Here is a 54996-nt window from a genome sequence, read left to right on the forward strand (position 1 = left end):
GCAAAGTGCGGGTAACCGACGCATTGAGATTATGGTGTTGACCAAAAGCGCGTCCGATACGTTGTATCAATATTTTGGTCAGCATGGGGATAAAGTGGTGCAGCCGCTGGTGCAAAAGCTGGATAAGCAGCAGGTGCTTTCGCAGCGAACGCGTTAAACGGTGAATCTTTACGCATTTCTCAAACCTTAAAATCACTGTATACTTTACCAGTATTGAGAGGTGAGCAATGCGTAAAATCATTCATGTGGATATGGACTGCTTTTTCGCAGCGGTGGAGATGCGCGACAATCCCGCCCTGCGCGATATCCCTATTGCTATTGGCGGCAGTCGCGAACGTCGGGGGGTGATCAGCACCGCGAATTATCCCGCGCGTAAATTTGGCGTACGTAGCGCAATGCCAACTGGGATGGCGCTCAAATTATGCCCGCATCTCACCTTGCTTCCTGGGCGCTTTGACGCCTACAAAGAAGCCTCGAATCATATCCGCGAAATTTTCTCGCGCTACACCTCGCGTATTGAACCACTGTCGCTGGATGAAGCCTATCTTGACGTTACCGACAGCGTGCATTGCCACGGTTCTGCGACTCTCATCGCCCAGGAAATCCGCCAGACGATTTTCAACGAGTTGCACCTGACGGCATCTGCGGGCGTGGCGCCGGTAAAGTTTCTCGCTAAAATCGCCTCCGACATGAATAAACCCAACGGCCAGTTTGTGATTACTCCGGCGGAAGTTCCGGCATTTCTGCAAACCTTGCCGCTGGCAAAGATTCCCGGCGTCGGCAAAGTCTCGGCGGCAAAACTGGAAGCGATGGGGCTGCGGACCTGCGGTGATGTGCAAAAGTGTGATCTGGTGACGTTGCTTAAACGCTTTGGCAAATTTGGCCGCATTTTATGGGAGCGTAGCCAGGGCATTGACGAGCGCGACGTTAACAGCGAACGGTTACGAAAATCCATCGGCGTGGAACGCACGATGGCGGAAGATATTCATCACTGGCCTGAATGTGAAGCGATTATCGAGCGGCTGTATCCGGAGCTGGAACGCCGTCTGGCAAAGGTGAAACCTGATTTACTGATCGCCCGCCAGGGAGTGAAATTAAAGTTCGACGATTTTCAGCAAACCACCCAGGAGCATGTCTGGCCACGGCTGACTAAAGCTGATCTCATCGCCACCGCGCGTAAAACCTGGGATGAACGTCGCGGCGGGCGCGGTGTGCGACTGGTGGGGCTGCATGTGACGTTGCTGGATCCGCAAATGGAAAGACAGCTGGTGCTGGGATTATGATGTATACTATTATGTATATTCTGGTGTTCATTGTTATGAGGGGATAATTGTATGCATCGAATTCTCGCTGAAAAATCGGTCAATATCACTGAGTTACGTAAAAATCCAGCTAAATACTTTATTGATCAACCAGTTGCGGTTCTTTCTAATAATCGCCCCGCAGGATATCTCTTAAGTGCCAACGCATTTGAAGCATTAATGGACATGCTTGCTGAACAAGAGGAGAAAAAGCCCATAAAGGCGCGCTTCCGTCCGAGTGCTGCAAGATTAGAGGAAATTACACGCCGCGCTGAACAATATCTTAATGATATGACGGATGATGATTTCAATGACTTTAAGGAATAAGGATGCGGGTATTCAAAACAAAACTTATTCGCCTGCAACTTACAGCAGAGGAACTTGATGCGTTAACGGCGGATTTTATTTCCTATAAGCGTGACGGTGTTTTGCCAGATATATTTGGTCGCGATGCACTCTACGACGACTCGTTTACCTGGCCATTAATCAAATTTGAGCGAGTTGCTCATATTCATATGGCAAATGAGAATAATCCATTTCCGCCACAGTTGCGCCAATTCAGCAGAACGAATGACGAAGCGCATTTGGTATATTGTCAGGGTGCGTTTGATGAGCAAGCATGGTTGCTCATTGCCATTCTGAAACCTGAACCTCATAAACTGGCTAGAGATAACAACCAAATGCATAAAATTGGGAAAATGGCAGAAGCGTTTCGCATGCGTTTTTGAATTTATATTATGAATAACATACAAATAAGAGACTATCAGCCTGGCGATTTTCAGCAACTATGCGCTATTTTCCTTAGAGCGGTTACGATGACTGCCAGTCAGCATTATTCACCACAACAAATTGCCGCCTGGGCGCAGATTGACGAATCTCGCTGGAAGGAGAAACTCGCGAAATCACAAGTGCGGGTGGCTATGATTAATGCACAACCGGTTGGATTTATTACCTGTATTGAGCATTATATCGATATGTTATTTGTTGACCCTGAATACACTCACCGCGGAGTTGCCAGCGCCTTGTTAAAACCTTTTATTAAGTCTGAATCCGAACTTACGGTTGATGCCAGCATAACCGCAAAACCCTTTTTTGAACGTTATGATTTTCAGGTAGTTAAGCAGCAGCGCGTTGAATGCCGGGGAGAGTGGTTTATTAATTTTTATATGCGTTATAAACAGCAACATTAAATCCAGCTTGCAATGAAAATAACGTAAGCTTAGTATGTGCGCGTTTTCTTATTCCACAAACTGCAAGGAGGTAAATCATGACAAATCCTTTATCAATGACTCTTTGCAGACCTTTCCAGGATTAATTCTTTTTTTCTTGCCCTGGATTCGTCTGCCATTTCCTGATTTTTTATATTTATAAATGGAATGGTACATGGGCAAATATATTCGTCCCTTATCCGATGCGGTGTTTACTATCGCATCCGATGACCTGTGGATCGAAAGTTCAGCGATCCAACAATTACATACCACGGCAAATTTACCCAACATGCAACGCGTAGTAGGGATGCCTGATTTACACCCCGGACGCGGCTACCCGATTGGAGCAGCGTTCTTTTCCATTGGTCGTTTTTACCCGGCGCTGGTCGGCAATGATATCGGCTGCGGCATGGCGCTATGGCAAACAGATATCCTTACCCGCAAATACAACGCCGATAAGTTCGAAAAGCGATTATCTGCGCTGGATGACGTTGCTGAAGAAAGCTGGCTGGAGGAAAACCTGCCATCAGCATTTGCACAGCACCCGTGGCGCAGCGCGCTTGGCTCCATCGGTGGCGGTAACCACTTCGCAGAACTGCAACAGATAGATCAAATCATCGACGCTGAACTGTTTGCACTGGCAGGCCTGGATGCGCAGCATCTGCAACTGCTGGTTCATAGCGGCTCGCGTGGTTTCGGGCAGTCTGTTTTACAAAAACATATTGCCTCATTTTCGCATCATGGTTTGCCGGAAGGCAGTGACGACGCACTATGTTATATCGCGGAGCATGACGATGCGCTGGCGTTTGCTCGCATGAATCGCCAGATGATCGCTCTGCGCATAATGCAACAGGTGAAAGCCATCGGAAGTCCGGTTCTGGATGTGGCGCATAACTTTATTACCGCGAGTCAAATTGGCGATCAACCAGGCTGGTTACACCGTAAAGGGGCTACGCCAGATGACAGTGGTCTGGTGGTTATCTCGGGGTCACGCGGTGATTACTCATGGCTTGTACAGCCTGTCAGTAGCGAAGAAACATTGCACTCGCTGGCGCATGGGGCTGGGCGCAAATGGGGGCGCTCTGAGTGTAAAGGGCGTCTGGCGGCGAAATACACGGCGACGCAACTCTCACGTACTGAACTTGGTAGCCGGGTAATTTGCCGCGATAAACAGCTCATCTTTGAAGAGGCTCCACAAGCCTATAAACCGGCAGAAAGCGTGGTGCAATGTCTGGTGCAGGCCGGTTTAATTATTCCTGTCGCGCGGCTGCGCCCGGTACTGACGCTCAAAAACAGTGGAGGGAAAAAAGGATGATCTTGTTGCAACTCTCCTCTGCACAGGGGCCGGAAGAATGCTGTCTCGCCGTAAAAAAGGCGCTGGACAGGCTGATTAAAGAAGCTGCCCGTCAAGACGTCGCGGTAACAGTGCTGGAAACAGAAACGGGCCGTTACCCTGACACATTGCGTTCGGCACTGGTTTCTCTGGATGGCGACAACGCATGGGCATTAAGCGAAAGCTGGTGTGGCACTATTCAATGGATTTGTCCGAGTCCGTATCGACCTCATCATGGGCGCAAAAACTGGTTTCTTGGTATTGGACGTTTTACTGCTGATGAGCAGGAACAATCAGATGCGATCCGGTATGAGACGCTGCGTTCGTCGGGGCCAGGCGGTCAACATGTCAATAAAACCGACTCGGCGGTGCGCGCCACGCATCTGGCCACCGGGATTAGCGTGAAAGTACAGTCCGAGCGCAGCCAGCATGCTAACAAACGGCTGGCGCGATTGCTGATTGCCTGGAAGCTGGAACAACAGCAACAGGAAAATAGCGCGGCGCTGAAATTGCAGCGGCGAATGTTCCATCACCAAATTGAACGTGGTAACCCGCGACGGACATTTACAGGGATGGCATTTATCGAAGGGTAATTGAGGAACGTCTCCCGCCGTTTTCTTCGTGAAAGCGGCGGACAAAAACGAAAGGAATCGTCATGTTTATTGGTCATCTTCCTGCTGGATATTTAATAACTTGTACTTTAGTTAAACGCTTGCCGCTGATTGCTCGTCATGCGCGCTGGGCGATGATTATTGGCTTAGTCGGGGCCGTTGCACCCGATTTCGATCTCTTCTGGTGCTATCTGGTGGATAATGGGCAACGACATCATCATCTTTACCCGTCTCATTGGCCATTATTATGGTTTGCTCTGCTGGCGGCGACATTAGTCTGGGCAGGAATAGCGAAGAATAAACTGCCGGCGTGGTTGGGCGTGGTGTTTTGCCTGAATAGTATCGTGCATTTATTACTCGATACGCTGGTCGGTGATATCTGGTGGCTGATGCCTTTCGTTAACCAACCATTTGCACTCTTTCATATTACGGCGATACATCATCCGTGGTGGCTCAATTTTTTATTACACTGGTCGTTTTTACTGGAACTGGCATTAGTGGCTGCCGCCATTGCCGTGTGGTGCAGGCGTAATGCCAAAATGGTAAAAGCATGAAAAAATTATTCTGACTTTAAGCGGCGTAACATGTTTCCTGGGGAAATTCTCCCGTGGTTAAGTATGTTCTTCTGACTTTTCCCCAGGCTCTGAACATATAAAAATTCTGCTTTTCACCCTTAAGTTCTTTCACGGATTCCAGCGCAAAATTTTCTTTGGTGATCAGAAATTCCCCCCATGAAAAATGGTCGCAACTATATAAATATGCGACCTTTTCCTGGGTTTCATAATGTTTTGTTATTTCGATATAGATAGCCATTGACTTCAAACAGAAGTCCACGCCCGCAGGCGTGGACTTCATCGTTATTACTTCGCCGGAATTTCTTTCAGCAGTTCAGTCAGAAGCCGCCAGTAATGACCAACGCTTTCGATATGAACTTGCTCATCCGGAGAGTGTGGACCGGTAATGGTTGGCCCGATAGAAACCATGTCCATTTCCGGATACGGTTTTTTGAACAGACCACATTCCAGACCCGCGTGGATAATCTGGATGTTCGGCGTCTTGTTGAACAGACGTTGATAGGTTTCACGTACCAGATGCATCACCGGAGAGTTAGCATCTGGCTGCCAGCCAGGATATGCGCCTTTCGCTTCGGTTTTCGCGCCAGCCAGTTTACCCAGCGAATCCAGCATACTGACCACGTAGTCTTTACCGCTGTCGATCAGAGAACGGATCAGGCAGTGAATTTCTACGTTGTTGTCGGTCATGGTCACCACACCCACGTTCAGTGAGGTTTCAACCACGCCTTTTGCCACGTCGGAATTACGGATAACGCCGTTCGGGGTGGCGTTCAGCAGACGAATAAAGGTATCGCGAGATTTCGCAATCAGGGCAGCTTTGTCGTTCGCTACAGAATCCAGCAGCAATGCCAGATTCTTCTCTTTTTCTGCCAGTTCGTTTTTCAGGATCTCCTGATAGGTATTCACCAGAGATTTCAGTGCGTCGACTTTGTCAGCTGCGACTGCGATGGTCGCAAAGGCTTCACGCGGGATGGCGTTACGCAGTGTGCCGCCGTTGAAATCGATAAGGCGCAGATCCAGCTCTTCTGCATGGCCCGCCAGGAAGCGCACCAGCAGTTTGTTCGCGTTACCCAGACCTACGTGAATTTCACCGCCGGAGTGACCGCCTTTCAGACCTTTTAAGGTTAACTTGAAGGTTTCAAAGCCAGCCGGAACCGCTTCACGATCTAAATGCAGGTTGGAGGTGAAGTCGATGCCCCCCGCACAACCCATGTAGATTTCACCTTCTTCTTCGGAGTCGGTGTTAATCAGAATGTCAGCCTGCAACCAGTTGCTCTGTAAGCCGAACGCACCGTCCATACCGGCTTCTTCGGTCATGGTCAGCAGCACTTCCAGCGGGCCGTGAACCACGTTGTCATCAGCCAGAACGGCCAGTGCAGACGCCATACCAATGCCGTTATCTGCGCCCAGAGTGGTACCGCGCGCTTTAACCCATTCGCCATCAATATAAGGCTGGATAGGATCTTTGGTGAAGTCGTGCACGGTGTCGTTGTTTTTCTGTGGCACCATATCGAGGTGAGCCTGCAAGACAACCGGTTTACGGTTTTCCATACCTGCGGTAGCAGGTTTACGAATCAGGATATTACCTACCTGATCGCGTTCGACGTGGAAACCTTTCTCTTTTGCCCAACCAACGATGTATTCAGCGAGTTGTTCTTCATGATAGGACGGGTGAGGAATAGAACAGATTTTTGCAAAAATATCCCACAGCGGCTGTGGAGATAATTGAGACAGTTCAGACACGTTAAGTCTCCTTGTCGATCACCCGCAAAACAGTATTGCAGGTCACAGGGTTAGCAGAAAATGTTGTCAGCACAAGTCAGGCTTGCGAGATATGTTTGAGAATACCACTTTATCCAGCGACAGGTAGTAGCAGTGCGTAAAAAGACGCGGACTTATGTGAAATACTGGTTTTTAGTGCGCCAGATCTCTATAATCTCGCGCAACCTATTTTCCCCTCGAACACTTTTTAAGCCGTAGATAAACAGGCTGGGACACTTCACATGAGCGAAAAATACATCGTCACCTGGGACATGTTGCAGATCCATGCACGTAAACTGGCAAGCCGCCTGATGCCTTCTGAACAGTGGAAAGGCATTATTGCCGTTAGCCGTGGCGGTCTGGTACCGGGAGCATTGCTGGCGCGTGAGCTGGGTATTCGTCATGTCGATACCGTTTGTATTTCCAGCTACGATCACGATAACCAGCGCGAACTGAAAGTACTGAAGCGCGCGGAAGGCGATGGTGAAGGCTTTATCGTCATTGATGACCTGGTAGATACCGGTGGTACTGCGGTTGCGATTCGTGAAATGTATCCTAAAGCACACTTTGTGACTATCTTCGCGAAACCGGCTGGTCGTCCTTTAGTTGATGATTATGTGGTTGATATCCCACAAAATACCTGGATTGAGCAGCCGTGGGATATGGGCGTTGTGTTCGTTCCGCCTATCTCTGGTCGCTGATTTTTTCAACGCCTGGCAATGCCAGGCGTTGTTCTTTTTAACTTCAGGCAGGGTACAATAGCGTCCAGTAAGCATTCCTGGAGGTTGCATCAATGACACAGGCTAACCTGAGTGAAACCCTGTTTAAACCCCGCTTTAAACACCCTGAAACCTCGACGCTTGTCCGCCGCTTTAATCACGGCGCACAACCCCCTGTGCAGTCGGCCCTCGATGGCAAAACTATTCCTCACTGGTATCGCATGATTAACCGCCTGATGTGGATCTGGCGCGGCGTTGATCCGCGTGAAATCCTCGATGTCCAGGCGCGTATTGTGATGAGCGATGCCGAACGTACCGATAATGATTTATACGATACGGTAATTGGCTACCGCGGCGGCAACTGGATTTATGAATGGGCCACTCAGGCGATGGAATGGCAACAGAAAGCATGTGCGCAAGAAGATCCGCAGGTCAGCGGGCGTTACTGGCTACATGCTGCCACGTTATATAACATCGCTGCCTATCCCCATCTGAAAGGGGATGACCTGGCAGAGCAAGCGCAGGCATTAGCAAACCGAGCTTATGAAGAAGCGGCGCAACGTCTGCCGGGTACCATGCGTCAGATGGAGTTCACCGTACCAGGTGGCTCGCCCATCACTGGCTTTTTGCATATGCCACAAGGTGATGGCCCGTTCCCGACCGTATTAATGTGTGGTGGCCTGGATGCGATGCAGACGGACTATTACACTCTTTATGAACGTTATTTTGCGCCCCGTGGTATTGCGATGCTGACTATTGATATGCCCTCGGTCGGTTTTTCCTCGAAGTGGAAACTCACCCAGGATTCCAGCCTGCTGCACCAACATGTCTTAAAGGCACTGCCCAACGTTCCATGGGTAGATCACACTCGCGTTGCCACCTTTGGTTTTCGTTTCGGTGCTAACGTTGCTGTACGCCTGGCTTATCTCGAGGCATCACGTTTGAAAGCGGTGGCCTGTCTTGGCCCGGTGGTTCACACCCTGCTGAGTGATTTTAAGTGCCAGCAACAAGTGCCGGAAATGTATCTTGACGTTCTGGCGAGCCGACTGGGAATGCATGATGCTTCTGATGAAGCGTTGCGTGTTGAGCTGAATCGCTACTCATTAAAAGTGCAAGGATTGCTGGGACGTCGTTGCCCAACGCCAATGTTATCAGGGTACTGGAAGAACGATCCGTTCAGCCCGGAAGAGGATTCACGCTTAATCACGTCGTCATCTGCTGATGGTAAATTGTTAGAGATTCCGTTTAACCCCGTGTATCGGAGTTTTGACAAGGCGCTTCAGGAAATTACCAACTGGATCGAAAAACGGTTGTGTTAAAAATTTGCTAAATTTTGTCAATTTGGTAAAACAGTTGCATCACAACAGGAGATCGCAATGACGTTACCGAGTGGACACCCGAAAAGCAGATTGATCAAAAAATTTACCGCACTAGGCCCGTATATTCGTGAAGGTAAGTGCGAAGATAATCGATTCTTTTTCGATTGTCTGGCTGTATGCGTCAACGTGAAACCCGCGCCGGAAGTGCGTGAGTTTTGGGGCTGGTGGATGGAACTGGAAGCGCAGGAATCCCGTTTTACTTACAGTTACCAGTTTGGTCTGTTTGATAAAGCAGGCGACTGGAAGAGTGTTCCGGTAAAAGACACTGAAGTGGTTGAGCGACTGGAACACACCCTGCGTGAGTTTCACGAGAAGCTGCGTGAACTGTTGGTGACGTTGAATCTGAAACTGGAACCGGCGGATGATTTTCGTGACGAGCCGGTGAAGTTAACGGCGTGAATGAAATGTGCCGGATGCATCGCATCCGGCAATATTCATTAAAACTGATAGGTCATGCCAACCGCGACAATATCATCATTATTGATATTCAGCTTATTATCGCTATCCAGTTGGTTTATTTTATAATCGACAAACGCCGACATATTTTTGTTGAAATAATAAGTAGCACCGACATCGATATAATTGACCAGATCTTCATCACCGATCCCTTCAATATCTTTCCCTTTCGATAAGACATAACCCAACGACGGACGCAGACCAAAATCAAACTGGTATTGAGCGACCGCTTCAACGTTCTGTGTCTTATTGGCAAAGCCGCCAGATATTGGCGTCATTTTGCGTGTTTCAGAATAGAAGGTGGCCAGATAAATATTATTAGCATCGTATTTCAGGCCTGTAGCCCACGCTTCTGCACGCTTGCCCGTGCCTCGGCTTTGCAGATTTTGCTCGTTGGTGCGATCAGAGTTGGTATAGGCACCACTGATAGCGAAATCGCTGCCGCCAAAGTCATAGGTTAACGAGGTGCCGAAGCCATCGCCATTCTGCTTTTTCACATCACGGTTTTCGTTTTTCCCTTGATATTGCAGGGTTAAATTCAGACCATCGATAACGCCGAAAAAGTCTGTGTTCCGATACGTCGCCAGACCGCTGGCGCGTTTGGTCATAAAGTTATCGGTCTGCGCGGAGGAGTCGCCACCGAATTCCGGGAACATATCGGTCCAGGCTTCCACGTCATATAACGCGCCCAGGTTACGACCATAATCGAAAGATCCTAAATCCTTATATTTCAATCCGGCAAAAGCAAGACGTGTTTTTTGCTGTGCGGTATCACTCTCCGCTTTATTGCCAGCAAACTCTGCTTCCCAACGACCGTAACCAGTTAGTTGATCGTTAATTTGTGTTTCGCCTTTAAAACCAAAGCGGATATAACTCTGGTCGCCATCTTTACTGTCATTATCACTCATATAATGCATGGCTTTAACTTTGCCATAAACATCCAGTTTATTACCGTCTTTGTTATATACTTCTGCGGCCTGTACGGATGCAGAGCCACAATGCCCATCACCACTAATGCCAGAGTGCTCTTTTTCATTTTCATTCCTGATTTTAATTAACGCGCGAATATTCTTCGGAAGAGTTCCGTCGAAAACAGGAAAGTTTTTAACCTGAGATTGTTAAAGATATATTACAGCTTAATAATATTCTTAAAATGTGCTAATTTATTAAATCTGTAATAAAAGCGTAAACAACTGCCGCTACGCTTGCTGATCCCGCGCAACAAAACGCTATGCTTTGCTCGCAGATGGTTGGCAACGGGCGACAGTCCTGCTAAAACGTTCGTTTGATATCATTTTTCCTAAAATTGAATGGCAGAGAATCATGAGTGACAGCCAGACGCTGGTGGTAAAACTCGGCACCAGTGTGCTAACAGGCGGATCGCGCCGCCTGAACCGTGCCCATATCGTTGAACTTGTTCGCCAGTGCGCGCAGTTGCATGCCGCCGGGCATCGGATTGTAATTGTGACGTCGGGCGCGATTGCTGCCGGGCGTGAGCACCTGGGTTACCCGGAACTGCCAGCGACTATCGCCTCAAAACAACTGCTGGCGGCGGTAGGGCAGAGTCGACTGATTCAACTGTGGGAACAGCTGTTTTCAATTTACGGCATTCATGTCGGGCAGATGCTGCTGACCCGTGCCGATATGGAAGATCGTGAACGTTTCCTGAACGCCCGCGATACGCTGCGTGCGCTGCTCGATAACAATATCGTTCCGGTAATTAATGAGAACGATGCTGTCGCTACGGCTGAAATTAAAGTTGGTGACAACGACAACCTTTCGGCACTGGCGGCGATTCTGGCTGGTGCTGATAAGCTACTGCTGCTGACCGATCAAAAAGGCTTGTATACCGCTGACCCACGCAGCAACCCACAGGCAGAGCTGATTAAAGATGTTTACGGCATTGATGACGCACTGCGCGCGATTGCTGGTGACAGCGTTTCAGGCCTGGGAACCGGTGGCATGGGGACTAAATTGCAGGCCGCTGACGTAGCTTGTCGCGCGGGTATTGACACCATTATTGCCGCGGGCAGCAAGCCGGGTGTGATTGGCGACGTGGTGGAAGGTATTTCCGTAGGTACACTGTTCCATGCTCAGGCAACGCCTTTAGAAAACCGAAAACGCTGGATTTTTGGTGCACCGCCAGCCGGTGAAATCACCGTTGATGAAGGGGCAACTGCCGCCATTCTTGAACGCGGCAGCTCTCTGTTGCCGAAAGGCATTAAGAGCGTAACCGGCAACTTCTCGCGTGGTGAAGTGATCCGCATTTGTAACCTCGAAGGTCGCGATATTGCCCACGGCGTCAGTCGCTATAATAGCGATGCGTTGCGCCGTATTGCCGGACATCACTCGCAAGAAATTGATGCAATACTGGGATATGAATACGGCCCGGTTGCCGTTCACCGTGATGACATGATTACCCGTTAAGGAGCAGGCCGATGCTGGAACAAATGGGCATTGCCGCGAAGCAAGCCTCGTATAAATTAGCGCAACTCTCCAGCCGCGAAAAAAATCGCGTGCTGGAAAAGATCGCCGATGAACTGGAAGCACAAAGCGAAAGCATCCTCAATGCTAATACCCAGGATGTTGCTGACGCACGTGCCAATGGTCTTAGTGAAGCGATGCTTGATCGTCTGGCGTTGACGCCCGCGCGGCTGAAAGGCATTGCCGATGATGTGCGCCAGGTGTGTAATCTCGCCGATCCGGTGGGGCAGGTGATTGACGGCGGGGGGCTGGACAGTGGCTTACGTCTGGAGCGTCGTCGCGTACCGCTGGGTGTGATTGGCGTAATTTATGAAGCGCGCCCGAACGTGACGGTCGATGTTGCTTCACTGTGCCTGAAAACGGGTAATGCGGTGATCCTGCGCGGCGGCAAAGAAACCTGTCGCACTAACGCTGCAACGGTGGCGGTGATTCAGGACGCCCTGAAATCCTGCGGTTTACCGGCAGGTGCAGTACAGGCAATTGATAATCCTGACCGCGCGTTGGTCAGTGAAATGCTGCGTATGGATAAATACATCGACATGCTAATCCCGCGCGGCGGTGCTGGTCTGCATAAGCTGTGCCGCGAACAGTCGACGATACCGGTGATCACTGGCGGTATTGGGGTTTGCCATATTTACGTTGATGAAAGTGCAGAGATCGCTGAAGCCCTGAAAGTGATCGTCAACGCGAAAACTCAGCGCCCGAGCACGTGTAATACGGTAGAAACGTTGCTGGTGAATAAAAACATCGCTGATAGCTTCCTGCCCGCGTTAAGCAAGCAAATGGCTGAAAGCGGCGTGACATTACACGCAGATGCTGTCGCACTGGCGCAGTTGCAGGCAGGACCCGCGAAGGTGGTTGCTGTTAAAGCCGAAGAGTATGACGATGAATTTCTGTCATTAGATTTGAACGTTAAAATCGTCAGCGATCTGGACGACGCCATTGCCCATATTCGCGAGCATGGCACGCAACACTCCGATGCGATCTTGACCCGCGATATGCGAAACGCCCAGCGTTTTGTCAACGAAGTGGATTCGTCTGCTGTTTACGTGAACGCCTCTACGCGTTTTACCGACGGTGGTCAGTTTGGTCTTGGCGCGGAAGTCGCGGTAAGCACACAAAAACTCCACGCGCGCGGCCCAATGGGGCTGGAAGCGCTGACCACCTACAAGTGGATCGGCATTGGTGATTACACCATACGTGCGTAAATAAAAACGGGTGATGCAAAAGTAGCCATTTGATTCACAAGGCCATTGACGCATCGCCCGGTTAGTTTTAACCTTGTCCACCGTGATTCACGTTCGTGAACATGTCCTTTTCAGGGCCGATATAGCTCAGTTGGTAGAGCAGCGCATTCGTAATGCGAAGGTCGTAGGTTCGACTCCTATTATCGGCACCATTTAAATCAATAAGTTACACATCATTAGTACCTTCCTTATTTTTTGACTGGGACAAATTTGGGACCGATGGGTTCAGGATCGAGTCTATTTGCCGTACGTGTTCGGTAAGGTGATTAGGAGCGAGGTGAGCATATCACCTCTGTTCAGGTGGCCAAATTCAGTGTGCCACTACACTACCAGATGATCGGTATTAACGCATTTGAGAATGTGGGTGAACCTTGCTTTACCGGCTGATTATTTATCACGCAGCCAAAGTAACAATTTGGTGAACCAACATGCGCATTGGGTAACTAAAATGCTGACTCAATGCGCAATCTCTTTTCGTGCGGCACAAATACGGTTTCTTTAAACTTCCCTGCGAAACCGTACGAATATCCTTCCCCACTGGCATAACTATTACAAAGTAGGTGGAGTATACATATTTTAAATATCACCTAAGGGAATTGTTTTTAGATGTAATTAATAGTAATGGAGGAATAAATAAGCATATTCTACAACTGCAACCAAAACAACAATATTAATCAGCTTATTACTGATTTCTTGTATCTTATTCTCTTTCATTGGTATTTCCTCGCTTTAAAAAAGAGCGCACCTCATAAGCGCCTCTTATATAGATAACGAGTTTGGTCAACCAATTTTTTAAACTGTATCACAAATTTGGAAAGATGTATTACATCAATTATTACTAATCGCACACAAGTGATCCCTGGTCTACGCCTGAGATTGGCCCTGAGGATTAGCTGCTCTCCTTGTATGATCCCCGCATAATTGTGCTATTCACACTCAGAAATGTACCGTGTTTACAATCTGCTGAGACTGCATTTTCGCCGTAAGGACAAGCCATGGAACCGATGCTCATGATAAACAGTCCATGGCACATCATTTACTATTTACTTATAGATTTCAGCAACTCCGTGCAGTTTGTTATTCCCCGTGGTAGACAGGATTTTGAACGACGTTGCTCCTTGCTCATCAGCCTTACGAGAAAGCGCATTCGATAACTCATCAAGCGTCAAGGCATTGCTGGCTGAGACTACACCAATCTTTTCTTTGCCATCTGTATGATTAATTTCTTGCGCTGCAAATGCAACATTCACCGAAATAAAGCCCATGACTAATGTAGTAACAAGTCGTGTTTTCATAACTAATACCTAATCTAAGTTATATGTTTGAAAATGAATTAATATGGGAGAGAACGTCTCTTTCCTGATAATTGTACAGATTAAAGCTGTCATAATACTGACCGCTATATGATAAAATTGTCATATTTTAAAATTAGTTAACCCAGGTGTGCAGATTCAGGTCGTTAATAATACATTCAGGTTCTTCACGCAGAGGCATATTGTCTATATCGAAAAACTCATCGTTTTTTGAGGATTATCACTCTGCAGGTTTGCAAACAGAGGGGGAAAATCCTGCTGCGCTTCTCCTCGTTCTGCGACCAGTTCGAATGGTTTATTTTTAGCGGCGTCGTTGTTCAGGGTACTGACCAGAGCCGCGGGCTGATGACCCATTGCAATAGCGGTATTTACTACATGAATACCGATGCTTCCTGTCGCGCCTGCAACGAGTATTTTCATGGTAAACCTCATGATAATTAATCTTTATTTTCGATACATACAGATTATCAATTATCATGATTGTCAGTAATGTGGCTAAAATAATTGTATCTATGAACGCCCTTCATGAGTGCGCTTTGAAGGGAATGCTTCCATAAGGAAATCGCCAATGCTCAAAGAAAACTTCAACGAACTGCAAATTTTTCTTGTGGTGGCAAGGGAGCGAAGTTTTACCAAAGCAGGGGCAAACTCGGTGTTTCTCAGTCTGCTCTCAGTCATGCAATGAAGGCACTGGAGGAAAGGTTAAATATCCGCCTTCTGACACGGACTACCCGCAGTGTAGCTCCCACAGAAGCGGGGGAGAGAATCATTGCCTGTCTTGAGCCGCGTATAGACGAGCTTGAGCAGGAGCTGGAATCGCTTGTGCAACTGAACGGCACGCCCTCCGGTAATATTCGTTTATCCGCCGGGGAACATGCCGCACAAAGTCTGGTCTGGCCAAAGCTAAAACCGTTCCTCAGGGAGTATCCCGAAATCAATGTTGAACTGGTGGTGGATAACGGTTTTGTCGATATTGTTGAAGGCCGTTTTGATGCAGGGATCCGTCTGGGTGAAAGTGTGGATAAGGATATGATTGCAGTGCGGATTGGACCAGATATGCGGATGGCCGTGGTGGGGGCGCCGGAGTATTTTGCCGCTAACTCCTTACCTGAAACACCTCACGAGCTACAAAATCATTGCTGCATCAATATGCGTTTGCCAACCGCCGGCGGGCTTTACCACTGGGAGTTCGAGCGAGAAGGGAAACCACTTCGCGTCAAGGTTGAGGGGCAACTGACGTGTAGCCCATTGCCAGTAAGAATTGATGCCGCGTTATCAGGGTTTGGGATCGCTTGTGTCCCTGAAGACATGGTTCAGGAGTATGTAAAGTCAGGCAAACTTATTCAGGTGTTGCAGGAGTGGTGTCCAACTTTTCCCGGATACTATCTTTACTACCCTAGCCGCAGGCAGCATCCGCCAGCTTTTGCGCTGTTAATCGATGCACTTCGCTATTCAGAGTAACGGGGCCACATTTCGCTGTGGACCCGTTTGGACATCAGCGGCCTACGCGAGCCTGGTGCTCAGGCGAGTAACGTTCACCGACGATTTTAATCGTTTCCAGCGCCTGGGTTATTTGCTGCGTATCTTTCTGCGAAAGAATGATGTTGGCAGCGGCCAGGTTTTCTTCCAGTCGGTGCAGTTTAGTGGTGCCAGGGATGGGAACAATCCATGGCTTTTGTGCTAACAGCCATGCCAGAGCGATTTGTGCAGAGGTTACGCCTTTCTCTGCAGCCAGCTCACCCAACAAGGTGACCAGTTTTTCATTGGCTTCAATCGCCTGTTCGGTGAAACGTGGCACGGTACTGCGGTAATCATCCTTGCCAAACGTCGTTCCTGGTTTAATCGACCCCGTCAGGAAACCTTTGCCTAATGGGCTGAAGGGTACAAAACCAATACCCAGCTCCTCCAGCAACGGCAGAATTTCCTGTTCAGGTTCACGCCACCACATGGAATATTCGCTTTGCAGGGCGGTGACAGGTTGTACAGCGTGCGCACGGCGAATGGTTTGCGCACCCGCTTCGGACAGCCCGAAATGTTGGACTTTACCTTCTGCGATAAGGTCTTTCACCGTTCCTGCAACATCTTCAATCGGGACATCGGGATCGACACGGTGTTGATACAGCAGGTCAATAACATCTGTCTTAAGGCGGCGCAATGATCCTTCAACGGCTTCACGGATATGTTCCGGGCGGCTGTTTAAAATCTGCTGCTTATTATCATCACCGAAGGTAAAACCAAATTTAGTGGCAATCACCACTCGGTCACGAAACGGTTTTAAGGCTTCACCGACCACTTCTTCATTCAGATACGGACCATACACTTCGGCGGTATCGAAGAAGGTGACGCCACGTTCAACCGCAGCACGAATAAGTTCGATAGCCTGACGGGTATCTGTCGCCGGGCCGTAGCCGTGGCTTAAGCCCATGCAACCGAGCCCAAGAGCGGAAACTTCGAGTCCGGATTTACCCAGATAACGTTTTTGCATTGATTGAATACCTCTTTTAGCGCGGCTTAAACAGCAAGTTTGCGGCCAGTCAGCCATTCCACCATGGCGGGATCGCGGTGGGAGAAGAAGGCGCTGGTTGCGGTATCAAGGGCGGTAATTTGCAGCATATCTTCAGGAGCGAGTTCAAAATCGAGAATGTTGATGTTCTCTTCCATGCGTTCTTTGCGTACTGATTTTGCCAGCGAAACAATGCCTCGTTGGTAGATCCAGCGCAGAACAACCTGGCCCACGCTTTTGCCATACTTCTCACCAATTGCCGTGAGAACAGGATGCTGGAACAGACCATTTTTACCTTCCGCAAACGGTGCCCAGGCTTCTGGCTGAATGCCACGGCTTTGCATCCACGGAACGGCCTGTAGCTGCTGGTTGAAGGGGTTAACTTCAATCTGGTTTACCGCAGGAACCACTTTATTAAAGGCGATAAGGTCAGCCAGTCGATCAGGATGGAAATTGCTGACACCAATAGCGCGAATTTTACCTGCCTGTTGCAGCTCTTCCATGGCACGCCAGGCGCCGTGGACATCACCGTAAGGCTGGTGAATCAAATACAGATCAACGTAGTCAAGTTGCAGTCGATTCAAAGAGCGTTCGAACTGGGCTTTGGCCCCTTCATAACTGGTATCCTGCAACCAGAGTTTAGTGGTGACAAAGAGTTCGTTACGCGCAATGCCGCTTTGTTTCAGCGCATTCCCGACCTGGGTTTCATTTTGATAGGAGGCGGCGGTGTCAATCAGTCGATAACCGGTGTTAATCGCATCAATGACCGCTCTTTCGCATTCCGCGGCATCGGTCATCTGAAATACACCAAATCCCAGTAAGGGCATTTCAATACCGTTATTCAGTTTTACTTTTTGCATGGTGTTATCCTTCCGTTATCGTTCATAAGAAGCATAACGTAAAGGCAGTCACGCGATTAGACGGCAGGATTTGTCAGGGGTTATGAACAAAATTCATAAATCTGTCTGTGTGTTTAGATGAGCAGTGCAAGCTCGACATCCCCCGGAATTTACAGCCCGATGAAGGAAAATGAATACCCATAAAAAATATATTGGTTTATTCCTGTGTATATACCTACTTCGACGTAATTCCAATCGTAATAATTTAAAAACAGGTCATTATTATGCACTCTGAATAATGAATTATTCACTGTCCGCAGAGTAAGAAATAGAACGTAGATATCTATTTTATGACTTGCACAAAAAGCTAAATTCTCCCCTGTAAATAAAAATATAATCCCGCGCCAAACCACCTGATGAGTGGCTACAGGCGCTGGATATATTAGGTGGCGGTGCACTTTCTTACATAAAGGTATTTCCTTTTCTGCGGAAAAGGAAACCGGGAAATTACCGGTTTTTCTGACAGGCAGACGCTATTATTTGCGTCTGCCTATGTTCGTTAATTCGTTCATCAGGAAATTATCTCAATGTCACGTTATAAAACAGGTCATAAACAACCACGATTTCGTTATTCATTTCTGGCCCGCTGCGTGGCGTGGGCAAATATCTCTGTTCAGGTCCTTTTTCCACTCGCTGTCACCTTTACGCCAGTAATGGCGGCACGTGCGCAGAATGCGGTTCAGCCACGGTTGAGCATGGAAAATACCACGGTGACTGCTGATGATAATGTGGAGAAAAATGTCGCGTCGTTTGCCGCAAATGCCGGGACATTTTTAAGCAGTCAGCCAGATAGCGATGCAACACGTAACTTTATTACCGGAATGGCCACAGCGAAAGCTAACCAGGAAATACAGGAGTGGCTCGGGAAATATGGTACTGCGCGCGTCAAACTGAATGTCGATAAAGATTTCTCGCTGAAGGATTCTTCGCTTGAAATGCTTTATCCGATTTATGATACGCCGACAAATATGTTGTTCACTCAGGGGGCAATACATCGTACCGACGATCGTACCCAGTCAAATATTGGTTTCGGCTGGCGTCATTTTTCAGGAAATGACTGGATGGCGGGGGTGAACACCTTTATCGACCATGATTTATCCCGTAGTCATACCCGCATTGGTGTTGGTGCGGAATACTGGCGCGATTATCTGAAACTGAGCGCCAATGGGTATATTCGGGCTTCTGGCTGGAAAAAATCGCCGGATGTTGAGGATTATCAGGAACGCCCGGCGAATGGCTGGGATATCCGCGCAGAGGGCTATTTACCTGCCTGGCCGCAGCTTGGCGCAAGCCTGATGTATGAACAGTATTATGGTGATGAAGTCGGGCTGTTTGGTAAAGATAAGCGCCAGAAAGACCCGCATGCTATTTCTGCCGAGGTGACCTATACGCCAGTGCCTCTGCTGACACTGAGTGCCGGGCATAAGCAGGGCAAGAGCGGTGAGAATGACACTCGCTTTGGCCTGGAAGTTAACTACCGAATTGGCGAACCTTTGGAGAAACAACTCGATACGGATAGCATTCGCGAGCGTCGGGTACTGGCAGGCAGCCGCTATGATCTGGTTGAGCGTAATAACAATATCGTTCTTGAGTATCGTAAATCTGAAGTGATCCGTATTGCTCTGCCTGACCGTATTGAAGGTAAGGGCGGGCAGACGGTTTCCCTGGGCCTTGTGGTGAGCAAAGCAACTCACGGTCTGAAAAATGTACAATGGGATGCACCGTCTTTGCTGGCCGCAGGCGGAAAAATTACGGGGCAGGGTAATCAGTGGCAAGTGACGCTGCCGGCTTATCAGGCAGGCAAAGACAATTATTACGCGATTTCTGCGGTTGCCTACGATAACAAAGGCAATGCCTCAAAACGCGTGCAGACAGAGGTGGTCATTACCGGAGCTGGTATGAGTGCCGATCGTACGGCGTTAACGCTTGACGGTCAGAGCCGTATCCAAATGCTTGCTAACGGTAGTGAGCAAAAGCCACTGGTGCTTTCTCTGCGCGACGCCGAGGGGCAGCCAGTCACGGGCATGAAAGATCAGATCAAGAGTAAGCTGACGTTCAAGCCGGCTGGAAATATTGTGACACGTACCCTGAAGGCCACTAAATCACAGGCACAGCCAACGCTGAGTGAGTTCACGGAAACTGAAGCTGGGGTGTACCAGTCGGTCTTTACTACCGGAACGCAATCAGGTGAGGCAACGATTACTGTTAGCGTTGATGGCATGAGCAAAACCGTCACTGCAGAATTGCGTGCCACGATGATGGATGTGTCAAAGTCTACTCTGAGCGTGAATGAACTTTCAGGAGACGTGGTTGCCGATGGTCAGCAATCCCACACGCTGACGCTTACTGCGGTGGATACTGATGGTAACCCGGTGACGGGAGAGGCCAGCCGCTTGCGATTTGTTCCGCAGGATAGCAATGGTGTCACCATTGGTGCCATTTCGGAGATAAAACCAGGCGTTTACAGCGCTACGGTTTCTTCGACCCGTGCCGGAAACGTTGTTGTGCGTGCCTTTAGCGAGCAGTATCAGTTGGGCTCATTACAACAAACGCTGAAGTTTGTCGCCGGGCCGCTTGATGCAGCACATTCGACCATCGCCCTGAATCCGGATAAACCGGTGGTTGGCGGTACGCTTACGGCAATCTGGACGGCAAAAGATGCCAATGGCAACCCTGTAACTGGCCTCAATCCGGATGCACCGTCATTATCGGGCGCAGCCGCTGCGGGGGCTACGGCATCAGGCTGGACGGATAATGGCGACGGGACCTGGACTGCGCAGATTACTCTCGGCACTACGGCGGGGGAATTAGAGGTTATGCCGAAGCTCAATGGGCAGGACGCGGCAGCAAAGGCGGCGAAAGTAACCGTGGTGGCTGATGCGTTATCTTCGAACCAGTCGAAAGTCTCTGTAGCAAAAGATCACGTAAAAGCTGGTGAAAGCACAACCGTGACGCTTATTGCAAAAGATGCGCATGGCAACGCTATCAGTGGCCTTTCCCTGTCGGCAAGCCTGACGGGTGCTGCGTCTGAAGGGGCGACGGTATCCAACTGGACCGAGCAAGGCGATGGTTCCTATGTCGCTACGCTGACCACAGGCGGAAAGACTGGTGAGCTTCTCGTCATGCCGCTCTTCAACGGCCAGCCAGCAGTCACCGATGCTGCGCAGTTGACTGTCGTTGCGGGGGATATGTCATCAGCGAACTCTACGCTTGTTGCTGGCAATGAGGCTCCGACTGTTAAAACGACAACGGAACTCACCTTCACCGCGAAGGATGCGTTCGGGAACCCTGTCACCGGGCTGAAGCCAGATGCACCGCAGTTTAGTGGTGCCGCCAGCACGGGGTCAGAGCGTCCTTCAGCAGGAAACTGGACAGAGAACGGTAATGGGGTCTATGTGGCGACCTTAACTCTGGGATCTGCCGCGGGCCAGTTGTCTGTGATGCCGCGAGTGAACGGCATAAATGCCGCAGCAAAACCGCTGGTGCTGAACGTTGCAGGTGACGCATCTAAGGCTGAGATACGTGATATGACGGTGAAGGTTGATAACCAGCTGGCTAATGGACAGTCGACTAACCAGGTAACCCTGACCGTTGTGGACACCTATGGTAACCCGTTGCAGGGGCAAGAAGTTACGCTGAATTTACCGACGGGTGTGACCAGCAAGACGGGGAATACGGTAACAACCAATACGGCAGGTAAAGCTGACATTGAGCTGATGTCAACGGTTGCCGGGGAACACAGCATCACGGCCTCTGTGAATGGTGTTCAGAAGACGGTTACGGTGAAATTCAAGGCGGATTTCAGTACCGGTCAGGCGAGCCTGGAGGTTGATGACGTATCGCCAAAAGTGGCAAACGACAAAGATGCCTTTACGCTGACGGCAACGGTTAAGGATCAATACGGCAACCTTCTTCCTGGCGCTGTGGTCGTCTTTAATCTGCCTCGGGGCGTCAAACCGCTTGCAGACGGTAATATCATGGTGAACGCCAACGAGGAGGGTAAAGCGGTACTGAAAGTGGTTTCCGTGACTGCCGGAACGTATGAGATCACGGCGTCAGCAGGAAATGACCAGCCTTCGACTGCGCAGACTATAACGTTTGTGGCCGATAAGGCGACCGCAACCGTCTCCGGTATTGAGGTGATTGGCAACTACGCACTGGCGGATGGCAAAGCCAAACAGACGTATAAAGTTACGGTGACTGATGCCAATAACAACCTGTTGAAAGATAGCGACGTGACGCTGACTGCCAGCCCGGCAAATTTAGTTCTGGATCCCGATGGGACGGCGAAAACTAATGAGCAAGGGCAGGCTATTTTCACCGCCACGACCACTGTCGCAGCGAAATATACACTCACGGCGAAAGTGAGTCAGGCCGACGGTCAGGAATCGACGAAAACTGCCGAATCTAAATTCGTCGCGGATGATAAAAATGCGGAACTCAAGGCCTCAACTGATACACCTTCTCTGGTGGCGGATGGGGTACAGACCGCAACAATGACGGTTACCCTGTTCTCGGCAAATAACCCTGTTGGGGGGAATGTGTGGGTCGACATTGAGGCTCCGGAAGGGGTGACGGAGAAGGATTATAAATTCCTGCCGTCGAAGGCTGACCATTTCTCGAGCGGGAAAATCACGCGTACATTTAGTACCAGCAAGCCAGGTGTCTATACGTTTACATACAACGCACTGACGTATGGCGGGTACGAAATGAAGCCTGTGAAGGTGACAATTAACGCCGTTGCTGCAGAGACTGAAGACGCTGAGGAGAAATAAAAGCGACGATGTAATAAATAATAATGGCGTTGACATGCGCAGCGCCATTATTTACTGAATACCTACCCTGGTACCGATTAGACGGTGGCAGGGTAGGTAAATCTCATGTGATGGAGTTACAAACTAAACCGGACGAACGGGGATGAAAATTTCGCAAACAACATCATTGCTATCTTGTTCTACGAAATTATCATTGTAATAAAATCGCTCAATATCGCTGCCGTTCACTCTGGCTAACCCCCTTGCAGGTAACTCTATCAGATAGACGTTCCGTACCCAGTCAGGGTAATATTCCCAGTCTCCTTCATAGCGGAAAGAGGCATAAAGTCCCTGGGTCGTTGACCACTCTTTCGGCATGTCTGTATCAGCATGTTCACATACCGTACCGACAAAGGTTTCAACTGTGAGTAAATCGACCGACTTTGTTGATGGTTTAAACGTTGAGACGAAATAGATATCCGTCTTAAAATTCCTCATATATCTGGCTAAATAATGACGTCGCAGTTTAACTTCTTCATCTGGTGATTTATTCGATACTTCAATATCATATTTAAATGCATTGCCAAAAATACGTGTTTCTGGGAAATGGATTAATGTGCAATCAGTTTTTGGATACTGACGTGTTAAAAATGGAGGAAAGATATTTTCCAGATCCCAATAATCACGGAGCCGGTATTCTCGGGGAGAGCATCCGAATAATTTTTTGAATTCGCGACTGAATGACTGCTGTGAATCAAAATGCAAAGATAGTGCAATATCAAGCATAGATTTCGCTGTGAGTCGGACAAGAATGGCCGCCCGGCAAAGTCTTCGTTTGCGAATGTATTCTCCCAGTGGCACATGCATGAAGTTTCTGAACAGGAGCTGGATATTGCGTCTACTGTAGCCAGATTTCTGTGCGATATCTTCGATTGAGATAGGGTTACCGAGATTGCACTCAATCCACTCCAGGAGCTGCTGCAAAATCTTCTGCCTGATCATAACATTCTCCATTTATCCTTCGCCATTTCGCACATTTTTCGTATGACAAAGGCTATAAGTGTATCAAAAATAGAAGGGGCCGAGGCCAGGCGACTGGCAGTATCTCAAATTGTTGGCCAATGTCTGTTGTGCATGCCGGAACCTGGTTGGCCTACAAAATAGCGCAAATTCAATATATTACGATTCTCTGGTTGGTATGATAATCATAGCGCATCAGGCAATGTTGTGCTTGTTATCAATCTCATCGTGTCTGCTTCATTTTTCCCATAATAGAAAAATTACAGTCCCCTATTATTAATGAAATTTTTACATAAGTGATATCAAAATCCACATACTAATCTGTGGCCATGTTTTAACGTAGACTAATGATTCATACGTGATGGAGGGACTGCTAGTGGAATTTTCCGTATTAAGCAACAATATGAAAATGCCGATGATGGGATTTGGTGTTTTTCAGGTTACCGATAAAGAAGTGTGTAAACAATCAGTGTTGAATGCTATCCGAACCGGTTATCGACTCATCGACACTGCAGCGGTATATGGTAATGAAGACGCCGTCGGCGACGCTATTCGTGAAGCCATTTCGGAAGGTTTGTGTACCCGCGAGGAGTTATTTATTACTTCTAAATTGTGGGTGCAGGACATGGTTGATCAGGATACGGCAAAAGCAGGTATTGAAGCGTCATTAAAAAAATCGGGACTTGAATACTTTGATCTCTATTTATTGCACCAGGCAATGCGCGATTATTTCAGTGCATGGCGTGCACTGGAAGAGGCCTATGAAGAGGGCAAACTGAAAGCGATTGGGGTTTCCAATTTCTATCCTCATGTTCTGGCAAACTTTTGTGAAACGGTCAGAATTAAGCCAATGGTCAACCAGGTTGAGTTGCATCCCTATTTTGCCCAACCAGAAGCGCTGGCAACCATGAAGTACTACAACGTGCAGCCTGAAGCATGGGCACCATTAGGCGGTGGAAGACATAAGCCATTTGAAAACAGCCTGCTTCAGGCTATTGCAAATGCCCACCAAAAATCGATTTCTCAGGTAATTCTACGCTGGAATATTCAACGGGGAGTGGTTGTTATTCCAAAATCGACCCATCAGCATCGTATTGAAGAGAACTTTGCAGTCTGGGATTTTTCACTGACAGAGAAAGAGATGGAGCAAATAAGCTCACTTGATCTGGGGTATGTTGGCGAATCCGTAAAACATTTTAATCCTGAGTTTGTTCGTGGCTGTCTTGGCGTAAAATTACATAACTAATTAGAGTACCTGAACCGTACTCTGAAAATATGACTTATAGCAGGTATTTTTATATGTTTTTCTGAATTCCGGATCTCATTATGAAAATAAAAAGCACACACTGAATCGCTTCAGTAAGATAAAATTACAGTTATTAATGGTTGTGTGATTATTGTTAATAATTTTATTTATACTCATTTGGGGTCTATTTTAATAGATGCCAAATGAGTATCTCTAAATGGGTATTTAAGATAAGTTCCATGAGATTCATGGCGTTATTATATCGAATGCATGATTCCGTTTTGTTAGTGGCGATCATAATAAAAATGTGAGCGATGCCGAAAGAAATAAAATTAGCTATTGCATCCAGGTATCCAATGATGGATTATTGATTTGTCATACAAATCAATTTGAATTTGTATTCTGCTACCCAATAAAAAAGCCTCCATTTTTATTGATGTCTGATACCCCGGAAGGGGGGCATTCAGGCATAAATAGAAATGAAGCAATGGAGTATTGGTTGTGAATGTCAATTTCTTTGTTACCTGTATCGGTGATGCACTGAAATCAAGGATGGCACGAGACTCCGTGCTGCTACTGGAAAAACTCGGTTGTCGCGTAAATTTTCCTGAGAAACAGGGATGCTGCGGTCAGCCTGCGATCAATAGTGGTTATATCAAAGAAGCGATCCCAGGGATGAAAAATCTGATCGCTGCACTTGAAGATAACGACGATCCCATTATTTCTCCCGCCGGTTCCTGCACTTACGCCGTCAAAAGTTACCCAATATATCTGGCTGACGAACCAGAATGGGCATTACGTGCAGAAAAGGTCGCTGCGCGTATGCAGGATCTCACTTCTTTTATTGTTAATACATTAGGGGTGGTCGATGTAGGCGCCAGCTTGCAAGGGAGGGCGGTATATCATCCATCCTGTAGTCTGGCTCGTAAGCTGGGTGTGAAGGATGAACCACTTACCCTGCTGAAAAATGTACGCGGACTGGAGCTGTTGCCCTTTGCCGAACAGGATACTTGCTGCGGGTTTGGCGGTACGTTCTCGGTCAAAATGGCCGAAATATCCGGCGAGATGGTGAAAGAAAAGGTTTCACACCTGATGGAGGTCCGTCCTGAGTATTTAATTGGTGCCGACATTAGTTGCTTGCTGAACATCAGTGGGCGATTACAACGGGAAGGGCAGAAAGTCAAAGTGATGCATATTGCTGAAGTGCTGATGAGCCGCTGAGGGGATAAAGATGTCGATCAAAACCAGTAATACAGAATTCAAGACACGCATCCGTCAGCAAATTGAAGATCCGATCATGCGCAAAGCCGTGGCAAACGCGCAGCAGCGTATTGGGGCAAATCGGCAAAAAATGGTGGATGAATTAGGTCACTGGGAGGAGTGGCGCGATCGTGCCAGCCAGATACGTGATCATGTTCTGAGTAATCTTGATGCTTATCTGTATCAGCTCTCCGAAAAAGTAACGCAAAACGGCGGTCACGTCTATTTTGCAAAAACCAAAGAAGACGCTACCCGCTACATTTTACAGGTCGCCCAACGCAAAAATGCCCGGAAGGTGGTGAAATCTAAATCGATGGTGACCGAAGAGATTGGCGTCAATCATGTGTTGCAGGATGCTGGCATTCAGGTGATTGAAACCGATCTGGGGGAATACATTCTTCAGTTGGATCAAGATCCGCCATCTCATGTTGTGGTCCCGGCTATCCATAAAGATCGCCACCAGATCCGCCGGGTGCTACACGAACGTCTGGGCTATGATGGCCCGGAAACGCCGGAAGCGATGACCTTATTCATCCGTCAAAAGATCCGTGAAGATTTCCTCAGTGCCGAAATCGGTATAACCGGTTGTAATTTCGCGGTGGCAGAAACCGGTTCGGTGTGCCTGGTGACCAATGAAGGTAATGCGCGAATGTGTACCACGCTACCTAAAACACACATTGCGGTGATGGGGATGGAGCGTATCGCCCCCACGTTTGCCGAGGTTGATGTATTGATCACCATGCTGGCGCGCAGTGCCGTTGGCGCACGTTTGACGGGATACAACACCTGGCTGACAGGGCCGCGCGAAGCGGGGCATGTGGACGGGCCTGAAGAGTTTCATCTGGTTATTGTTGATAACGGGCGTTCTGAGGTGCTGGCCTCTGAATTTCGGGATGTGCTGCGCTGTATTCGCTGCGGGGCCTGCATGAATACTTGTCCGGCATATCGCCACATTGGCGGTCACGGATACGGCTCTATTTACCCAGGAGCAATCGGCGCGGTGATTTCTCCACTGCTTGGCGGCTATAAAGATTTTAAAGATCTGCCCTACGCCTGCTCTTTATGCACGGCCTGTGACAGCGTTTGCCCAGTGCGTATTCCTCTGTCCAAACTGATTTTGCGTCACCGTCGGGTGATGGCTGAAAAAGGGATCACCGCAAAAGCAGAGCAACGGGCGATCAAAATGTTCGCTTATGCCAATAGCCATCCGGGATTGTGGAAAGTCGGAATGATGGCTGGCGCCCATGCGGCAAGCTGGTTTATCAATGGCGGCAAAACACCACTCAAGTTTGGCGCGATTAGCGACTGGATGGAAGCACGCGATCTTCCCGAAGCTGACGGCGAGAGTTTCCGTAGTTGGTTTAAGAAACATCAGGCGCAGGAGAAAAAGAATGGATAATCGAAGAGAATTCTTGCAAAACGTTGCTCAGGCACTGGGGCGTCCGCTGCGACTCGAACCGCAAACGGAAGATGTGCCGCTTAACAACTATGCTAACGAGCGTCTTACTGAACTTAATCAGCAACAGCGCTGTGACGCGTTTATCCAGTTTGCCAGTGATGTCATGTTGACGCGTTGTGAACTGACCAGCGAGGCGCAGGCCGCAGAAGCTGCATTACGCCTGTGTAAAGAGCTGGGAGATCAGTCGGTTGTGATTAGCGGTGACTCGCGACTGGAAGAACTGGGGATCAGTGAACGTTTACAACAGGAATGCAATGCCGCCGTGTGGGATCCGCTGAAAGGTGCCGAGAATATCTCGCAGGCAGAGCAGGCTAAAGTTGGCGTTGTGTATGCTGAATATGGCTTAACAGAGTCGGGAGGCGTGGTGCTTTTTTCCGCCACTGAGCGTGGGCGCTCGTTGAGTCTGCTCCCTGAGTCCTCAATTTTTATCCTGCGCAAAAGCACCATCCTGCCACGTGTGGCGCAACTTGCAGAAAAATTGCATCAGAAAGCACAGTCCGGTGAACGTATGCCGTCCTGCATAAACATCATTAGCGGCCCTAGTTCAACGGCGGATATTGAGCTTATTAAAGTCGTTGGGGTTCATGGCCCGGTTAAAGCGGTATACCTGATTATTGAGGATTGCTGAGAGGGAGTAGCATGAGAGTTACCTCAGGTTTTTATAGCAGGATTTAGTCCCGTATCAGAACGGTAACTCTCAACCTTGCAAGGCCTACAGTTAAATCAAGTCGCGACTGAATTTTTAGCTCGTAGCGGCATTCTGTTCGCCACAAAATACGCAGCCGTGCTTCTCGCCAGTCATCATTGACGTGTCCACCACGCACAGGCCTTCCGGTTCGTATACGCGGGCTTCACCTTCGGCCACTGCCGTCTCGTGCACGTTCGCACGGGGGAAAGGCGGTAGGCACAAACTCGTCGAGCTGTTTATCGGTCTGACAATCGATACCCAGGGAATAGCGTGATGTTCCAGAACGTATGATTGCTATTGCATAAAACTGCGCCATGTCTGCATATGGTGCGAGAATCATTGACCTTCTGTAGAGTTTTATGCATATATTATATATAGTTGTAATTTCATATCTTGTAATTTCTCTTAGTCACTTGTAAATCATATATTCTATTAATTAACGATTTTATATGAATAAAAGCTGAATGGATTCAGTCCTATGCGCATATATATTTTTTAATAAGACAATTCTTATATTTAAATACCTAATTAGAGTTATTACTTTTGCTGATTATATATTAAATACGAAACGCCTGCTTCTTGTTTATATTTTGAGTTGATTTGAGTTCTTAGATACATATAATGCGCGTATGTTCGATACTGGGTGCTAATGTAAGGATAAAGTTAAGATTGTTAATTTGAAATAGGTGTCCGGTAGTAAGTTAATTTTTTATTGCTCTCTGAACTACATACCCAGGTATGTGGTTATCAATGTTATGCGATTTTTTTGAATTTATATATGCGATGAACAGCAACCGGGATGGCATTTTATGCGTTGCTGTTTAAGCAATCTTGGTTTTATTTGGATGTATTGCTGGAGATTGTGATGAATAAAATATATCGGCTAAAGTGGAACAGGTCCCGTAACTGTTGGAGCGTCTGCTCTGAACTGGGAAGCAAAATAAAAGGAAAAAAGTCCCGGGCTGTTTTAATTAGCGCGATAAGTTTATATTCATCTCTGGCGTTCTCTGGTGATTTCATCGTGAACCAGGACCAGACTGTTGATTACGGCAAAGCCGATCAGAACATCGATTACCGTATTACGGTGACTGATAATGCTAATCTGGTTATCAACGTTACAGACACTTCTCGTCCACGTTTCACACTCAATTCTGGTGGCGGGTTGGATATCACCGGAGGGAAAGTCTATATCAATGGTCAGCTTGACGTCCTGCTGAAAGGGACGGGTTTCCTGAACGTCTCAAATGCCGGTAGTGAATTGTATGCTGATGATCTCTATGACTCAAACTCCGGCTCCAGGCATGATCGCGGCTATTTTAATGTCTCCAATGGCGGCAAAATTCATGTTAAGGGTACCAGTCGTCTGACTTATACGCAGGGAAATGTCAGTGGGGAAGGCAGCCAGGTAAATTCTGAAACCTTCTTTATGGGCGTTTTCAGCAGTTACGGTGGTAATCAGTATCTGTCAGTTAATAACGGCGGTGAAGTTAATGCCAGTAAGCAAATTAGCCTGGGCTATTATAATCAAAACTCCGATACAACGTTGGCAGTCTCGGAAGGTGGTAAAATTTCTGCGCCTACTATTAGTTTAAGCACCAACTCGGAGTTGGCGTTAGGTGCGCAGGAAGGGAGTGATGCGAAAGCGGCAGGGATTATTGATGCTGAAAAAATTGAGTTTGTGTGGGCTTCGACATCCGAGAAGAAAATCACCTTAAACCACACGGATAAAAACGCGACTATTTCCGCGGATATTGTTAGTGGCAGCGAGGGCCTGGGCTATATCAATGCGCTCAATGGCACGACTTACTTAACCGGTGATAACTCTGCCTTTAGCGGTAAAGTCAAAATTGAGCAAAATGGCGCTTTAGGGATCACTCAAAATATAGGTACAGCAGAAATCAACAACCGCGGGAAATTACACCTGAAGGCTGACGATAGCATGACCTTTGCCAATAAGATCTCTGGCAACGGTACAATAAGTATCGACGGTGGGACGGTGGAGTTGACCGGCAATAACAATTCATTCTACGGATATATTGATGTTGCTTCCGATGCTGTCGCGGTTATTTCTGAAGACAAGAATATCGGCCGTGCAGAGCTGGATGTTGATGGCAAATTGCAAATTAATGCCAACAAAGATTGGGTATTTGATAACGATCTTGAAGGTAGAGGCATTGTTGAAATAAACATGGGGAATCACGAATTCTCCTTCGATGAGTTTGCTTATACAGACTGGTTCCAGGGTTCACTGGCGTTCCAGAACACGACATTTAACCTGGAAAAGAATGCTGAGTTTCTGCAAAGAGGCGGGATCACTGCGGGTCAGGGAAGCCAGATAACTGTGGGTAAGGGCGCTCATTCCATTAGCACTCTGGGATTCTCCGGCGGAACCGTTGATTTTGGTGCCCTGACAGCGGGTGCACAGATGACAGAAGGGACGGTCAACGTTAGTAAAACGCTGGATTTGCGCGGCGAGGGTGTGATTCAGGTTTCTGACAGTAACGTTGTAAGCTCAGTATCTCGTGATATTGATTCTGCGTTATCGCTCACTGAAGTTGATGATGGTAACAGCGCCATTAAGCTGGTTGATGCGCAAGGTGCGGAGGTTCTGGGGGATGCAGGTAATCTGCAATTGCAGGATAAAAATGGGCAAATCCTCTCCAGCAGCGCCCAACGTGATATTCAGCAGAATGGACAAACAGCGGCCGTCGGCACTTACGACTATCGTCTGACGAGTGGGGTAAACAATGATGGCCTGTATATCGGCTATGGCCTGACGCAGCTTGATTTGCAGGCTACCGACAGCGATGCCCTGGTGCTGAGTGCTAACGGTAAAAGCGAGAATGCCGCCGATCTCAGCGCAAAGATTACCGGTAGTGGTGACCTGGCATTCAGCAGCCAGAAAGGTCAGACCGTATCGCTTTCTAACAAAGACAACGACTATACCGGTATTACCGATCTGCGCAGCGGGACGCTCTTATTGAATAACGATAATGTGTTAGGTAATACCCGTGAACTGCGTCTGGCGGCAGAGACTGAACTGGATATGAATGGTCACAGCCAGACCGTGGATACGCTCAATGGCAGCGCCGATTCGCTGCTGAACTTAAACGGCGGGAGCCTGACTCTTGCCAACGGGGGGACTTCAGCCGGTTCGTTAACGGGTAACGGGGAGCTGAATATTCAGGACGGCACGCTGGACCTCGCGGGCGATAACAGCAACCTGACGGCCAATATGAATATTGCTGGCTCGGCTAATGTCCTGGTAAGTCATGCACAGGGATTGGGGGGAGCAAACGTTGAGAACAACGGTACCCTGGTGTTAAATAATAAAGGTGAAAAAAGAGCGACGGCCCCTGTTAATTACACTCTGGGCGGTAATCTGACCAACAACGGTACGCTGATGACCGGAGTGTCAGGACAGCAAGCTGGCAACGCGTTGGTTGTGAAGGGGAACTACCACGGTGATAACGGCCGACTGGTGATGAATACGGCACTGAATGGCGATGATTCAGTGACTGATAAATTGGTTGTCGAGGGCGATACCAGCGGCACGACCTCCGTTACGGTGAATAACGCTGGTGGTACAGGCGCGAAAACACTTAACGGTATCGAACTTATCCATGTAGACGGTAAGTCTGAGGGGGAGTTTGTTCAGGCGGGGCGTATTGTTGCGGGCGCGTATGACTACACTCTCGCACGTGGCCAGGGGGCAAACAGCGGTAACTGGTATCTGACCAGCGGTGGTGATTCCGCTGAACCGCAGCCGGAACCAGAGCCGATGCCTAATCCGGAGCCTAATCCGAACCCGACACCGACTCCAGAGCCGACACCGACTCCGACTCCAGAGCCGACGCCGGGTCCGGATCTGAATGTGGATAATGATCTGCGGCCGGAAGCGGGCAGCTACATCGCGAACCTTGCAGCAGCTAATGCAATGTTTACGACTCGTCTGCATGAGCGTCTGGGAAATACGTACTATACCGACATGGTGACGGGTGAGCAGAAACAAACCTCTATGTGGATGCGCCATGAAGGTGGCCACAATAAATGGCGCGATGGCAGCGGTCAGCTGAAAACCCAAAGCAATCGCTATGTTCTGCAACTGGGAGGCGATATCGCGCAGTGGAGCCAAAACGGCAGCGACCGCTGGCATGTTGGGGTCATGGCGGGATATGGCAACAGCGACAGCAAAACCATTTCCTCGCGAACCGGTTATCGTTCAAAAGCGAGTGTGAACGGATATAGCACAGGCCTGTATGCCACCTGGTATGCTGATGACGAGTCGCATAATGGAGCGTATCTCGACAGTTGGGCGCAGTACAGCTGGTTTGATAACACAGTGAAGGGTGATGATTTACAAAGTGAATCCTATAAATCAAAAGGATTTACCGCTTCACTGGAAACCGGATACAAACACAAATTAGCGGAATTTAATGGCAGCCAGGGAACGCGTAATGAATGGTATGTTCAGCCACAAGCGCAGGTTACCTGGATGGGAGTTAAGGCCGATAAGCATCGCGAAAGCAACGGTACTCTTGTTGATAGCAGCGGCGACGGCAACATTCAGACTCGACTTGGCGTAAAAACCTGGTTGAAGAGCCATCATAAAATGGACGATGGCAAATCCCGCGAGTTCCAGCCATTTGTGGAAGTGAACTGGTTGCATAACAGTAAGGATTTCAGCACCAGCATGGATGGCGTGTCAGTCACTCAGGATGGCGCCCGAAATATTGCCGAGATAAAAACGGGTGTTGAAGGACAGCTAAATGCCAACCTGAATGTCTGGGGAAATGTGGGCGTTCAGGTTGCTGATAAGGGATATAATGACACCTCTGCAATGATTGGCGTTAAGTGGCAATTCTGATCTGAATAATAAGTAAAAGGAGAGAGCCGAATGGGTACAAATTCGACTCTCTATGTCATTTTCTTGCAGTCAGCTTTTCCTGCCAGAGTGAAGACAAGCAGATTAAGCTGGTGCACAAGATTTAATCAAGGTGTGTTAAATGGCTTCGCATGATTTGAGTGTTTTTTTGGAAGAGTTCGGCGCAACGGTTAATTTGACGTTGCCTGGTATTGTGTCCGAAAAAGAACGGCTTTTACTCAAGCTGCTCATGGAGGGGATGTCGGTTACAGAAATCTCACAGTACAGAAATCGCAGTGCAAAGACAATTTCACATCAAAAGAAGCAGTTGTATGAGAAATTAGGTATCCAGAGTGATATTACCTTCTGGCGGGATATCTTTTTTCAGTATCATCCGCAGGTAACCACCGCCACGGGAAGTAAAAATAAAATCTATCTTCCTGACAACCGTTGCCACCATATTGTCACACCTGAAGCCATCAGCCTGGCGCTGGAAAACCATGAATTCAAACCGTGGATCCAACCGGTATTTTGTGCACAGACAGGGGTACTGACAGGCTGTGAAGTGCTTGTTCGCTGGGAGCATCCGCAAACGGGAATCATCCCGCCGGATCAATTTATTCCTCTGGCGGAGTCATCTGGTCTTATCGTCATAATGACCCGCCAGTTAATGAAACAGACTGCGGATATTCTGATGCCGGTAAAACATTTGCTGCCGGACAATTTCCATATTGGTATCAACGTATCGGCGGGCTGTTTTTTGGCTACGGGATTTGAAAAAGAGTGTCTGAACCTGGTTAAGAAATTAGGTAACGATAAAATCAAGCTGGTTCTTGAGCTGACGGAACGTAACCCTATTCCGGTAACGCCAGAAGCCAGAGCGATATTTGACAGCCTTCATCAGCACAACATTACCTTTGCGCTGGATGACTTTGGTACTGGTTATGCGACCTATCGTTATTTGCAGGCGTTCCCGGTAGATTTTATTAAGATCGATAAGTCGTTTGTGCAAATGGCGAGCGTGGACGAAATCTCCGGTCATATTGTCGACAATATTGTCGAACTGGCGCGTAAGCCTGGTCTGAGTATCGTGGCGGAAGGGGTAGAAACTCAGGAACAGGCGGATTTAATGATCGGTAAAGGCGTTCACTTTTTGCAGGGCTATTTGTACTCCCCGCCAGTACCCGGTCATAAATTTATTTCTGAATGGGTAATGAAAAACGGTGGTTGATGTAAGCCGCTATTCAGAGTGCGTCGGGAGGTTGGTTGGTATCAATTCTCCCGATGCAGTAAATCCTGATAAATCTCCGTTAATATCCCTTTAGGTGTAAATTGTTTTTTAATCCACTGCGTCACCTGACCCGTTGCAGAGTGCTGGGTCGCCAGCAGCATGCGCGAATCCTGGCGCGGGTTATGGATTTGTCGGGTAACCAGCAGCGATTGCGTCATCGCCTCACGGACCATGTAATCCGGCAAAAAACCAATCCCTTCACCTAAAATCTGGCACTGGCATTTGGTGTTGAAATCTGGCACCAGAATCGACTCCTGCCCGTGCAGCAACCACCCCACCTTTTTATTAATCGTATGCGCGGTATCTTCCACCATGATGTTGGGGTAGAGACGTAGCTGACTTTCAGCGATCGGCTCCGGCACAAAGGCCAATGGGTGATCCGGGGCAATGGCAAATGCCCAGCGAATCGCACCAATTTCAGTGTAATCAATGCCACCGCCGTCCAGCAGTGTATCGGGGGCGCCAATAGCGATATTCGCTTGATTATTAATAATCGCATCCCAGACACCGTTATACACTTCGGTGGTGACGGTAATCTGGCAGGTTGGAAATTGCTTTTTCAGCACCTGCAATAAGCGCGCGGTGTGTTTGGGCGTATAAAGTAGCTGGTTAATACAAATGCGAACCCGTGCTTCTATGCCCTGCGAAATAGTATCGATACTGCGTTTGATGGCGTGAAAATCATTCAGCAGGTCGGTTGCTTTGCGGAAAAAATAACGCCCGGACTCGGTTAACTCAATGCTGCGGGTATTGCGAGTGAACAGCACCACATCCAGCCCCGTCTCCATACGCTTGATGGTGTAGCTAATGGCGGAAGTGGTTAAACCCAACTCTTCTGCCGCTTTACTGAAGCTGCCAAAACGCGCAGCGGTAGTAAACGCCAACAGATTTTCTTCGGTAAAAATTGAGTTCATTAAACCATTTCCGCCATTTTCTAATATGAATTTCTCCAGCCACAACTGTAGATGTATCGATTAAAGATAGATAATCATTTTTGAATAACTTTTAATACCCGTCGCTTTTGGTCGTCACTTCGCTTAATTTTTGTCCGCTATACTCCGAAATTATCCCCACGCAGTTACCCGCCAGGAACCCAAGTAACGTCACCGTCCAGTTCATCCCGCTGGCAAAAAATAGCGTCATGCCGAGAAAGCCACCGGGAATAAAAGACAGTAACCAGAAACGTCCTTGCCAGACCACCACCGCTGAGAAAGGCACAGTAGTAATCACGCTCGCCCAGAACGCGGACAGCCCACTCACAGAGGCCAGCCATCCGGCAGCCAGCGCGGCGAAAAACGCCCACACCATCCCGGAATAATTAACCGCCAGGCTTTTGATAAATCCCGATTTACCGCCGCCTGCGGCATAAAAACTGCAAAAGGCGACGAAGCCTGTCGTTCCTAATAATTCCCATCCCTGAGAGAGCCCGACATGTGAAGACACTAACTGCCAAAGCCCTGCACAAATACCGACGGTTACACCCGTTGCCGTGAGTCCGTTCATCTTGTTCCCCTCTGGTTAGACATGGACGAAAGCTACTCTTACATGTGCAGACTATAGAGAAATAAAACCTGATTGAGTGAAAGGGTATGGCGAGAAAGAGACAAATATTGCACTACCGCACACTGCGAAAAGATTGTTGAACATCATTCAAAAAAAAGGCGAAATACGGCGAATTAAATTTAAGCGGGTTCTTTTATCAGATTATCGTTGCTATTCTCAATTCATCGAAAACAGCCACAAAAACCAGGGGAATGTTAATGAGTATAAAAAATCTACCTGCCGACTATTTATTGGCTGCACAACAGGGCGATATCGATAAAGTAAAAACCTGCCTTGCGCTGGGTGTCGATATTAATACCTGCGATCGTCAGGGGAAAACGGCAATTACGCTGGCAAGTTTATATCAGCAATATGCTTGTGTTCAGGCATTAATTGAAGCTGGTGCGGATATTAATAAACAAGATCAGACCAGTTTAAATCCTTTTTTAATGAGCTGCCTGAACGGTGATTTAACCCTGCTACGAATTATTTTACCGGCTAAACCAGACCTTAATTGCGTTACCCGTTTTGGCGGTGTCGGCCTGACGCCTGCCTGTGAAAAAGGTCATTTAAGTATTGTAAAAGAGCTTTTGGCGCACACCGATATTAACGTTAACCAGACCAACCATGTTGGCTGGACGCCGCTACTGGAAGCGATTGTGCTTAACGATGGCGGGATTAAACAGCAGGCAATTGTCCAGTTATTGCTGGAGCACGGGGCCAGCCCGCATATGACGGATAAATATGGCAAAACGCCGCTGGAACTGGCGCGTGAACGGGGCTTTGAAGAGATTACTCAGTTGCTGATTGCTGCAGGCGCATAAACCGGGAGGCTTGCTATCGACACACCAGAAAGAAGGTGTGTGTGGGCGCTAACTGCGGATGCGGATTTTCTGGCGCAGCGGGGGCAAGGGCTGGTTGAACAAGTCTTTGCCAGAGCGGTAAATATTGTACTCCCGGCCCGCCAGCAGTTGCTGACGCTGCTTTGTGAAGAATACGACAACGCGCCAAACAGTTGTCGGTTGGCACTCACTCACTTTGATGGTCTGTTCCGGCATGGTGATAAGGTTCAGTTTGACGATCAAGGCATTACGGTTGGTCAACATCTTCATATAGAGATGAGTCGTTGCCAGCGTTGGCTGTCCCCAGCACTGCAAGTGGCCACCGAGAAATTTCACCTTATCGCCTGGCAACAGTGGCACGACATTATTCATCAGCACCTGGGGGAAAATGAAACCCTGTTTAATTATCGCGGCGATAATCCCTTTTATCGGGCGTTAAATAAAGAATTACATATCAGGCGACATGCTGTTATTCAGGCAGTAAACGATAAACAAAATATCGCGTCAGCGGTCGCCAACATGATGGGATTAGGGATTGGCCTGACACCATCAGCCGATGATTATTTAACAGGCATGGCGCTTGTTTTATTTATTTCCGGGCATCCGGTAGAAAAATACAAAGAGGAATTTTATCTCGGCCTGCAACGCGGCAGAAATAATACCACGTTATTAAGTGCTATTACGCTGGAAGCCGCATTACAACAACGCTGTCGGGAGAATATTCATCGTTTTATTCGCAATATTATTAATGACATCCCTGAGAACGCAACTCAGGCAATAGAAAAAATTAAACATATTGGCTCCAGTTCCGGCTGCGACATGCTGTATGGCATGGCCGATGGTTGTGCGCTGAGTCAAACCTACGGAGGGAATTATGTCAGTTAAAATAGTCATTAAACCGAATACCTATTTTGATTCTGTCTCGCTGATGTCCATCTCCACGCGTGCAAATAAACTCGACGGTGTCGAGCAGGCATTTGTGGCGATGGCGACCGAAATGAACAAAGGCGTGCTGAAGAATTTAGGGCTGCTGACGCCGGAGCTGGAACAGGCGAAAAACGGCGACCTGATGATTGTCATCAATGGCAAAGCGGGTGCGGACAACGAGCAGTTGCTGGTGGAGATTGAAGAGCTGTTTAATACCAAAGCGCAAAGCGGCTCGCATGAGGCGCGCTATGCCACCCTTGCCAGCGCCAAAAAGCATATCCCGGAAAGTAACCTGGCGGTGATTTCGGTCAACGGTCTGTTTGCCGCTCGCGAAGCGCGTCAGGCACTGCAAAACGACCTCAACGTAATGCTGTTTTCCGATAACGTCTCAGTTGAAGATGAACTAGCGCTCAAGCAACTGGCCCACGAAAAAGGGTTGCTGATGATGGGGCCAGACTGTGGCACGGCGATTATCAACGGCGCGGCGCTCTGCTTTGGTAACGCCGTGCGTCGCGGCAACATCGGTATTGTTGGCGCATCCGGCACTGGTAGCCAGGAACTGAGCGTACGAATCCATGAATTTGGTGGCGGTGTTTCGCAACTGATTGGTACTGGCGGGCGCGACCTGAGCGAGAAAATCGGCGGCCTGATGATGCTCGACGCCATCGGCATGTTAGAAAACGATCCGCAAACTGAAATCATTGCGCTTATCTCCAAACCGCCTGCGCCTGCGGTGGCCCGCAAAGTACTGGAGCGCGCGCGCGCCTGCCGCAAGCCGGTGGTGGTCTGCTTCCTCGGTCGTGGCGAAACGCCAGTGGATGGGCAGGGGCTACAGTTTGCCCGCGGCACCAAAGAGGCGGCGCTGAAAGCGGTGCTGCTCTCCGGCGTGAAGCAAGAACATCTCGACCTGCATACGCTTAACCAGCCGTTGATTGCTGATGTCCGCGCGCGTCTGCAACCACAGCAGAAATACATTCGTGGGCTGTTCTGCGGCGGTACGCTGTGTGACGAAACCATGTTCGCGGTGATGGAAAAACACGGCGATGTTTACAGCAACATCCATCCCGACCCTGAATTCCGCCTGAAAGATATCAACCGCAGCATCAAACACACCTTCCTCGACTTTGGCGATGATGATTTCACCAACGGCAAGCCGCATCCAATGATTGACCCCACCAACCGTATCAGCCGCTTGATCGAAGAAGCGCGCGATCCGGAAGTGGCGGTGATCGTGATGGATTTTGTGCTCGGATTTGGATCGCATGAAGATCCGGTTGGTTCCACTATCGAGGCGATCAAAGAAGCGAAAGCGATCGCCGCTGCCGAAGGGCGCGAGTTGATCATTCTTGCCTATGTACTGGGCACCGATCTCGACACGCCATCGTTAGCACAACAAAGCCAGATGTTGCTTGATGCCGGAGTGATTCTGGCCAGCAGCAGCACCAATACCGGATTGCTGGCGCGTGAATTTATTTGCAAGGGGGAGGAAGCCTGATGAGCCAGTCACTGTTTAGCCAACCGTTGAACGTTATTAACGTCGGCATCGCCATGTTTAGCGATGACCTGAAAAAGCAGCATGTACAAGTGACCCAACTCGACTGGACGCCGCCGGGGCAGGGCAATATGCAGGTGGTGCAGGCACTGGACAACATTGCCGATTCGCCGCTGGCAGACAAAATCGCCGCCGCTAACCAGCAGGCGCTGGAGCGCATTATCCAGTCGCATCCGGTTTTGATCGGCTTTGATCAGGCGATTAACGTGGTGCCGGGTATGACGCCGAAAACCATTCTTCATGCCGGGCCGCCGGTCACCTGGGAAAAAATGTGCGGCGCGATGAAAGGCGCGGTCACCGGGGCGCTGGTGTTCGAAGGGCTGGCGAAAGATCTCGATGAGGCGGCTGAACTGGCGGCCTCCGGGGAGATCACTTTCTCGCCGTGCCACGAACACGACTGTGTGGGATCAATGGCGGGCGTCACCTCGGCCTCGATGTTTATGCACATCGTGAAAAACAAAACCTACGGCAACGTCGCTTACACCAACATGAGCGAGCAGATGGCGAAGATTTTGCGTATGGGCGCTAACGACCAGAGCGTGATCGACCGCCTCAACTGGATGCGCGATGTGCAGGGGCCAATGCTGCGCGACGCCATGAAAATTATTGGTGAGATCGATCTGCGCTTAATGCTGGCGCAGGCGCTGCATATGGGCGATGAGTGCCATAACCGCAACAACGCCGGGACGACGTTGCTGATTCAGGCGCTGACGCCGGGGATTATTCAGGCAGGTTATTCCGTCGAGCAACAGCGCGAAGTGTTTGAGTTTGTCGCCAGCAGCGACTACTTCTCCGGCCCGACGTGGATGGCGATGTGTAAAGCGGCGATGGATGCGGCGCACGGCATCGAATACAGCACCGTGGTCACCACCATGGCGCGTAACGGCGTTGAGTTCGGCCTGCGGGTTAGCGGCCTGCCGGGGCAGTGGTTTACCGGCCCGGCGCAGCAGGTCATCGGCCCGATGTTTGCCGGTTATAAGCCGGAAGATTCGGGGCTGGATATCGGCGACAGTGCCATCACCGAAACCTACGGTATTGGCGGATTTGCCATGGCGACCGCGCCTGCAATCGTCGCGCTGGTGGGCGGCACGGTGGAAGAAGCTATCGATTTTTCTCGTCAGATGCGCGAAATCACTCTTGGCGAAAACCCCAACGTCACCATCCCGCTGCTCGGTTTTATGGGCGTGCCGTCGGCTATCGACATCACCCGCGTGGGTAGCAGCGGCATTCTGCCAGTGATCAACACCGCCATTGCTCATAAAGATGCAGGCGTCGGCATGATTGGCGCGGGCATTGTGCACCCACCATTCGCCTGCTTCGAGAAAGCCATTCTTGGCTGGTGCGAACGTTACGGCGTCTGACCTGCGTGTTTATGCCGGATGCGGCGTGAACGCCTTATCCGGCCTACGAATGGTGCAAGAATCTGTAGGCCTGATAAGCGTAGCGCATCAGGCATTTGTCACCATTGCCGGATGCGGCGTGAATGCCTTATCCAGTTTGTAGGCCTGATAAGCGTAGCGCATCAGGCAATTTGGCGTTGGTCATAACCTTACTCTCATAACCTCATCACCCTCTGTAGCGGACATAACAACATGAAAGAACTTGTGGTCGTTGCCATTGGTGGCAACAGCATTATCAAAGATAACGCCAGCCAGTCGATTGAGCATCAGGCGGAGGCGGTGAAAGCCGTCGCCGATACGGTGCTGGAAATGCTGGCTTCCGATTACGACATTGTGCTGACCCACGGCAACGGGCCGCAGGTCGGACTGGATTTACGCCGCGCGGAGATTGCCCACGAGCGCGAAGGGCTGCCCTTAACGCCGCTGGCGAACTGTGTGGCGGATACACAAGGCGGCATTGGCTATCTGATCCAACAGGCGCTGAACAACCGGCTGGCGCGCCACGGCGAGAAAAAAGCCGTCACCGTGGTGACTCAAGTGGAAGTGGATAAAAACGATCCAGGTTTTGCTCATCCCACCAAGCCCATCGGCGCATTCTTTAGTAACAGCCAGCGTGACCAGTTACAAAAGGCAAACCCTGACTGGCGTTTTGTTGAAGACGCCGGACGAGGCTATCGCCGCGTGGTCGCCTCGCCGGAACCGAAACGTATTGTTGAAGCACCTGCCATTAAGGCGCTGATCCAACAAGGCTTTGTAGTGATTGGCGCGGGCGGTGGCGGCATTCCGGTGGTGCGCAGCGAAGCGGGGGATTACCAAAGCGTGGACGCGGTTATCGACAAAGATCTCTCCACCGCGCTACTGGCCCGCGAAATTCACGCCGACATTCTGGTGATCACCACCGGCGTGGAAAAGGTGTGTATTCACTTTGGCAAACCGCAGCAGCAGGCGCTCGATCGCGTAGATATTGCCACCATGACCCGCTATATGCGGGAAGGGCATTTCCCGCCAGGCAGCATGTTGCCAAAAATCATCGCCAGCCTGACGTTCCTGGAACAGGGCGGTAAAGAAGTGATTATCACCACGCCGGAATGCCTGCCAGCGGCGCTGCGCGGTGAAACGGGCACTCATATTATTAAAACGTAAGGACGTAAGATGAAAGAAAGCAATAGCCGCCGTGAGTTTCTGAGCCAGAGCGGTAAGATGGTCACCGCCGCCGCGCTGTTTGGTACCTCTGTGCCACTCGCCCATGCGGCGGTCTCTGGCATCACAAACTGCGAAGCGAATAACACCATGAAAATCACTGACCCGCACTACTATCTCGACAACGTGCTGCTGGAAACCGGTTTTGACTACGAAAACGGCGTGGCGGTGCAGACCCGCACGGCGCGCCAGACCGTGGAGATTCAGAACGGTAAAATTGTTGCCCTGCGCGAGAACAAGCAACATCCGGACGCCACGCTGCCGCACTATGACGCTGGCGGTAAGTTGATGCTGCCCACCACCCGCGACATGCACATTCATCTCGACAAAACCTTTTACGGCGGGCCGTGGCGCTCGCTCAATCGTCCGGCAGGCACCACCATCCAGGACATGATCGCGCTCGAGCAGAAAATGCTGCCGGAGCTGCAACCGTACACTCAGGAGCGGGCGGAAAAACTGATCGATTTATTGCAGTCGAAAGGCACCACCATTGCCCGCAGCCACTGCAATATCGAACCGGTTTCCGGCCTGAAAAATCTGCAAAATTTGCAGGCGGTGCTGGCGCGACGTCAGCCGGGCTTCGAGTGTGAAATTGTCGCCTTCCCGCAGCACGGTTTGCTGTTGTCGAAATCTGAACCCTTAATGCGTGAAGCGATGCAGGCAGGGGCGCATTACGTCGGCGGGCTGGACCCCACCAGTGTTGATGGCGCGATGGAAAAATCTCTCGATACCATGTTCCAGATTGCGCTGGACTATGACAAAGGCGTTGATATTCACCTGCACGAAACCACTCCTGCGGGCGTGGCGGCCATCAATTATATGGTTGAAACGGTAGAAAAAACGCCGCAGCTGAAGGGCAAGCTGACCATCAGCCACGCCTTTGCGCTGGCAACGCTCAACGAGCAACAGGTGGATGAGCTGGCGAATCGCATGGCGGCGCAGCAAATATCTATCGCCTCGACGGTGCCGATTGGCACGTTACATATGCCGCTCAAACAGCTGCACGACAAGGGCGTGAAAGTCATGACCGGCACCGACAGCGTTATCGACCACTGGTCGCCTTACGGCCTGGGAGACATGCTGGAAAAGGCCAATCTGTACGCGCAGCTTTATATTCGTCCCAATGAGCAGAACCTCTCCCGTTCGCTGTTTTTAGCCACTGGTGATGTATTGCCGCTGAATGAAAAAGGCGAGCGTGTCTGGCCAAAAGCGCAGGATGACGCCAGCTTTGTGCTGGTGGACGCCTCCTGTTCCGCCGAGGCGGTAGCGCGTATTTCACCGCGCACGGCAACGTTCCATAAAGGGCAACTGGTGTGGGGGCGTGTGGCAGAGTGATATGCATTTGAAATGTCTGCAACGGTGAGTCGTAAGAGATTTATAGCCCCAGGGAGTGGGGCAGCCTGAATACAGGGTTGTTGGCCTTGATTCTCCTGAGCCGGAGAAATTATGAATGACACCGCTAACCACACCGCAAATATTGCGAGCCGCCTTAAGCATCCGGCAACGCATAACACTTCACTGGTTTACCGTCTTTCATTTCCACCAACATGCGGCTGGTCTGCAACGGCTTGTCCAGCATATTTTGCTGGAATTGGTCGAACGCCTGGCGAGCTTCCTTAATTGCTACTTTTTGCGGCATTAAGCGGTTATTGCACCATTTTCGCAAAATGACTTTATTGGCGCTGGTGGTATTCGCCTGTTCCGCTACGGCGCTGATGCTATCAATTCGTGACTGTAATTGTTTTTCTACCTTGCTGATAACCGTATCGAACTGCGCGTAATGATGTTCTATAGCCTGCTGGCGGCGCTCTACCAGCATCGTCTGACCCTCACTATGGCTGACCAGATGCAATGCTTGCCCGCGTACCTTCATCGCTAAATCCCACTCCATCGTCCGTTCTTCGATAATTTTTTGTTGCGCCTGAATTTTACTGGTGATTGTTGCGCTACTGAAAAAACTGCCGTCATTTATAGAGGCTACCTTCTCGCCAGCAAAGGCAATATCCGTCAGTAGATGATCCTGGAGTGTTGAAAAATCCTTTTCGATAGCTTCAAGCATTTGCCGTATTTCTGGCGAAGATTGCCCCTCAATGACGACAGGCGTGATTTGCTGTAAATACTGAATAGCGCCGACAATTTCAGATTTGCGGGCATTGTTCTGGAATGCAGAAATCTCCCGAATAGTTTCAATTATCTGCGTTAGTTTGTTGCTGATATCTGCCAGATGTTTTTGCGCCAGTATCGCCGAGGCGACATTCAGTAATATGCCGGCATTGACCAATTGATTCAGTTTGTCAGGGTTCAGCAAAACTGCGTGCGCTTTAATCCCTTTTTCCCCGAGGCTGAAGCCACGATATCCCGAGCCATCTTTCACTTTCGCCAGTGCGCCATCAATAATAACTTCCATATAGTGATGACTGGCAATATGGGCGGCGGTGGCGAGCGAAGGAAGCGTCTGTAAGAGTGGGCCTAACCGTGAAATTTCAGTAATGTCATGCCGTACCAGAGTGTCGGGATGGGTAATTTTATTTAAAGCGATAGACGATACAGTTAAAACGCGCTGCGACTTTTCATTTTCAAACACCCAGCGATTGTCATAGTTTGCGGTTGAAATTGTCGTTGATGATACCGATTCGCTCAGACGGTGATGGCGGGAATTTTTTAAGCGAATCCAGGCAATTTGCACCACACAGGGCAAGGTGATCCGAAACGCCGGGTTGGAAATATCATAAGCGGTATATAAGCCGGTGAGGGCTAACCCGACAGGACCGGTGAGAACGCCCAACACGCGACCTATCCCCAGACCCGCAATGAGCGGTAGTGCCTTCCCCGTGGCGATCTGCGCCAGACCGCTTGCTACCATTGCCGCACGTTGCAAAAGTGGCAGCTCCATACGTGACAGCTTATCCAGGCTGATACTGGTGTTAATTCCCATATCGCGGAGAAGCTGACGGCGATCGTCATCTGACATTTTGCTCCAGGATGAAGCGAAAACGGCATCAATAATCAGTGATTCTTTTTCTTTTACCGGGGCATTTTTCGCGACTTTGATTTTCAGATGGCTGGCGACATCGTCAACTATTTCGCTATAGCTAACGCCATTGCGTCGGAACAGATTCATTACGGTGTTACCGCCAAAATGTTGCAGTTCGCGAATCAGCAAACGCAATGTTTCCTCATCAACAGCTTCGCTATTTTTACCATCGCGCAAGGCCTTTTTAACGCGGTCAGACTGGGAAAAATTAAATTTTCCGTCTGGCGTAATGTAATCAATCAGCAGATCGATATCGTTTTTGTCGGCGTTCAGTAGCAGAGCAACCAGCGTTTCATCGCCCTTAATGTCAATCTCACTCATTTAATTGTCTCATTGAATAGTGACTGGACGTTATTAGAAGCAGCGCGCCCCATGAAAAAGTTTCATACGTAAGTCTGGCGGCGAAAAAATAAAATCCCCAATCTTTGTGTCATAAAGCATAAATTCTGTGAATTATTTTCGCCAAGCGATTTAAATTTCTTACGTATGCGTGTGATCAATGTTTTTGTGAGATATATAACGTTTTATTGATGTAAAAATCGAGACTTTTCCTATAATGAGCGGGCGATTTTTTTCCTTGCTGGTGATGTTCTGCCCTGCAAATTTCTTTTCCTTCACTCAAGGTATTTAGATGTTTTCGCTGACTTCGTTCCTCGACACGTTAACCTCTGTTAATCCAGAAAATGTGCCGATTTATGTCGCTATTGTGGTTGGGGTTTTGTTGTTGGGTTTCATTGTCCGTTACGCTATTCCTTCATTTAGGGTTTCAGCGCGCTTTAAACAAAAAACGAAAGCAATTCGGGGACTTGGCAATGAAAAACCGGCACAACAACTCGAAAAATTAGACGCGTTATTCTCTGATAAATTTTTTGCGCACCCCTGGAGCGAATTTAAAGAGTCTCTACATCGCCAGTTTGAGTTTGATGAAAATAGCGGGCAAAAAAAAATTAGCGCCATTCGCTCAACGGCTCCAGCGTCAGCATGGTTTACGGAACCGTTATTAGTCGAAATTCCTCTCTATACGGAAGCGTTTAAACATCTCCCAGGCATCCTGACCGGAATTGGGATCATCGGCACCTTTTCGGGGCTGATGATTGGTTTGCACCATTTTGACCCCAGTACGCCAGAGCAGGTCAGCGCCAGCGTCGCTAACCTTTTACGCGACGTTCTGTATGCGTTTTTAGGTTCGGCGTTTGCTATTACGTTCTCCATTCTGGTCACTATGTTTGAAAAATGGCGACTGGCGCAATGCTATAAAAACCTTGAACTCCTTACCGCCAGCATTGACCAGCTTTTTGAGGGGGGCGTCGGTGAAGATTACCTTTCGCAGCTTCTTTCCAGTACTAAAGAAAACACTACCCATGCGAGGCAACTTAAGGATGGCCTGGTTACTGACCTGCGCGAAATGCTGCAAAACCTGGTGGATAGCCAGATGCGGGAAAATCAAAAGCTGGCAGAGACATTATCAACAACATACCGCGAGTCAGGCCAACAATTTGCTGAACAGGTCAGTGGCGCTATCGAAACCAGTCTGAAAAATCCGCTGGATAAAATTGCTGGCGTGGTGCAAACCGCCTCCGGCGATCAGAGCCATCGTGTGCAGTCGATGCTGGAGAACGTCCTGACTGCCTTTATGAGCAAAATGGATAACACCTTTGGTCAGCAGTTCACCACCATGCAGGAGATGATGGGGCGTTCAGTGGAAGCCATTCAGTCTATGCAAAGCGGCTTCTCAACGTTGTTGCAGGATATGCGTCAGGCCGGGGATGACTCACGTCAGGGCAGCGCGCAACTGATCTCTCAACTGTTAAGCGAAATGAAAAGCGGTCAGCAGGAGATGCAGGCAGGGATGAATGAGATGCTGCGCAGCTTGCAGGAGTCCGTTGCCCGTATTGGCGCAGAAGGCGAAGGCGCGGGCGAACGGATGGCGCAACAACTGGAAAAAATCTTTGCCGACAGCGAAGCGCGTGAAAAAGCGATGGCGGAACAGATGCGCGCGTTTATTGAGGCTATCCAGTCCAGTGTTCAGCAAGGGCAAAATGAAACCATGGAGAAAATGGCGGCTTCCGTGGATACGCTTGGCAGCCATATGGCGACGCTCTTTGCACAGCTGGAAAATGGTCAGCAGCAACTTAATCAGCAGCAAAATCAGGCGCAAAATCTGTTGATGGGCAATATGAGCAAAGGTGTCGAAACGCTGACGCAAAACCTGGCGGGCGTATTCAGCCAACTGGAGTCCGGGCAAAAACAGATGAGCCAGACTCAGGAACAGGGGCAACGCGTGTTGCATGAAGAGACTCAGCTGCTTCTGGCACGTAGCGAAGCGCGTGAGCAGGCGGCGACTGAGCAACAACAACAGTTTATGACGTCGTTACAGCAAACCATGCACTCCGGTCAGGATGCCCTGCGAGAGAAAATGACCAGCGGTATCGATCACCTGGGTAGCCAACTTGGCAACCTGTTTGGGCAACTGGAAGAAGGTCAGAAGTCGCTCAGTCAGCAACAGCAATCAGCGCAGAGTGCGTTACAACAGGAAGCGCAGCGAATCATTGGTCAACTTGAAAGTCAGGTTGAGTCGCTGATGCAGATGCTGCGTGAACAGCAATCGGCTTCTGGCGAGCTGCTGCAACGGATGGCGCAAAGCACCACGCGCCATCTGGAACAGATACAAACAGGAGCCGATAAAATGCGCGTGGCTGCCGACCGCTTTGAAGCTGCGGGCGATCGTGTCGCCGAGGCTAATCAGTTGACCGCCGAGGTGCTCAATGGCACGCAACAGGCGGGACGTACTCTTTCCAGCGCCAGCGCGGAGTTGGGGGCATTGATTGCCGATTATCGTAATACTCGCGAAGTCGTGGCGAATGCCATAACGGCACTCGAAACGCTGATTAATCGTAGCCATGATGAACAATCATCGCGCAGCCGTTTTGTTGACGATCTGAAGGCGTATTCTGAACGCCTGCAACAATATAACCGCGAGGCCCAGGAGTTCCTGCATAACATTGCCGAGGTGATGGGAACCAGTTTTGAATCCTTTACGACCGGAGTGGAAAACGGCCTGAATCGTTCACTGCAGGAGATGGATACGCAACTGACTAAAGCGGCGGGAGCCTTAAGTTCTTCGGTTGAGATTATCGGTGAAAGCGTGGATACACTGGAAACAGTACTCCGTCATCGTCGCGCGTAAGGAACAGGCTGATGTTTAACCGGGTATTTAATGGCAGGCAACGGCGCAGCGATGAAGCGGAAAAACCCTTCTGGATCTCCTATGCAGACCTGATGACTGCCATGATGGTGTTGTTTCTGGTGGTGATGGTGGCATCACTGAGCTCTGTTACGCAGCGGATCCAGCAGGCGGAGGCGGGGGAGAAATCGCGCGGGCATGATATCGCTCGCCTGTGTGAAAAACTTGAGCTTCAGGCAAAGAATCTTAACAAGACGATTCAGGTTGACTGCCATGACAACCGTATCAGCTTTGGTGAAGCCGGGCGTTTTGAGCACAATCGCTTTGCGCTTAATGCCGAAGGATTACAGGCGCTACAGGATGTGGTGCCGTTAGTGCTGGAGGCGGCAAATAGCGATGAAGGCAAAAAATGGTTTAAGCAAATTGTTATAGAAGGTTTTACGGATACCGATGGTTCTTATCTCTATAACTTGCACCTTTCGTTGCAACGCTCGGAATGGGTGATGTGCAGTCTGCTGGATAGCAGAAGCGCGCTACAGCAAAAAATAACCCCGGAACAGCAAGTCCAGATCCGCAAATTATTTCTGGCGGGCGGGGTTTCGTTCAACAATGCGAAAGAGAGCAAAGAAGCCAGCCGTCGCGTAGAACTGCGGATGCAATTCTTTGGCCTGAAAGACAAAAAACACGACGAAAGCATGGATGTTGTTCCTGGCATTAGTCAGGAAACCTGTCAGTTGGGAGCCATGCAATGACTTCCGCTATTGAAAAACTGAAAACCCGTTTGCTGCCCTATCGGGAGCAGAACGTGCAGCCGACGGTAAGTCACGCTTTTCACTATCTTCAGCGCGTTATCGCGCAACTTGAGAGGAAGGTAGATGCTCGTGCAGTGCAGATGGTTCCCCCTCTGGAGAAACGCCGTCAGGCTATTGCCCGACTGCGTGCGGGGGAGATGCCAAAGCCCTTCGAGTGGAAGATGATTTTTTTTGGTCTTAATGACGTGGCAGAAGGCGATCTGTTTGAAATTGCATTGATTGATGATGCAACAAACTTCGCGAGGATTATCGCTGAAATTGAACAAAAAATTGTGCAGCAGCGGTTAACACGCCGCGAATGGCTGGCGTTATGCACCAGCTACTTTGGTCATTCCAGCGATACGCCGGAAAAGAATCCACAGTGGCTTCAGCTACGCACGCAGATTGCTCGCGGGTTTCAGCAGCTAAAAGAGAGTGCTCCGCGTCAGATGTCCTGGATGTCGGTCATTGACACCTATAGCGATATTTTTACCGATAATGCAGGTTTTCTTCTCGGACAACAGCTTGGGCGTGGAGAAATCACAGATATTTCGGTGCTGGAGAAAGTCGCGCAAATTCCGCAAACCAGCTGGTTATGGCGCAAAATTGTTAACCACCTGGTCAATGAGATTTTTTGCCTGACTGACGATGCTTTTCAGCAGAAAATTAATTCTCTTATCGCCTTAAGCCGCCAGCTTACGCGGTTTAAAGATAATATTCTGGCAGCCACTCTGACCCGTTATTATCAGTCGGCTTTTAAACATCAAACGCATTTCGAACTCAAACAATTAGCCCTGGAATATTGGGGAAATCCGCAGTTAACCAGCCGTAATAAAAGCTGGCAGGTTCACGTTGAAAATCCCGTATTACTGATGGTGCAAGGATGGTTCGCCAAAGACGACCTGAAACTGTTCTTTGAATTGCTGAAAGGCAATCGGGATGTTGACCATGCGCGCCTGTTCTACTGGTTACGTTTTGCCAATCAAATGAGCTATACGCGCATTGTGCTGGGCGAAGATGCGCTGCGATCCAAAGATGCCGATTATGTTGAATTCAGGGCGAAAAACGCAGGGCGATTAAGTCGCCTGCAAGGTTCTGGTTCACGCGATAACAATGCCATGATTATGCGTATCGGCGATTATCTGTTTGTCGAATTTTCGAAAGTGGGGGCGATGTATGCCTACCATATGGGTAATGCGCCCTTTAATCCGGAAACCGGCATTCTTGATATTGATTTTGATCTGAAAGATAAGCGGAATAACCGAGGCAAAGTCCGGTTGCGTTTACCGCATTTGTCGCCGGTATTTCTCTACTCACTCAACCGAATTGAGGGGTGGATGAGCCGATATGACGAAGAACTTCGTAAGTTGGGTATTTATTACGTTGCGGAAGATATAAATCAGTCCCCTGTCACTTTGGATATCTCTCGCTTCAATGCGGCAAAGACCGTGAGTCGGCCTGAACCTGCATCGTTACCTGAACATGAAGTCAGTGATGCAAAGTCAGACCGGGAAGAGCAAATCAAAATCATCGCCTCCTCGTTAAAAGCCAAAAAAGAGCTCCCTGACCGGGAACAGCAAATCCGGGAGATTATTCGTTCGGTCGATTGCAAAGTGATGGATAAACGAGGGCTGGGGGGCGCAATCCACATTCAGTTCAATGAACCTGACCATGAAGCGGCACAAAAATTACTCAGCCTTGGGTTTAAACCGGTGCTGGGTAAATTTACTTACTGGAGCAAATAGTGTTCAAAAAATTGTTGGGTAAATTTATTAAAGAGAATACTTCGCTACCCGCTTCATTTGCGCCGCTGTATGTGATGAAAGAAGAGGGCTTTGCTTTCCCCTTTAGTCTTGCCGATAGCGAAGATAACTGGCCTGTCGCCTCATGCCTGGAACAGCTTCATGAGGAAGATTATGTTTCTCACTGGTCTGATTGCTGGTTTCTTAGCTGGGATGATTTTTATCGCATCTGGAAAAATGACGACTATGCCAGCAGTCTGGCGATTTTCTCTTTTCCCCCACAGCGCAATCTGACGGCTCATCTTGCTGCAACAGGAAGCATTAGCGATGATACTTTTCGCGTTTTCATTGATAAATGGACCCTGCCTGATGACTATCGCCCCGTTGAGATAACTTGTACAGGCGCCAGCTTTTCCTCTGCGGAAGGCACCTTTGTGTTAAGTGAAGAGAACTGGCAGCTTCTGGACGCACTACAGCAACTCAGGTTGCAGCAGCGACAGACGCCGGGCGAAACGGTCAACCAAACCAGTTGGGCTAAAATACGGCGGCAGGCCAAAAAAGCAGGGGCAAAACTGGATGACTATCTTGCGAAAACGATCGTCATCAGGCCGGAATCGTTGCAGTTAAAACTGCGAAAATCGCTGGTGGTGGATACTCCGGTGTTGGAAATTGAACCTGTTTTTGATGAGCAGCCTGCCAACTGGTTACAGAGTTTTGACCGCACGCAACAGGTGCAGGATCGTTACCGTGTTTTAGGGGACGATGGTGTCTTAAACCATGTCATTCTTTCTCCTGAAGTCAAAGACGTCCTGACCTCCGTGCACGCTATTACGGGGCGTCGCGTGGCGGGGGATGATGCGCTCTCATTTGTTCGCAACCCCTATACCTGGATTGGTGAAGAGGCGAGCCAGGTGCTCGATCCTGACGTTTATGAGCAGAATTTACAGGACGCCGGGATCTACTTTTATGATTTCCGTCTGGAACCGCAGATTGATGAAAACAAGCAAATTGCGTCGGTAACGCTTCTTCTCAGTCCCAGAACTGAGCAATCTGTGGCGGATGAAACCTATATTTTTAAACGACCTGGTGAGCTGGAGGCGTTGCTCTCTGAACTGGAGCAAAAGTTAGCAGCACAACTGCCCGCCGGAGTCTGGCAGGGGTACGATCTGGAGCTTTCCAGATTCAGCCAGGAAGAACTGCAAGGTTATCAGGCGTTGCTTGAAAACTGGCAGCAACAGGCGGCGGGAATGAATTTTACCCACGTCCTCGATCTGAATAAATACAGCGACCGGGTTATCGGGATCGGTGAATTTGAAAAAATAAGTTCGCCTTATCTGGTCAAAAGTGAAAGTGAAAAATGGCTTCCGGAGAACCTTGCGCAAGAGATGTGCGAGGCTATGTTCTCTGGCTGGGATCTCGATAATCATCAACATTTTCAGGAACTGGAAGAGCGGCTGGAAGAGGCAAAAGCCACGGATGCGCCGGAAGTCGCCATGCCCTGGAACGACAACCTTTTGCCCCGTGAAGAAGCAGAAATTTTCCACGATAAATGGAAAAAGAAAATCGACGGTGAAACAAATGATGGCGTCAGTAGTGAGCCTGTCAGTCGCGCCGTTCTGCTAATAGAACAAAATATCGAGCAGGCGCTGTATGTTAAACAACGGCGGGATTCTTTGCTCGGTGCACACCAGGCAGAAGTCGAACTGCCGATGATCCTCAAAACGTCCATTCAGCTACGTGAACACCAGCGTAAAGGTGTGGCGTGGCTCCAGCAGTTGTATCTAAAGTCGCCAACCGAGACGGCGGGATGTTTACTGGCGGACGATATGGGGCTGGGTAAAACCTTACAGATTTTAACTTTTCTCATCTGGCATCGTGAACGTTTCCCGGATGCGCCTCCTTCGCTGATTGTTGCTCCGGTGTCGTTACTTGATAACTGGGAGCGTGAGGTTGGGAATTTCTTTCTGCGCGAGCAGGTGTCGATTTTAAAACTCTACGGTAATGAACTTAAGGCTAAGAAATGCGCGAAAGAGAGCATTCCTCAGGCGCTTAAAAGTAAGGGGATTAAGAACTTACTGCAAAGTGACTGGGTGGGGGACGCGCATATTGTTCTTACCACCTATGAGACGTTGCGCGATCAGGAATTTTCCCTGGCTCGTCAGCCCTGGTCCATAATGGTGTGCGACGAAGCGCAGAAAATTAAAAATCCGGCGGCATTAATTACCCAATCGGCAAAAGCCATTCAGGCACAATTTAAAGTCGCATGTACTGGAACACCGGTCGAAAATACCCTTGTCGATCTGTGGTGTTTATTTGACTTCGTTCAGCCAGGTTTGTTGGGGGCTTTAAATAATTTTGGTAAAGATTATCTGCGCCCCATTGAGCAACAGAATGATAATGCTGTCCTAGAATCGCTACGTAAATTAATAGAACCGCAGACGCTGCGCCGCACCAAAGAAGAAGTGGCGAAAGACCTGCCGGATAAAATTGAAGATCAACGCTGTAAGCAGTTGGATATGCTGCCATTGCAACGGGATCTCTATACCCACTCGGTTGCAAGCTGGCAAAACCAACAGGAGATCAGCGAAGGGCTGGATCAACGAGGCTCAGGTATGCTGGGGTTACTGCATCGCCTGAAACTTATTTGCGCATGGCCTTATTCCGTAAGTGCAGATCTGCGCTTACGGAACGATGCCCCGAAAGTAAAATGGCTGCTGGAGACATTAAACATCATTCGCCAGTCATCCGATGACAAAGTAATTATTTTTACGGAACTGCGCGATATTCAACGAGAACTGCAACATCTGATTGCGCAGCAATTTGGTTTTAAGCCTTTTATTATTAATGGTGATACCAGTACCAAATCTGGCAGCGATCAAAATCGTCAGAGCTTGATCGATGCATTTCAGTCAACGCCCGGTTTTAACGTCATTATCTTATCCACCATCGCGGTTGGGTTTGGTGTCAATGTCCAAAAAGCAAATCATGTCATCCACTTTACTCGTTGCTGGAATCCGGCGAAGGAAGATCAGGCGACCGATCGGGCCTACCGTATCGGGCAGCAGAAAGATGTTTACGTCTATTATCCGACGGTGCGTGATAGCCAGTTAATGACTTTTGAAGAAACGCTGGATGAATTACTGAACCGACGCCGGGCATTGGCGAGAGATATGCTCAAAGGGGCAACCGATCTGACCGCCGCAGATTTTGAAGCGGTGCTGGCGGGTACTCCCCTGGCGTAGGGAATGCCATGGGCGGGTAAATCGACAGGGATTCGCCATTGCTTAATTAACGATCAATAAAGATATATTGTGAATGTATGAGTTGACATTCATATGAAAAAAATCATAATTCCGTCATGTTTGCGTAGGGCTGTTTCTGTATCTTATGCATCGCACCAGGGCCTGACAGGAAATATGCTGTAAGGTTCTTATCAAAAAACCGCCATTAGCTCATCAGGAAGAGCAGACGACAACCAGGATTGTTGTATGGTACGGGGTTCGAGGCCTCGATGGCGGTCCAACTTTTCAATCGTGTTGATGACGTAGAAATTTAATTATCAACTCATTGCTGCGTCACCCCTTCATAAATCAGCCGTAGCGCGAATACACCAATAATCATCCCAATAATCCTACTGGCAACTTGCTGCATACGTCCATATGCGCGACGCACGGCGGGTAAAGAAAACGCCTGACTAAGAAATATACGCCAGATAATAGACGCGAGCACGATCCCCACCCAGGCCATTAAACGCGCCCAGGTCGGCGTTTCTGCACTTAACGTCACTGAGAAGATACTGATAAAAAATAAAACGGTTTGTGGATTAGAGAGATCGGTAATGAGTCCACGGCGGAAAAACACATACCATGGCGCACTAAGCGGCTGCTGTAGCGCGCTCATTTGCGGTGTGGAGTGGCGGCGTATGCTATTCCAGGCAAACCATAAGAGATAAGCGCCGCCGACGATTTTAATGAGCGAGAAAATCTCTTCACACTGGGTAATGAGCGTCGCCATACCAAACAATCCCAAGCCGGAATAGATGGCATCGCCCAGCGCCACACCAAGCCCGGTGAGTACGCCCGCGCGACGACCAGAAGCCAGACTGGTTTGAACCACGACAAAGAGATTTGCGCCTGGATTAAAAAAAGTGATGACAAACAGCCCGACAGTCAGGTAAACGGCGTGCAAAGGGTCCATAGTGATTTCATCCATAAATAAGCTGAATTAACTTCATCATATTTATAGTGAAAATGACTGAATGCGAGCGCGCTCACAAAGACCGTGGATCTAAAAAGAGTGCCACCTGTACGTGACAGGTGGCAAAGTGGCATTAAAAGAGATATTTCATGCCCAGCATTCCCTGGGTATCGCTGTAACCGTTGTCACCCAGCTGCTGGGCGACGTTGCCCCA

At 49.2% G+C, this 54996-nt stretch carries 43 protein-coding genes, 1 tRNA gene and 5 pseudogenes (1 of these 49 running past the window's edge); 33 read left to right on the forward strand and 16 right to left on the reverse strand.

Features of this window, described 5'->3' with window-relative positions; translation table 11 throughout:
- The 8 genes from lafU to H9644_RS18975 all read left to right on the forward strand — a co-directional run.
- A protein-coding gene (lafU, locus tag H9644_RS18940) for a putative lateral flagellar export/assembly protein LafU (protein WP_191775997.1) crosses the window boundary here: on the forward strand, positions 1–157 show its final stretch. It extends 767 nt beyond the left edge of the window; 157 of the gene's 924 nt are visible here — the last part of the coding sequence; its start codon lies off the left edge, out of view; it ends in the stop codon at positions 155–157.
- Between the two features lie 70 nt (positions 158–227).
- Positions 228–1283 (forward strand): DNA polymerase IV, encoded by a 1056-nt coding sequence (gene dinB / locus H9644_RS18945; protein WP_064530475.1) that lies wholly within the window; start codon positions 228–230, stop codon positions 1281–1283.
- Positions 1284–1334: 51 nt separating this feature from the next.
- Positions 1335–1628 (forward strand): type I toxin-antitoxin system antitoxin YafN, encoded by a 294-nt coding sequence (yafN, locus tag H9644_RS18950; protein WP_191776000.1) that lies wholly within the window; start codon positions 1335–1337, stop codon positions 1626–1628.
- A gap of 2 nt (positions 1629–1630) precedes the next feature.
- Positions 1631–2029, forward strand: a complete 399-nt coding sequence (gene yafO, locus H9644_RS18955; protein WP_001263497.1) for a type II toxin-antitoxin system mRNA interferase toxin YafO — start codon at positions 1631–1633, stop codon at positions 2027–2029.
- A gap of 9 nt (positions 2030–2038) precedes the next feature.
- On the forward strand, positions 2039–2491 hold the full coding sequence (locus tag H9644_RS18960) for a GNAT family N-acetyltransferase (protein WP_074399668.1): 453 nt from the start codon (positions 2039–2041) through the stop codon (positions 2489–2491).
- 193 nt (positions 2492–2684) lie between these two features.
- Positions 2685–3824 (forward strand): RNA ligase RtcB family protein, encoded by a 1140-nt coding sequence (locus H9644_RS18965; protein WP_191776003.1) that lies wholly within the window; start codon positions 2685–2687, stop codon positions 3822–3824.
- Positions 3821–4435 (forward strand): peptide chain release factor H, encoded by a 615-nt coding sequence (prfH, locus tag H9644_RS18970; RefSeq protein ID WP_191776006.1) that lies wholly within the window; start codon positions 3821–3823, stop codon positions 4433–4435. The genes H9644_RS18965 and prfH overlap by 4 nt, the downstream gene beginning before the upstream one ends.
- Before the next feature lie 62 nt (positions 4436–4497).
- Entirely contained in the window at positions 4498–5007 is a 510-nt protein-coding gene (locus H9644_RS18975; RefSeq protein WP_064530480.1) for a metal-dependent hydrolase, read from the forward strand.
- 16 nt (positions 5008–5023) lie between these two features.
- On the opposite strand, the gene H9644_RS18980 is transcribed toward H9644_RS18975, so the two are convergent.
- Both H9644_RS18980 and pepD read right to left on the reverse strand, forming a co-directional pair.
- On the reverse strand, positions 5024–5308 hold the full coding sequence (locus H9644_RS18980; protein ID WP_077883558.1) for a hypothetical protein: 285 nt from the start codon (positions 5306–5308) through the stop codon (positions 5024–5026).
- 5 nt (positions 5309–5313) lie between these two features.
- The gene (pepD, locus tag H9644_RS18985; RefSeq protein ID WP_064530481.1) at positions 5314–6771 is read right to left on the reverse strand and encodes a cytosol nonspecific dipeptidase; all 1458 of its coding nucleotides are present in this window, start codon (positions 6769–6771) and stop codon (positions 5314–5316) included.
- Between the two features lie 260 nt (positions 6772–7031).
- Here pepD and gpt point away from each other — a divergent pair, with 260 nt between their 5' ends.
- From gpt to crl, 3 genes are all read left to right on the forward strand, one after another.
- Positions 7032–7490: a xanthine phosphoribosyltransferase gene (gene gpt / locus H9644_RS18990; protein ID WP_001291991.1), complete on the forward strand. Its 459-nt coding sequence runs from the start codon at positions 7032–7034 to the stop codon at positions 7488–7490.
- Positions 7491–7582: 92 nt separating this feature from the next.
- Entirely contained in the window at positions 7583–8827 is a 1245-nt protein-coding gene (gene frsA / locus H9644_RS18995) for an esterase FrsA (RefSeq protein WP_191776009.1), read from the forward strand.
- Between the two features lie 57 nt (positions 8828–8884).
- Positions 8885–9286, forward strand: coding sequence for a sigma factor-binding protein Crl (crl, locus tag H9644_RS19000; protein ID WP_064530483.1), 402 nt, complete (start codon positions 8885–8887; stop codon positions 9284–9286).
- Between the two features lie 38 nt (positions 9287–9324).
- Here the strand turns inward: crl and phoE are convergent.
- Positions 9325–10379 (reverse strand): annotated as a pseudogene (gene phoE / locus H9644_RS19005) (phosphoporin PhoE).
- Between the two features lie 287 nt (positions 10380–10666).
- On the opposite strand from phoE, the gene proB reads away from it, so the two are divergent.
- From proB to H9644_RS19020, 3 genes are all read left to right on the forward strand, one after another.
- Positions 10667–11770, forward strand: a complete 1104-nt coding sequence (proB, locus tag H9644_RS19010; protein ID WP_064530485.1) for a glutamate 5-kinase — start codon at positions 10667–10669, stop codon at positions 11768–11770.
- Positions 11771–11781: 11 nt separating this feature from the next.
- Complete coding sequence (gene proA, locus H9644_RS19015; RefSeq protein WP_191776011.1) at positions 11782–13035, forward strand: glutamate-5-semialdehyde dehydrogenase; 1254 nt, start codon at positions 11782–11784, stop codon at positions 13033–13035.
- 115 nt (positions 13036–13150) lie between these two features.
- Positions 13151–13226: transfer RNA gene (locus tag H9644_RS19020), tRNA-Thr, on the forward strand.
- A gap of 14 nt (positions 13227–13240) precedes the next feature.
- Here the strand turns inward: H9644_RS19020 and H9644_RS19025 are convergent.
- The 4 genes and pseudogenes from H9644_RS19025 to H9644_RS22005 all read right to left on the reverse strand — a co-directional run.
- Positions 13241–13360 (reverse strand): annotated as a pseudogene (locus H9644_RS19025) (integrase); the annotation flags it as partial.
- 326 nt (positions 13361–13686) lie between these two features.
- On the reverse strand, positions 13687–13788 hold the full coding sequence (gene ykgR / locus H9644_RS19030) for a small membrane protein YkgR (RefSeq protein ID WP_064530486.1): 102 nt from the start codon (positions 13786–13788) through the stop codon (positions 13687–13689).
- 329 nt (positions 13789–14117) lie between these two features.
- Positions 14118–14369: a YdgH/BhsA/McbA family protein gene (locus tag H9644_RS19035; protein ID WP_191776013.1), complete on the reverse strand. Its 252-nt coding sequence runs from the start codon at positions 14367–14369 to the stop codon at positions 14118–14120.
- 133 nt (positions 14370–14502) lie between these two features.
- Positions 14503–14720, reverse strand: a pseudogene (locus H9644_RS22005) (SDR family oxidoreductase); the annotation flags it as partial.
- 235 nt (positions 14721–14955) lie between these two features.
- On the opposite strand from H9644_RS22005, the pseudogene H9644_RS19045 reads away from it, so the two are divergent.
- Positions 14956–15848, forward strand: a pseudogene (locus H9644_RS19045) (LysR family transcriptional regulator).
- A 34-nt stretch (positions 15849–15882) separates the two neighbouring features.
- On the opposite strand, the gene H9644_RS19050 reads toward H9644_RS19045, so the two are convergent.
- Positions 15883–16872: an aldo/keto reductase gene (locus H9644_RS19050; protein WP_191776016.1), complete on the reverse strand. Its 990-nt coding sequence runs from the start codon at positions 16870–16872 to the stop codon at positions 15883–15885.
- Between the two features lie 26 nt (positions 16873–16898).
- A complete protein-coding gene (locus tag H9644_RS19055) occupies positions 16899–17750 on the reverse strand; it encodes an aldo/keto reductase (protein WP_191776019.1) in 852 nt (283 codons plus the stop codon).
- A gap of 566 nt (positions 17751–18316) precedes the next feature.
- On the opposite strand from H9644_RS19055, the gene fdeC reads away from it, so the two are divergent.
- Positions 18317–22564, forward strand: a complete 4248-nt coding sequence (fdeC, locus tag H9644_RS19060) for an inverse autotransporter adhesin FdeC (protein ID WP_191776022.1) — start codon at positions 18317–18319, stop codon at positions 22562–22564.
- 123 nt (positions 22565–22687) lie between these two features.
- Here fdeC and H9644_RS19065 read toward each other — a convergent pair whose 3' ends face one another.
- Entirely contained in the window at positions 22688–23545 is an 858-nt protein-coding gene (locus tag H9644_RS19065; RefSeq protein WP_064530493.1) for a helix-turn-helix domain-containing protein, read from the reverse strand.
- A 394-nt stretch (positions 23546–23939) separates the two neighbouring features.
- Between H9644_RS19065 and H9644_RS19070 the strand changes: the two genes are divergently transcribed.
- The 4 genes from H9644_RS19070 to H9644_RS19085 all read left to right on the forward strand — a co-directional run bounded on the left by H9644_RS19070 (position 23940) and on the right by H9644_RS19085 (position 28156).
- Positions 23940–24809, forward strand: a complete 870-nt coding sequence (locus H9644_RS19070) for an aldo/keto reductase (protein ID WP_191776025.1) — start codon at positions 23940–23942, stop codon at positions 24807–24809.
- A gap of 501 nt (positions 24810–25310) precedes the next feature.
- On the forward strand, positions 25311–26030 hold the full coding sequence (locus H9644_RS19075) for a (Fe-S)-binding protein (RefSeq protein WP_191776028.1): 720 nt from the start codon (positions 25311–25313) through the stop codon (positions 26028–26030).
- Positions 26031–26040: 10 nt separating this feature from the next.
- Complete coding sequence (locus H9644_RS19080; protein ID WP_191776031.1) at positions 26041–27468, forward strand: LutB/LldF family L-lactate oxidation iron-sulfur protein; 1428 nt, start codon at positions 26041–26043, stop codon at positions 27466–27468.
- Positions 27461–28156 (forward strand): LutC/YkgG family protein, encoded by a 696-nt coding sequence (locus tag H9644_RS19085; protein ID WP_105289521.1) that lies wholly within the window; start codon positions 27461–27463, stop codon positions 28154–28156. The genes H9644_RS19080 and H9644_RS19085 overlap by 8 nt, the downstream gene beginning before the upstream one ends.
- A gap of 114 nt (positions 28157–28270) precedes the next feature.
- On the opposite strand, the gene H9644_RS21750 is transcribed toward H9644_RS19085, so the two are convergent.
- Positions 28271–28393, reverse strand: a complete 123-nt coding sequence (locus tag H9644_RS21750) for a hypothetical protein (RefSeq protein ID WP_262364636.1) — start codon at positions 28391–28393, stop codon at positions 28271–28273.
- Positions 28394–29081: 688 nt separating this feature from the next.
- Here H9644_RS21750 and H9644_RS19090 point away from each other — a divergent pair.
- Complete coding sequence (locus H9644_RS19090; RefSeq protein WP_191776034.1) at positions 29082–33083, forward strand: autotransporter outer membrane beta-barrel domain-containing protein; 4002 nt, start codon at positions 29082–29084, stop codon at positions 33081–33083.
- A gap of 139 nt (positions 33084–33222) precedes the next feature.
- Positions 33223–34311, forward strand: coding sequence for an EAL domain-containing protein (locus H9644_RS19095; protein WP_064530498.1), 1089 nt, complete (start codon positions 33223–33225; stop codon positions 34309–34311).
- Between the two features lie 41 nt (positions 34312–34352).
- On the opposite strand, the gene H9644_RS19100 is transcribed toward H9644_RS19095, so the two are convergent.
- Positions 34353–35285 carry a LysR substrate-binding domain-containing protein gene (locus H9644_RS19100; protein ID WP_064530499.1) on the reverse strand — a complete coding sequence of 311 codons (933 nt, stop codon included), beginning with the start codon at positions 35283–35285 and terminating at the stop codon, positions 34353–34355.
- A gap of 91 nt (positions 35286–35376) precedes the next feature.
- Positions 35377–35874, reverse strand: coding sequence for a DUF1097 domain-containing protein (locus tag H9644_RS19105; protein ID WP_064530500.1), 498 nt, complete (start codon positions 35872–35874; stop codon positions 35377–35379).
- Between the two features lie 257 nt (positions 35875–36131).
- Between H9644_RS19105 and H9644_RS19110 the strand changes: the two genes are divergently transcribed.
- The 6 genes from H9644_RS19110 to H9644_RS19135 all read left to right on the forward strand — a co-directional run bounded on the left by H9644_RS19110 (position 36132) and on the right by H9644_RS19135 (position 43169).
- On the forward strand, positions 36132–36737 hold the full coding sequence (locus H9644_RS19110; protein WP_105289523.1) for an ankyrin repeat domain-containing protein: 606 nt from the start codon (positions 36132–36134) through the stop codon (positions 36735–36737).
- Between the two features lie 39 nt (positions 36738–36776).
- Entirely contained in the window at positions 36777–37640 is an 864-nt protein-coding gene (locus H9644_RS19115; RefSeq protein WP_105289524.1) for a DUF2877 domain-containing protein, read from the forward strand.
- On the forward strand, positions 37630–39177 hold the full coding sequence (gene fdrA, locus H9644_RS19120; protein WP_064530503.1) for an acyl-CoA synthetase FdrA: 1548 nt from the start codon (positions 37630–37632) through the stop codon (positions 39175–39177). The genes H9644_RS19115 and fdrA overlap by 11 nt, the downstream gene beginning before the upstream one ends.
- A complete protein-coding gene (locus H9644_RS19125) occupies positions 39177–40595 on the forward strand; it encodes a YlbE family protein (protein ID WP_064530504.1) in 1419 nt (472 codons plus the stop codon). The genes fdrA and H9644_RS19125 overlap by 1 nt, the downstream gene beginning before the upstream one ends.
- A 231-nt stretch (positions 40596–40826) precedes the next feature.
- Positions 40827–41777 carry a carbamate kinase family protein gene (locus tag H9644_RS19130; protein WP_191776037.1) on the forward strand — a complete coding sequence of 317 codons (951 nt, stop codon included), beginning with the start codon at positions 40827–40829 and terminating at the stop codon, positions 41775–41777.
- Positions 41778–41786: 9 nt separating this feature from the next.
- Positions 41787–43169: an amidohydrolase family protein gene (locus H9644_RS19135; RefSeq protein ID WP_191776040.1), complete on the forward strand. Its 1383-nt coding sequence runs from the start codon at positions 41787–41789 to the stop codon at positions 43167–43169.
- A 154-nt stretch (positions 43170–43323) separates the two neighbouring features.
- Here the strand turns inward: H9644_RS19135 and H9644_RS19140 are convergent, their stop codons facing one another.
- Positions 43324–45189 carry a YaaW family protein gene (locus tag H9644_RS19140; protein WP_191776043.1) on the reverse strand — a complete coding sequence of 622 codons (1866 nt, stop codon included), beginning with the start codon at positions 45187–45189 and terminating at the stop codon, positions 43324–43326.
- A 310-nt stretch (positions 45190–45499) separates the two neighbouring features.
- Between H9644_RS19140 and zorA1 the strand changes: the two genes are divergently transcribed.
- The 5 genes and pseudogenes from zorA1 (at position 45500) to H9644_RS22090 (ending at position 54133) form a co-directional block, all read left to right on the forward strand.
- The gene (zorA1, locus tag H9644_RS19145; protein ID WP_191776047.1) at positions 45500–48055 is read left to right on the forward strand and encodes a type I Zorya anti-phage system protein ZorA1; all 2556 of its coding nucleotides are present in this window, start codon (positions 45500–45502) and stop codon (positions 48053–48055) included.
- An 11-nt stretch (positions 48056–48066) separates the two neighbouring features.
- Positions 48067–48804, forward strand: a complete 738-nt coding sequence (zorB1, locus tag H9644_RS19150; RefSeq protein ID WP_064530509.1) for a type I Zorya anti-phage system protein ZorB1 — start codon at positions 48067–48069, stop codon at positions 48802–48804.
- The gene (gene zorC, locus H9644_RS19155; RefSeq protein WP_064530510.1) at positions 48801–50588 is read left to right on the forward strand and encodes a type I Zorya anti-phage system protein ZorC; all 1788 of its coding nucleotides are present in this window, start codon (positions 48801–48803) and stop codon (positions 50586–50588) included. Before zorB1 ends, zorC begins: the two co-directional genes overlap by 4 nt.
- Positions 50588–53827 (forward strand): type I Zorya anti-phage system protein ZorD, encoded by a 3240-nt coding sequence (gene zorD, locus H9644_RS19160; protein WP_191776050.1) that lies wholly within the window; start codon positions 50588–50590, stop codon positions 53825–53827. Before zorC ends, zorD begins: the two co-directional genes overlap by 1 nt.
- 140 nt (positions 53828–53967) lie before the next feature.
- Positions 53968–54133 (forward strand): annotated as a pseudogene (locus H9644_RS22090) (hypothetical protein).
- Positions 54134–54149: 16 nt separating this feature from the next.
- Here the strand turns inward: H9644_RS22090 and H9644_RS19165 are convergent.
- Positions 54150–54782 carry a LysE family transporter gene (locus tag H9644_RS19165; RefSeq protein ID WP_064530512.1) on the reverse strand — a complete coding sequence of 211 codons (633 nt, stop codon included), beginning with the start codon at positions 54780–54782 and terminating at the stop codon, positions 54150–54152.
- A gap of 133 nt (positions 54783–54915) precedes the next feature.
- On the reverse strand, positions 54916–54996 hold an 81-nt coding region (locus H9644_RS22015), incomplete at its 5' end, for an autotransporter outer membrane beta-barrel domain-containing protein (RefSeq protein WP_123057982.1).

It is taken from the genome of Escherichia whittamii, assembly GCF_014836715.1.
GTDB lineage: Bacteria > Pseudomonadota > Gammaproteobacteria > Enterobacterales > Enterobacteriaceae > Escherichia > Escherichia whittamii.

Excerpts from the sequence above, each read along its gene's own strand:
- H9644_RS18975 (WP_064530480.1), top strand. The coding sequence starts at position 4,498 with ATGTTTATTGGTCATCTTCCTGCTGGATATTTAATAACTTGTACTTTA.
- yafO (WP_001263497.1), top strand. The coding sequence starts at position 1,631 with ATGCGGGTATTCAAAACAAAACTTATTCGCCTGCAACTTACAGCAGAG.
- gpt (WP_001291991.1), top strand. The coding sequence starts at position 7,032 with ATGAGCGAAAAATACATCGTCACCTGGGACATGTTGCAGATCCATGCA.
- zorA1 (WP_191776047.1), top strand. The coding sequence starts at position 45,500 with ATGTTTTCGCTGACTTCGTTCCTCGACACGTTAACCTCTGTTAATCCA.
- fdeC (WP_191776022.1), top strand. The coding sequence starts at position 18,317 with ATGTCACGTTATAAAACAGGTCATAAACAACCACGATTTCGTTATTCA.
- yafN (WP_191776000.1), top strand. The coding sequence starts at position 1,335 with ATGCATCGAATTCTCGCTGAAAAATCGGTCAATATCACTGAGTTACGT.
- crl (WP_064530483.1), top strand. The coding sequence starts at position 8,885 with ATGACGTTACCGAGTGGACACCCGAAAAGCAGATTGATCAAAAAATTT.
- H9644_RS19105 (WP_064530500.1), bottom strand. The coding sequence starts at position 35,874 with ATGAACGGACTCACGGCAACGGGTGTAACCGTCGGTATTTGTGCAGGG.
- H9644_RS19050 (WP_191776016.1), bottom strand. The coding sequence starts at position 16,872 with ATGCAAAAACGTTATCTGGGTAAATCCGGACTCGAAGTTTCCGCTCTT.
- H9644_RS19095 (WP_064530498.1), top strand. The coding sequence starts at position 33,223 with ATGGCTTCGCATGATTTGAGTGTTTTTTTGGAAGAGTTCGGCGCAACG.
- H9644_RS19135 (WP_191776040.1), top strand. The coding sequence starts at position 41,787 with ATGAAAGAAAGCAATAGCCGCCGTGAGTTTCTGAGCCAGAGCGGTAAG.
- H9644_RS19080 (WP_191776031.1), top strand. The coding sequence starts at position 26,041 with ATGTCGATCAAAACCAGTAATACAGAATTCAAGACACGCATCCGTCAG.
- dinB (WP_064530475.1), top strand. The coding sequence starts at position 228 with ATGCGTAAAATCATTCATGTGGATATGGACTGCTTTTTCGCAGCGGTG.
- H9644_RS19110 (WP_105289523.1), top strand. The coding sequence starts at position 36,132 with ATGAGTATAAAAAATCTACCTGCCGACTATTTATTGGCTGCACAACAG.
- H9644_RS19140 (WP_191776043.1), bottom strand. The coding sequence starts at position 45,189 with ATGAGTGAGATTGACATTAAGGGCGATGAAACGCTGGTTGCTCTGCTA.
- H9644_RS19125 (WP_064530504.1), top strand. The coding sequence starts at position 39,177 with ATGAGCCAGTCACTGTTTAGCCAACCGTTGAACGTTATTAACGTCGGC.
- H9644_RS19035 (WP_191776013.1), bottom strand. The coding sequence starts at position 14,369 with ATGAAAACACGACTTGTTACTACATTAGTCATGGGCTTTATTTCGGTG.
- H9644_RS19055 (WP_191776019.1), bottom strand. The coding sequence starts at position 17,750 with ATGCAAAAAGTAAAACTGAATAACGGTATTGAAATGCCCTTACTGGGA.
- H9644_RS19085 (WP_105289521.1), top strand. The coding sequence starts at position 27,461 with ATGGATAATCGAAGAGAATTCTTGCAAAACGTTGCTCAGGCACTGGGG.
- H9644_RS19165 (WP_064530512.1), bottom strand. The coding sequence starts at position 54,782 with ATGGACCCTTTGCACGCCGTTTACCTGACTGTCGGGCTGTTTGTCATC.
- frsA (WP_191776009.1), top strand. The coding sequence starts at position 7,583 with ATGACACAGGCTAACCTGAGTGAAACCCTGTTTAAACCCCGCTTTAAA.
- zorC (WP_064530510.1), top strand. The coding sequence starts at position 48,801 with ATGACTTCCGCTATTGAAAAACTGAAAACCCGTTTGCTGCCCTATCGG.
- H9644_RS18965 (WP_191776003.1), top strand. The coding sequence starts at position 2,685 with ATGGGCAAATATATTCGTCCCTTATCCGATGCGGTGTTTACTATCGCA.
- proB (WP_064530485.1), top strand. The coding sequence starts at position 10,667 with ATGAGTGACAGCCAGACGCTGGTGGTAAAACTCGGCACCAGTGTGCTA.
- H9644_RS18980 (WP_077883558.1), bottom strand. The coding sequence starts at position 5,308 with ATGAAGTCCACGCCTGCGGGCGTGGACTTCTGTTTGAAGTCAATGGCT.
- ykgR (WP_064530486.1), bottom strand. The coding sequence starts at position 13,788 with ATGAAAGAGAATAAGATACAAGAAATCAGTAATAAGCTGATTAATATT.
- fdrA (WP_064530503.1), top strand. The coding sequence starts at position 37,630 with ATGTCAGTTAAAATAGTCATTAAACCGAATACCTATTTTGATTCTGTC.
- H9644_RS19130 (WP_191776037.1), top strand. The coding sequence starts at position 40,827 with ATGAAAGAACTTGTGGTCGTTGCCATTGGTGGCAACAGCATTATCAAA.
- H9644_RS19090 (WP_191776034.1), top strand. The coding sequence starts at position 29,082 with ATGAATAAAATATATCGGCTAAAGTGGAACAGGTCCCGTAACTGTTGG.
- zorB1 (WP_064530509.1), top strand. The coding sequence starts at position 48,067 with ATGTTTAACCGGGTATTTAATGGCAGGCAACGGCGCAGCGATGAAGCG.
- prfH (WP_191776006.1), top strand. The coding sequence starts at position 3,821 with ATGATCTTGTTGCAACTCTCCTCTGCACAGGGGCCGGAAGAATGCTGT.
- H9644_RS19100 (WP_064530499.1), bottom strand. The coding sequence starts at position 35,285 with ATGAACTCAATTTTTACCGAAGAAAATCTGTTGGCGTTTACTACCGCT.
- H9644_RS18960 (WP_074399668.1), top strand. The coding sequence starts at position 2,039 with ATGAATAACATACAAATAAGAGACTATCAGCCTGGCGATTTTCAGCAA.
- proA (WP_191776011.1), top strand. The coding sequence starts at position 11,782 with ATGCTGGAACAAATGGGCATTGCCGCGAAGCAAGCCTCGTATAAATTA.
- H9644_RS19065 (WP_064530493.1), bottom strand. The coding sequence starts at position 23,545 with ATGATCAGGCAGAAGATTTTGCAGCAGCTCCTGGAGTGGATTGAGTGC.